General features: G+C 39.3%; 48 protein-coding genes, 2 tRNA genes and 1 other RNA gene (1 of these 51 running past the window's edge). 25 read left to right on the plus strand and 26 right to left on the minus strand.

What is annotated here, in order from left to right; genetic code table 11:
• Positions 1-41: 41 nt before the first annotated feature.
• Positions 42-118, minus strand: a tRNA-Met gene (locus AC0UA9_RS04045).
• 125 nt (positions 119-243) lie between these two features.
• Positions 244-320, minus strand: a tRNA-Met gene (locus AC0UA9_RS04050).
• Between the two features lie 267 nt (positions 321-587).
• Here AC0UA9_RS04050 and rlmKL point away from each other — a divergent pair.
• The 4 genes from rlmKL to AC0UA9_RS04070 all read left to right on the plus strand — a co-directional run bounded on the left by rlmKL (position 588) and on the right by AC0UA9_RS04070 (position 6950).
• A complete protein-coding gene (gene rlmKL, locus AC0UA9_RS04055; protein ID WP_475657386.1) occupies positions 588-2756 on the plus strand; it encodes a bifunctional 23S rRNA (guanine(2069)-N(7))-methyltransferase RlmK/23S rRNA (guanine(2445)-N(2))-methyltransferase RlmL in 2169 nt (722 codons plus the stop codon).
• Positions 2757-2791: 35 nt separating this feature from the next.
• Positions 2792-3067 (plus strand): glutaredoxin family protein, encoded by a 276-nt coding sequence (locus tag AC0UA9_RS04060; RefSeq protein WP_475657389.1) that lies wholly within the window; start codon positions 2792-2794, stop codon positions 3065-3067.
• A gap of 71 nt (positions 3068-3138) precedes the next feature.
• The gene (gene uup / locus AC0UA9_RS04065; RefSeq protein WP_475657391.1) at positions 3139-5055 is read left to right on the plus strand and encodes an ATP-binding cassette ATPase Uup; all 1917 of its coding nucleotides are present in this window, start codon (positions 3139-3141) and stop codon (positions 5053-5055) included.
• Positions 5056-5108: 53 nt separating this feature from the next.
• Positions 5109-6950 carry a DUF3466 family protein gene (locus AC0UA9_RS04070; protein WP_475657394.1) on the plus strand — a complete coding sequence of 614 codons (1842 nt, stop codon included), beginning with the start codon at positions 5109-5111 and terminating at the stop codon, positions 6948-6950.
• Between the two features lie 154 nt (positions 6951-7104).
• Here AC0UA9_RS04070 and AC0UA9_RS04075 read toward each other — a convergent pair whose 3' ends face one another.
• Complete coding sequence (locus tag AC0UA9_RS04075) at positions 7105-7461, minus strand: RnfH family protein (protein ID WP_475657397.1); 357 nt, start codon at positions 7459-7461, stop codon at positions 7105-7107.
• 9 nt (positions 7462-7470) lie between these two features.
• A complete protein-coding gene (locus AC0UA9_RS04080; RefSeq protein WP_475657400.1) occupies positions 7471-7911 on the minus strand; it encodes an SRPBCC family protein in 441 nt (146 codons plus the stop codon).
• Between the two features lie 217 nt (positions 7912-8128).
• Between AC0UA9_RS04080 and smpB the strand changes: the two genes are divergently transcribed.
• The 7 genes from smpB to AC0UA9_RS04115 all read left to right on the plus strand — a co-directional run bounded on the left by smpB (position 8129) and on the right by AC0UA9_RS04115 (position 18888).
• The gene (gene smpB, locus AC0UA9_RS04085) at positions 8129-8623 is read left to right on the plus strand and encodes an SsrA-binding protein SmpB (RefSeq protein ID WP_475657403.1); all 495 of its coding nucleotides are present in this window, start codon (positions 8129-8131) and stop codon (positions 8621-8623) included.
• Positions 8624-8808: 185 nt separating this feature from the next.
• Positions 8809-9158, plus strand: a transfer-messenger RNA (tmRNA) gene (ssrA, locus tag AC0UA9_RS04090).
• Between the two features lie 384 nt (positions 9159-9542).
• The gene (locus tag AC0UA9_RS04095; RefSeq protein WP_475657405.1) at positions 9543-11651 is read left to right on the plus strand and encodes a type I restriction-modification system subunit M; all 2109 of its coding nucleotides are present in this window, start codon (positions 9543-9545) and stop codon (positions 11649-11651) included.
• Positions 11651-13024 carry a restriction endonuclease subunit S gene (locus tag AC0UA9_RS04100; protein ID WP_475657407.1) on the plus strand — a complete coding sequence of 458 codons (1374 nt, stop codon included), beginning with the start codon at positions 11651-11653 and terminating at the stop codon, positions 13022-13024. Before AC0UA9_RS04095 ends, AC0UA9_RS04100 begins: the two co-directional genes overlap by 1 nt.
• Positions 13025-13041: 17 nt before the next feature.
• Positions 13042-14889, plus strand: coding sequence for a DUF262 domain-containing protein (locus tag AC0UA9_RS04105; RefSeq protein ID WP_475657410.1), 1848 nt, complete (start codon positions 13042-13044; stop codon positions 14887-14889).
• Position 14890: 1 nt separating this feature from the next.
• On the plus strand, positions 14891-15490 hold the full coding sequence (locus AC0UA9_RS04110; RefSeq protein WP_475657413.1) for a hypothetical protein: 600 nt from the start codon (positions 14891-14893) through the stop codon (positions 15488-15490).
• A gap of 224 nt (positions 15491-15714) precedes the next feature.
• Entirely contained in the window at positions 15715-18888 is a 3174-nt protein-coding gene (locus tag AC0UA9_RS04115) for a type I restriction endonuclease subunit R (protein WP_475657583.1), read from the plus strand.
• Between the two features lie 347 nt (positions 18889-19235).
• On the opposite strand, the gene AC0UA9_RS04120 is transcribed toward AC0UA9_RS04115, so the two are convergent.
• A complete protein-coding gene (locus tag AC0UA9_RS04120) occupies positions 19236-19574 on the minus strand; it encodes an RNA-binding S4 domain-containing protein (protein ID WP_475657416.1) in 339 nt (112 codons plus the stop codon).
• A 201-nt stretch (positions 19575-19775) separates the two neighbouring features.
• Between AC0UA9_RS04120 and AC0UA9_RS04125 the strand changes: the two genes are divergently transcribed.
• Both AC0UA9_RS04125 and AC0UA9_RS04130 read left to right on the plus strand, forming a co-directional pair.
• Positions 19776-20921, plus strand: coding sequence for a GNAT family N-acetyltransferase (locus AC0UA9_RS04125; RefSeq protein WP_475657418.1), 1146 nt, complete (start codon positions 19776-19778; stop codon positions 20919-20921).
• Positions 20921-21520 (plus strand): DUF938 domain-containing protein, encoded by a 600-nt coding sequence (locus AC0UA9_RS04130; RefSeq protein WP_475657586.1) that lies wholly within the window; start codon positions 20921-20923, stop codon positions 21518-21520. Before AC0UA9_RS04125 ends, AC0UA9_RS04130 begins: the two co-directional genes overlap by 1 nt.
• Positions 21521-21584: 64 nt before the next feature.
• Here AC0UA9_RS04130 and AC0UA9_RS04135 read toward each other — a convergent pair whose 3' ends face one another.
• The 3 genes from AC0UA9_RS04135 to AC0UA9_RS04145 form a co-directional block, all read right to left on the minus strand.
• On the minus strand, positions 21585-22121 hold the full coding sequence (locus AC0UA9_RS04135) for a peroxiredoxin family protein (RefSeq protein ID WP_475657420.1): 537 nt from the start codon (positions 22119-22121) through the stop codon (positions 21585-21587).
• Positions 22122-22190: 69 nt separating this feature from the next.
• A complete protein-coding gene (locus AC0UA9_RS04140) occupies positions 22191-22667 on the minus strand; it encodes an META domain-containing protein (RefSeq protein WP_475657422.1) in 477 nt (158 codons plus the stop codon).
• A 171-nt stretch (positions 22668-22838) separates the two neighbouring features.
• Complete coding sequence (locus tag AC0UA9_RS04145) at positions 22839-23651, minus strand: phytanoyl-CoA dioxygenase family protein (RefSeq protein WP_475657424.1); 813 nt, start codon at positions 23649-23651, stop codon at positions 22839-22841.
• Positions 23652-23856: 205 nt separating this feature from the next.
• On the opposite strand from AC0UA9_RS04145, the gene AC0UA9_RS04150 reads away from it, so the two are divergent.
• Entirely contained in the window at positions 23857-24513 is a 657-nt protein-coding gene (locus tag AC0UA9_RS04150; protein ID WP_475657426.1) for a peptidylprolyl isomerase, read from the plus strand.
• A gap of 71 nt (positions 24514-24584) precedes the next feature.
• Here the strand turns inward: AC0UA9_RS04150 and AC0UA9_RS04155 are convergent, their stop codons facing one another.
• Entirely contained in the window at positions 24585-25991 is a 1407-nt protein-coding gene (locus AC0UA9_RS04155) for a M20/M25/M40 family metallo-hydrolase (protein ID WP_475657429.1), read from the minus strand.
• Positions 25992-26118: 127 nt separating this feature from the next.
• On the opposite strand from AC0UA9_RS04155, the gene AC0UA9_RS04160 reads away from it, so the two are divergent.
• Positions 26119-27195: an endonuclease/exonuclease/phosphatase family protein gene (locus AC0UA9_RS04160; RefSeq protein ID WP_475657431.1), complete on the plus strand. Its 1077-nt coding sequence runs from the start codon at positions 26119-26121 to the stop codon at positions 27193-27195.
• A 13-nt stretch (positions 27196-27208) separates the two neighbouring features.
• Here AC0UA9_RS04160 and AC0UA9_RS04165 read toward each other — a convergent pair whose 3' ends face one another.
• Positions 27209-27856 carry a hypothetical protein gene (locus AC0UA9_RS04165; protein ID WP_475657433.1) on the minus strand — a complete coding sequence of 216 codons (648 nt, stop codon included), beginning with the start codon at positions 27854-27856 and terminating at the stop codon, positions 27209-27211.
• A 38-nt stretch (positions 27857-27894) separates the two neighbouring features.
• Positions 27895-28554 (minus strand): DsbA family oxidoreductase, encoded by a 660-nt coding sequence (locus AC0UA9_RS04170; protein WP_475657435.1) that lies wholly within the window; start codon positions 28552-28554, stop codon positions 27895-27897.
• Between the two features lie 314 nt (positions 28555-28868).
• On the opposite strand from AC0UA9_RS04170, the gene tehB reads away from it, so the two are divergent.
• Entirely contained in the window at positions 28869-29438 is a 570-nt protein-coding gene (gene tehB / locus AC0UA9_RS04175; protein WP_475657437.1) for a tellurite resistance methyltransferase TehB, read from the plus strand.
• Positions 29439-29689: 251 nt separating this feature from the next.
• On the opposite strand, the gene AC0UA9_RS04180 is transcribed toward tehB, so the two are convergent.
• Positions 29690-30040, minus strand: a complete 351-nt coding sequence (locus AC0UA9_RS04180) for a hypothetical protein (RefSeq protein WP_475657439.1) — start codon at positions 30038-30040, stop codon at positions 29690-29692.
• Positions 30041-30548: 508 nt separating this feature from the next.
• On the opposite strand from AC0UA9_RS04180, the gene AC0UA9_RS04185 reads away from it, so the two are divergent.
• Positions 30549-32951 carry an Ig-like domain-containing protein gene (locus AC0UA9_RS04185; RefSeq protein WP_475657442.1) on the plus strand — a complete coding sequence of 801 codons (2403 nt, stop codon included), beginning with the start codon at positions 30549-30551 and terminating at the stop codon, positions 32949-32951.
• A gap of 173 nt (positions 32952-33124) precedes the next feature.
• Here AC0UA9_RS04185 and AC0UA9_RS04190 read toward each other — a convergent pair whose 3' ends face one another.
• Positions 33125-33334, minus strand: coding sequence for a hypothetical protein (locus AC0UA9_RS04190; protein WP_475657592.1), 210 nt, complete (start codon positions 33332-33334; stop codon positions 33125-33127).
• Here AC0UA9_RS04190 and AC0UA9_RS04195 point away from each other — a divergent pair.
• Both AC0UA9_RS04195 and AC0UA9_RS04200 read left to right on the plus strand, forming a co-directional pair.
• On the plus strand, positions 33302-33421 hold the full coding sequence (locus AC0UA9_RS04195) for an ATP-binding protein (protein WP_475657588.1): 120 nt from the start codon (positions 33302-33304) through the stop codon (positions 33419-33421). The genes AC0UA9_RS04190 and AC0UA9_RS04195 overlap by 33 nt on opposite strands.
• Before the next feature lie 154 nt (positions 33422-33575).
• Positions 33576-33914 carry a VF530 family protein gene (locus tag AC0UA9_RS04200; protein WP_475657447.1) on the plus strand — a complete coding sequence of 113 codons (339 nt, stop codon included), beginning with the start codon at positions 33576-33578 and terminating at the stop codon, positions 33912-33914.
• A gap of 175 nt (positions 33915-34089) precedes the next feature.
• Here the strand turns inward: AC0UA9_RS04200 and gcvP are convergent, their stop codons facing one another.
• The 8 genes from gcvP to AC0UA9_RS04240 form a co-directional block, all read right to left on the minus strand.
• The gene (gene gcvP / locus AC0UA9_RS04205) at positions 34090-37017 is read right to left on the minus strand and encodes an aminomethyl-transferring glycine dehydrogenase (RefSeq protein ID WP_475657449.1); all 2928 of its coding nucleotides are present in this window, start codon (positions 37015-37017) and stop codon (positions 34090-34092) included.
• Positions 37018-37255: 238 nt separating this feature from the next.
• Positions 37256-37645 carry a glycine cleavage system protein GcvH gene (gene gcvH, locus AC0UA9_RS04210; RefSeq protein ID WP_475657451.1) on the minus strand — a complete coding sequence of 130 codons (390 nt, stop codon included), beginning with the start codon at positions 37643-37645 and terminating at the stop codon, positions 37256-37258.
• Positions 37646-37902: 257 nt separating this feature from the next.
• Complete coding sequence (gcvT, locus tag AC0UA9_RS04215; RefSeq protein ID WP_475657454.1) at positions 37903-38991, minus strand: glycine cleavage system aminomethyltransferase GcvT; 1089 nt, start codon at positions 38989-38991, stop codon at positions 37903-37905.
• A gap of 454 nt (positions 38992-39445) precedes the next feature.
• On the minus strand, positions 39446-40738 hold the full coding sequence (locus AC0UA9_RS04220; protein ID WP_475657457.1) for an FAD-dependent monooxygenase: 1293 nt from the start codon (positions 40736-40738) through the stop codon (positions 39446-39448).
• A gap of 48 nt (positions 40739-40786) precedes the next feature.
• The gene (ubiH, locus tag AC0UA9_RS04225; protein ID WP_475657459.1) at positions 40787-42163 is read right to left on the minus strand and encodes a 2-octaprenyl-6-methoxyphenyl hydroxylase; all 1377 of its coding nucleotides are present in this window, start codon (positions 42161-42163) and stop codon (positions 40787-40789) included.
• Between the two features lie 4 nt (positions 42164-42167).
• Positions 42168-43490: a Xaa-Pro aminopeptidase gene (gene pepP, locus AC0UA9_RS04230; RefSeq protein ID WP_475657590.1), complete on the minus strand. Its 1323-nt coding sequence runs from the start codon at positions 43488-43490 to the stop codon at positions 42168-42170.
• A gap of 114 nt (positions 43491-43604) precedes the next feature.
• On the minus strand, positions 43605-44186 hold the full coding sequence (locus AC0UA9_RS04235) for a UPF0149 family protein (RefSeq protein ID WP_475657462.1): 582 nt from the start codon (positions 44184-44186) through the stop codon (positions 43605-43607).
• A gap of 192 nt (positions 44187-44378) precedes the next feature.
• Positions 44379-44756, minus strand: a complete 378-nt coding sequence (locus AC0UA9_RS04240; RefSeq protein WP_475657464.1) for a DUF2237 family protein — start codon at positions 44754-44756, stop codon at positions 44379-44381.
• Positions 44757-44960: 204 nt separating this feature from the next.
• Between AC0UA9_RS04240 and AC0UA9_RS04245 the strand changes: the two genes are divergently transcribed.
• Positions 44961-45269 carry a cell division protein ZapA gene (locus AC0UA9_RS04245; RefSeq protein ID WP_475657467.1) on the plus strand — a complete coding sequence of 103 codons (309 nt, stop codon included), beginning with the start codon at positions 44961-44963 and terminating at the stop codon, positions 45267-45269.
• Positions 45270-45371: 102 nt separating this feature from the next.
• Here AC0UA9_RS04245 and AC0UA9_RS04250 read toward each other — a convergent pair whose 3' ends face one another.
• A complete protein-coding gene (locus AC0UA9_RS04250; RefSeq protein WP_475657473.1) occupies positions 45372-46259 on the minus strand; it encodes a LysR family transcriptional regulator in 888 nt (295 codons plus the stop codon).
• Between the two features lie 269 nt (positions 46260-46528).
• Between AC0UA9_RS04250 and AC0UA9_RS04255 the strand changes: the two genes are divergently transcribed.
• Positions 46529-47107 (plus strand): cytochrome b, encoded by a 579-nt coding sequence (locus AC0UA9_RS04255; RefSeq protein WP_475657476.1) that lies wholly within the window; start codon positions 46529-46531, stop codon positions 47105-47107.
• Positions 47088-47684 (plus strand): YceI family protein, encoded by a 597-nt coding sequence (locus AC0UA9_RS04260; protein WP_475657478.1) that lies wholly within the window; start codon positions 47088-47090, stop codon positions 47682-47684. The genes AC0UA9_RS04255 and AC0UA9_RS04260 overlap by 20 nt, the downstream gene beginning before the upstream one ends.
• A 110-nt stretch (positions 47685-47794) precedes the next feature.
• Here AC0UA9_RS04260 and hemF read toward each other — a convergent pair whose 3' ends face one another.
• On the minus strand, positions 47795-48724 hold the full coding sequence (gene hemF / locus AC0UA9_RS04265; RefSeq protein WP_475657481.1) for an oxygen-dependent coproporphyrinogen oxidase: 930 nt from the start codon (positions 48722-48724) through the stop codon (positions 47795-47797).
• A 69-nt stretch (positions 48725-48793) separates the two neighbouring features.
• A complete protein-coding gene (locus tag AC0UA9_RS04270; RefSeq protein WP_475657483.1) occupies positions 48794-49831 on the minus strand; it encodes a phospholipase effector Tle1 domain-containing protein in 1038 nt (345 codons plus the stop codon).
• 249 nt (positions 49832-50080) lie between these two features.
• Between AC0UA9_RS04270 and AC0UA9_RS04275 the strand changes: the two genes are divergently transcribed.
• Positions 50081-50824 carry a YebC/PmpR family DNA-binding transcriptional regulator gene (locus AC0UA9_RS04275; RefSeq protein WP_475657486.1) on the plus strand — a complete coding sequence of 248 codons (744 nt, stop codon included), beginning with the start codon at positions 50081-50083 and terminating at the stop codon, positions 50822-50824.
• Here the strand turns inward: AC0UA9_RS04275 and AC0UA9_RS04280 are convergent.
• Positions 50821-52509: an RluA family pseudouridine synthase gene (locus AC0UA9_RS04280; RefSeq protein ID WP_475657489.1), complete on the minus strand. Its 1689-nt coding sequence runs from the start codon at positions 52507-52509 to the stop codon at positions 50821-50823. The genes AC0UA9_RS04275 and AC0UA9_RS04280 overlap by 4 nt on opposite strands.
• A gap of 392 nt (positions 52510-52901) precedes the next feature.
• Here AC0UA9_RS04280 and AC0UA9_RS04285 point away from each other — a divergent pair, with 392 nt between their 5' ends.
• Entirely contained in the window at positions 52902-53816 is a 915-nt protein-coding gene (locus tag AC0UA9_RS04285; RefSeq protein ID WP_475657493.1) for a cation diffusion facilitator family transporter, read from the plus strand.
• Between the two features lie 35 nt (positions 53817-53851).
• Here the strand turns inward: AC0UA9_RS04285 and AC0UA9_RS04290 are convergent, their stop codons facing one another.
• Entirely contained in the window at positions 53852-56704 is a 2853-nt protein-coding gene (locus AC0UA9_RS04290) for an FAD-binding and (Fe-S)-binding domain-containing protein (RefSeq protein WP_475657495.1), read from the minus strand.
• A 129-nt stretch (positions 56705-56833) separates the two neighbouring features.
• Here AC0UA9_RS04290 and AC0UA9_RS04295 point away from each other — a divergent pair, with 129 nt between their 5' ends.
• Positions 56834-57671, plus strand: partial view of a peptidase U32 family protein gene (locus tag AC0UA9_RS04295; protein WP_475657498.1) — the 5' portion only. Its footprint extends 1502 nt past the window's final position; the window shows 838 of its 2340 coding nt (coding positions 1-838); it begins with the start codon at positions 56834-56836; the stop codon falls past the right edge of the window.

The raw sequence follows: 57671 nt of genomic DNA on the forward strand, positions 1-57671 counted from the left end.
CTTGTGAAGAGTGAACCTACGACCTTTATGGCGACTTGTATTGGTTGCGGGAGCCAGATTTGAACTGACGACCTTCGGGTTATGAGCCCGACGAGCTACCAGGCTGCTCCATCCCGCGTCCGAATGAACTTCTTAAGAAATTAAGAAGAAAGCCTCAACAGTTTTAATTCATATTGAAAGAATTGGTTTTGGCAGCACTTATCTTGTGAAGAGTGAACCTACGACCTTTATGGCGACTTGTATTGGTTGCGGGAGCCAGATTTGAACTGACGACCTTCGGGTTATGAGCCCGACGAGCTACCAGGCTGCTCCATCCCGCGTCCGAATGACCTAAGTGCATAGGTAAGCCACAATAGTTTTACTTCAGCTTGTAAGAAGTACCAAGGGTGTTCCCCCTGAATTCGAGGCGTATATTAAGGATAGCGCGCCAATAAAGCAAGTGCTTTTTATTAAAAAACTCACCGTCAGGTTAATAGTTACTCATTATGCCCTAAATATGCGCTATTTTAACACATAAGCTTAACTTTTGTTTATGTGTGGGTGTACTTTCGCTATAATCTCGCCATTGTATTTTTTGGAACCACACCATGACCGTCCCCATGCAACAATTTTTAGCCTTAACCTCTCCTGGTATTGAAGTATTACTCGCCGATGAAGTCAAAAACCTAGGGGCTGAACACGTTATACAAAAGCCAGAAGGCGTCTATTTTTCTGCACCGTTAGCGCTTGGTTATAAAATCGCTTTATGGACGCGTTTAGCAACACGCATCATGCTAAAAATTGGTGAAGGTGAAGCAAAAAACAAAGATGAGCTATTTAAAGCGGCAAGTACGGTTAATTGGTTAGAGCACTTTAATAGCAACACTAGCTTCGCTATTGACTTTGTTGGCTACAGTGAAGAAATCAGAAACAGCCAATTTGGTGGTTTAACCATTAAAGATGCGATTGTTGATCAATTTAGAGACCAAGGCTTTGAGCGCCCTGATGTTGATAAAAAATCACCTCAAATTAGCTTTCAAGCACGGTTACTTAAAGACCATGTTAGTATTTACTTAGACTTCTCTGGTCGCGGATTATTCCAGCGCGGTTACCGTGAACATACAGGTGCTGCTCCCTTAAAAGAAAATTTAGCCGCGGCATTAATTATCCGATCTAATTGGTTAGACGACACCAGCAAACCACTCGTTGACCCTATGTGCGGCTCAGGCACCATCTTAATTGAAGCTATTGCCATGGCAACCAAACAAGCTCCAGGTATACAGCGCGTTTCTTGGGGTTTTGAAAACTGGCTAAAACATGAAGATCATACTTGGCAACAACAACTAAGCCAAGCTATTGAATGCTCTAACACTGCTTTAGAACAAGCCAGCACCCGTAGCTTAAAGGTTTTTGGTATTGACATTGACCCGCGCGTTATTCATACCGCGCAGCAAAATGCCCGCAATGCAAAACTGCAGCGCTTTATTGAGTTTAAGTGTCAAAATACCAATGACATGAATAACGTTTATGGTGGTTCATCTTCCAGCAAAGCAGGCACTATTTTATTTAACCCACCGTATGGCGAACGTATTGGTGAGTTACCCGAGTTAGTAGAAAACTTTGTTTTATTTGGTCAAAAACTGAAAAGCCAATTTATTCATTGGCACGTTGCTATTTTAACGGCCAATATTGAGCTACTTGCCATGCTTAAATTATCAAGTTTTAAGCGTTATAAATTTAAAAATGGTCCGTTAGATTGTCAACTAGCTCTGTATAATGTTGACGATAAGCAATTAGCAAAGGATGCCGTTAATCCGCAGTCATCTTTTGCTGAACAAGACAGTGCTTTTGCTAACCGCTTAAAGAAAAATCGTAAAGGATTAAAAGGCTGGCTTAAATCCAACCAAATTGACTGTTACCGCCTTTATGATGCCGACATACCTGAATATAATGTTGCCGTCGATATTTATGGTGATTACTTAGTTATACAAGAGTATGCTGCGCCAAAAACAATTAACAGCGACAAAGCGAAAAAACGCTTACAAGAAGTGATTTATTGGGCGCCCAAGGTGCTCGAAGTCCCTACCGATAAAGTAGTGCTAAAAACCCGAGCAAAACAAAAAGGCAAAGATCAATACCAACGTGTTGATAAGTCTAAACAGTCTATTATCCTAAATGAACATGGTGCTTTATTCAAAATTAACCTGTGGGACTACCTTGACACCGGTTTATTTTTAGATCACAGAAAAACACGACAAATTGTTGCTAAAAAGGCAAAAGACAAAACGTTATTAAATTTATTCGCTTATACGGGTTCGGTATCATTACAGGCGGCTTTACATGGCGCTCGCTCAATCACTACGGTAGATATGTCAAATACCTACCTTAATTGGGCACAAGATAACTTTGCGTTAAACAAACTTAGCAGCCATAAATATCAATTTATACAAGCGGATTGCTTAGATTGGTTAAAAAAGAATACCGATAAATATGATTTAATCTTTATTGACCCCCCAACATTTTCAAATTCAAAACGAATGGAAGACAGCTTCGACGTGCAACGAGACCATATTGCACTACTGGGCGATGCCCTAAAATCACTTAACCGGGGTGGAGAGATATTTTTTACCAATAATAAGCGCAACTTCAAAATGGATTTTGACGGCTTAGCCGCGCTAGGATTACAAGCCAAGAATATGTCAGATCTTACCCGAGACCAGGATTTCTCACGTAATAAGCATATTCATAATAGCTGGTCTATTACCCGTAAAGCATAACGCAATAATAAGCCCATAATGCACAAGAGTGAACAATGACAAACTATATTTTATATGGCAGCGAAGGTTGCCATTTATGTGAGGAAGCTTTAGCCCTATGTTTATTAGTGATACCTAGCGCACAACTAAAGCAAATTGATATTGTTGACCAAGAAACTGTCGCTCATGAAAGTAAAACCTTAGTAGAACTCTATGGCATGCATATTCCGGTGTTTGAAAAACTAAACACCCAAGGTACTAAGGGTACAGTACAGAGCCAAAAACTATTTTGGCCATTTACTCTCGCACAGCTGACCCAACTAGTCGATTGATAAATAACAGATTAATAGTAAGTAATTTATACTAAGCTATTAATAACTAATGATAAAGAGTTAAAAAACTAATGGAACTATTAAGAATAGCCAATGGCGATCTCGCGTTTGGTGAAGACAAAATTTTAGACAAAGCTGACTTAAGCGTGCAAACAGGCGAACGTATTTGTTTGGTTGGCCGTAATGGCGCAGGCAAGTCTACCCTAATGAAAGTGTTAATGGGTTTACAGAACCTTGATGATGGCCAAATATTAAAATCTAGCACTATGCAATTAGCCATGCTAGAACAAGACCCACCAGAATCATCCGACGTCAGTGTTTTTGATTATGTTGCGCAAGGCGTTAGTGAAAATGCTGATTTACTCAGTCGTTACCATGGGCTAATTCACCTCATTGGTGAAGATCCAAGTGAAAAAAACCTGAATAAGCTTGCCAAAGTACAAGAAGAACTAGAACAAGCAGGCGCATGGCAAGACGAGCAGCGCATTGAGCAAGCCATGAGCACATTGTCATTAAACCCTGACGCTAAAATTTGTGATTTATCCGGTGGTTGGCTACGCAAGTTAGCCCTAGCTAAGGCTCTAGTAACCAACCCAGACATTTTATTACTTGACGAACCCACCAACCATTTAGATATTGAAAGCGTGTTATGGCTTGAAAAGTTCTTAAAAGAGTTTGCTGGTACTATTATTTTTATCAGCCATGACCGCGCCTTTATCCGTGGTTTATCTACCCGTATTTTAGATTTAGACCGGGGTAAACTCACAAGCTACCCAGGAGATTACGATTTATATATCGAACAAAAGCAGCATGACTTACAAGTGGAAGAGCAACAAAACGCCCTGTTTGACAAAAAGTTAGCCGAAGAAGAAGTCTGGATCCGCCAAGGTATTAAAGCCAGACGTACCCGTAATGAAGGCCGCGTTCGTGCCTTAGAAAAACTACGTTTAGAGCGCAAAGCACGCCGCGAAGTACGTAACCAAAGCGCCATGAACATTACTCAAGGTGAACGCTCAGGGAAATTAGTTTTTGAAGCAGAAGATGTCACCGTAGCTTTTGGTGACAAAGTCGTTATTAACAAACTCAATTTACTGATAAACCGTAATGACAGGTTGGCATTGATTGGTGGTAACGGTACTGGTAAGTCAACTTTAATCAAACTTATTATGGAGAAGTTACCAGCGACTAGCGGTAAAATGCGCTCAGGCGTTAATTTAGAAATTGCGTATTTTGACCAGCACCGCGAAGCTCTAGATGTAAACAAAACCGTGCAAGAAATAGTGGGTGAAGGGAAACAAGAAGTTGAAGTGAATGGTAAATCTCGCCATGTACTGGGTTACCTGCAAGATTTCTTATTCAGCCCTAAACGTGCTCGTACCCCTGTCCGTGCTTTATCTGGCGGTGAAAAAAATCGTTTATTATTAGCGAGGCTTTTTTTACGTCCAAGTAACCTACTTATTCTTGATGAGCCAACCAATGATTTAGACATTGAAACCTTAGAATTATTAGAAGAAGTTGTTGCAAATTATGCAGGAACCGTTATTTTAGTGAGCCATGACCGTGATTTTGTTAATAACTGTGTCAATACCTGTCTTTACTTTGACGGCACAGGGCATATTAATCAAATAGTGGGTGGTTACGACGATGTTGACAGTTATTTAGCGTTAAAAGAAGAAGAACGCCAACGCCATTTGTCTGCAGAAAAGCAAAAAGAGACACAGCAAAAAGCGGCAAAGGTTTCACCACAAAAAAGCCAACAACCGGTAAAGAAAAAACTTTCATTTAAAGAAGCAAAAGAGTTAGAAGAATTACCTAAAAAAATAGATGACTTGGAAAATGAAATTGAGAAATTACAAGAACAAGTCAATCAAAGTGACTTCTTTAGCCAAGATGAACAATTCACGAAAAAAATATTGAACCAGCTTAGCGAAAACGAGTCCAAACTCGACACTGCCTATTCAAGATGGCAAGCGTTAGACGAGCTTTAACACCTGTAGTCTGGGATTTATTCCAACAATAAACAAAAGAGTTAAGTAGTAGAATGAGCAAAATAGCAAAAAATATTATCGCCTTTAGCATAACTAGTGCCCTAAGTGCCAGTTTAATAACTAGCGCACATGCTGCCACATACAACATAGTTGAAAAAAGTGAATCAACCCAACTCAAGTACACTTACGCTCAAAAGCAAAACAACATAGGCGATTTAGCCATATCAAGCACGGGTGTTTATAATTTCCCAGTGCAATTTGATCGCTTCACTGACACTGATTTTAACAATATTATACTTTTCGCTGCTTACGGCCACTTTAGTGTGTATGCGTTAGAGAATATTGAAAACGCAGAAGCCTTAAAAGCAGGTAACCCTACCGCAAATGATTTAGCTTGGGTTGTTCGCTGGTTACAAGACCGCAACACTTCTGGCGTTATCGGTAAAGGTCGTGACATTGCGTATCAAAAAGTGGGTGATAGCCTTGCGATGATCAATGTTGATGGGGTTCTACAAGACTACACAGTATGGGATACCACTTTTGCAGGTAGCGATCAATTAACACGTTCAACCATTGATATCCTCAGTGGCATTACCGATACTGGTATTTCTTATGGTAGTGCAACTGCTCCCTACTTACCCAGCGAAACTTTTACAGACGCTGACGGAAATGAGCATACCTTTTGGCTTAGGGAGCACGGTGTAAGAGGTTTTTACTCGTATGATCAAGGTGGGCAAATTCACCCAATCATACCGTTTGAGTCTCGCTATGGTGGTGGCACTTCTTCCGTTATGGATGTAAATGAGGCCGGAATTGCTGTAGGTTTTAGCAGCTATAAAGTCGCCCAAAGTTATGTTGAGGCAATTGAAGGCAGAACTAACCCTGATAAATCTGATGAAGAAAATAAAGCCAGCACCTGTGCAGACCCTGATATTGTTCCCGCAACAATGACACTTGAGGCTTGTATTGCAAGAATACAGTTATCTTCAACAAGCTCCCCCTACGACTCTATGGCATTTAAGGCAACACTAAACCCTAATGGCAGTGCTGTGGTAGAGCAACTAGGTTTATTAGTCACACCACACCCAGATGACGAACGCTCTTATTCAAGTTACGCATTGGCCGTTAATAACGAAGGCGTAGCAGTAGGTTATGCTGATGGTTTTTATGATGAGGTGGTAACACCAGCTGTAGACCAAAGAAAATTTTATCAATATGCTGTTGCTTATAAAAATGGCGAAGTTATCGACCTTAGTGGCGACCATACTCAGAGTCGTGGCTCTATTGCTTATGATATAAATGATGCCGGTATTGCTGTTGGTCATACGACTAATACCAGAGGTATACGTAAGTTTTTTTATGTTGACACCAACGCACCGAAAGAAGCAATTAAGATGGTAACGCCTAAAGATTACTTTACTGGTTCAGACAGTACCGCTAGAGCCATCAATAATACAGGGCTTATTGTCGGTGAAGGTGAAATAGAAACACACAACGAAAGTAGTAGTAACCCCCGCCGAACCGCCGCCTTTGTTTACGACATGAATAATGATATTTTTACTAACCTTAACCTAACCATTCCCTGCGCTTTACGTTTAACCTATAATATTTTAGAAGCCCGTGATATTAATGACAACGGGGTTATTTCGGCGACAGCCATTGTCAAAGTCGACCGTCGTAACGCTAAAGGTGAAGTTATGTTAGATGACTTTGGTGAACCATTAAAAGAAGATGTTTTAAGAGCAGTTAGCTTAGAGCCAACAATTGATACAGGTGAAGTTTGTACTGCAGAAGAAGAAAACAAGGTTATCCGTCAAGGGGCTAGTATCAGCTTTGCTAGCCTTTTATCTGTGATGGCTTTATTTGGTTTACGCCGCCGATTTACTCACGCTTAATAGTTAAACTTAGCCAGAGCGCAGTAATAGTTTACACTGCGCTTGCTTCAAAGCTTTCCTTAAAGCGAACCAGACTTGCACTCATAACATAAAATACGAAACATAATACAAAAGCCCTGCACTACTGGGCTTTTTTTACTCGTTTTACCTACTGTTATTCTTCTTTTTTAGCTAGAGGGTTCACTCTCCCACCAGTCGTTTTGTCTGCTCGCCCTTCTAACTTCGCTTTTTCTGCTCGACGCTTTCTTACTTCTTTAGGGTCAGCAATAAGTGGGCGGTAAATTTCAACGCGATCTAAATCTTCTAAAACAGCTGACAGCTTTGCTGCTTTATTCCAAATACCCACTTTATTAACCGTTAAATCTATTTCAGGAAAAAGTGAAATTATTCCTGACTCTTCTATCGCCTGTTCAACCGTTGTGCCGGCATCAAGCGATAATGACAACAACTTTTGTTTATGTGCTAGACCATAGACTACTTCTACTTGTATTTTCTCGTTTTGACTATTCATGCTATCCATTTAGGCATTAACCCCATAAACATCTTTCGCCCGTTGGGTAAATGCTTGTACCATATTATTCGTTAAATGCGTAAACACTCTACCAAAAGCTAAATCAAACATCTTGTTAGAAAATTCATATTCTAACTCCAAACTCACCTTACAAGCATCGTCTGACAATGCGGTTAAAAGCCAACAGCCTTGTAATTTTTTAAATGGCCCCTCAACTAATTCCAAAGTCACTTTTTTATTAGAGACTAAGGTGTTTTTTGTTGTAAACCATTTATTTAACCCCGCTTTTGAAACCAATAAAGCAGCAGTTACTGAGTTATCATCTTCGGCAATAATTTTACTATTGTTACAATCGGGTAAAAATTGAGGATAAGCAAGCACATCATTGATTAATAAAAACATTTGCTCAACACTGTACATTACCAGTGCACTTCGACTTATGGATGGCATTCTTATTTTTAACCCCTATTAAACTTGATCTTATAACCAAAGCACTTCAAGATGCTAGTTTCCTGCATATTAAGGCAACCTACAGACATAATACCAAAACAGACATACAAGCGCATTATTACTTGAATATAAACAAAGAATTTTTACTAAAGCTTAATTTAGTATATAAAATCGTGTATTTGTAGGTATAATCACGCCGTTAACAATGGGATCAAAAATGGCAAAGAAGAAATCAAAAAATAAATCTAACAGCAATACTATCGCTTTAAATAAAAAGGCTAGGCACAATTATAACCTCACCGACAAATTTGAAGCGGGCATGAACTTGCAAGGTTGGGAAATAAAAAGTATCAGAAATGGTAAAGTAAACATCTCTGACTGTTACGTGCATATCAAAGATAGAGAAGCTTACTTATTAGGGGCTGAAATTACCCCACTAAAAGAAGCCTCTACGCATGTTGTCTGTGATCCTAACCGTGACCGAAAACTTTTACTTAACCGTAGAGAGCTTGATGTATTAGCCGGCGCTGTTGACCGTGAAGGTTATTCACTTATTGCTACCGCTATGTATTGGCGTAAAAACTGGGTAAAACTTGAATTTTACTTGGGTAAAGGTAAAAAGGATCATGATAAACGGGCTGATATAAAAAGCAGAGAATGGGATCTTGATAAAAGCCGCCTAATGAAAAATAAAAACTTAAACAAACTGTAAATACAAACTAGGTTGAGTAATATTGTACATCCGTGAAATGCACTGTATAATGTGACTACTCAGTACATAGTTTAAACGTACTAAGTATTGCTTTTTCTTATCGCTTGTTTATTACGAGATACGATAAAGTAGCTTTATAAAAGAATAAACTGTAGAAAATGAAAATATAGCAAAGAAATAAACTTGGGGCTGATTCAGGATTCGACGAGATTCACGAAACCCAAGGTGCATGCCCAGGGGCGGTTGGCCTGGTAAAAAGCCGCAAAACCATAATTGCAAACGACGAAACGTTCGCACTAGCCGCTTAGGCTAGCCATCGCCTCAAAAATTTTTCTGTTGTTTAGAGGATCGATGGTCACATTAAACAGAATAGCGAGGGAAGCACGCTTAAGGCTGAACCGCGAAATAGTATTAAGCTCACCATGACGAAGCCTGTCGATTGGCGTCTAATTGGTTAAATAAATAATCGACTAAGCATGTAGTACCGAGGATGTAGGTTTTTCGGACGCGGGTTCAAATCCCGCCAGCTCCACCACATACAACCCAGTAAAAGCACTTGTTTTTACTGGGTTTTTTCATTAAATAACGACCGCGAATCCACTAGACAACCACTTAAAACGACACGCATACGACACGCGCTTTTAGATATCGGGGAGTCCAATTACCTACACTTCCTTTTTCATAATTTAATTCCGTTTTAAAAGCCATGACTTATTTATAGGTTACCACTTTGTTAATTATGAATATTACCTTAATTTGACAAACCTTCTCTACCATATAACTTTATAAAGGTTACAATAGCCTTAATAAAAATTTCAGCCTTCAGTGCTAGTAAATAATCCTTAAATCTTGCTTAAAAAATAGTATATCTAGTGATATGGTAAGTTAAGTTACGGAAAAATAATAATAAAGGGTCAACATGACAGACAACAATTTCTCTTCAACCGCTGCTTTTTTATGGTCAGTCGCTGACTTACTTCGCGGTGATTTTAAACAATCTCAGTATGGCCGTATTATTCTTCCTTTTACGCTGTTAAGGCGTTTAGAGTGTGTACTTGAAGCCACTAAACCGGCCGTGCTTGAAAAGTACGATGCCGTAAAAGCCATGCCCATTGAAGCGCAAGGCAAGCTCTTTACTCATGCAGCGCAGTTAAGTTTTTACAATACTTCAAAAATGGATTTAAACCGCCTTGGCGAAACCGATGTAGCCAGTAACCTAGAAAGCTACATACAGTCGTTTAGCCCTAATGCCCGTGAAATTTTTGAGCACTTTGATTTTTTTAACACCCTAGATAAGCTGGCAGAAGCCGACTTACTTTATAAAGTCGCTAAACGCTTTGCTACAACCGACCTACACCCAAATGTTATTAATAACTATGGCATGGGGTTAGTGTTTGAAGAGCTAATTAGGCGCTTTGCTGAAAGCTCTAACGAAACAGCCGGTGAGCACTTTACCCCGCGCGACATTGTACGTTTAACCACGTCTTTAGTATTTACCAATGACGACGATGCGCTGACGCAATCGGGCTTAGTGCGCTCAATTTACGACCCAACAGCGGGTACGGGCGGGTTTTTATCATCGGGGATGGAATACGTATTAGAGCTTAACAATAAAGCATCGCTTTCAGCATTTGGCCAAGAGCTAAACCCAGAGTCATACGCTATATGTAAAGCCGATATGCTTATTAAAGGCCAAAAGGTCGATAACATTAAGCTTGGTAATACCTTATCGAATGACCAGCTACGCACTGAAAAGTTTGACTACATGTTATCTAACCCGCCATTTGGGGTGAATTGGAAAAAAATTCAAAAACAAATTAACGACGAACACACCGAAAAAGGCTTTGAAGGCCGCTTTGGTGCGGGTTTACCGCGCGTATCTGACGGCTCGTTACTGTTTTTAATGCACTTAGTTAGCAAAATGCGACGCACAGGAAGTGCTAGTGTCGTGGGAGACAGGATGTCGGGAACGACCGCCCACGAAAAAAATAGCGGTGGCTCGCGCATTGGTATTATTTTAAATGGCTCACCGTTATTTACCGGTGGTGCAGGTAGCGGCGAGAGTGAAATACGCCGTTATATACTTGAAAACGATCTGCTAGAGGCCATTGTAGCCCTACCTACAGATATGTTTTACAACACCGGCATATCAACGTATGTGTGGGTGCTTTCAAGCCATAAACCTGCTAACCGTAAAGGCAAAGTACAACTTATTAATGCGGCAAAAGAGCGCGCTAAAACAGGCGGCAGAGGCCGCAGTGGCGGTGGTGAAGTTGAAGGTAATGATGAAAACGTGTTTTATGCAGCTATGCGTAAGTCACTCGGTAGCAAACGTAAAGAACTAACAGAAGATGCAATAGACACCATTGTTAAAACATACGGCCAATTTGTAGAGAACGACTTTAGTAAAATATTTGATTACCAAGAATTTGGTTATCGCCGCATTACGGTAGAGCGCCCATTACAACTGGCGGTTTATCCAAAAGATGAGCTACGCATTACCGCTTTAACAACCGACAAAGCATGGGATAAGTTAAACGAGCATACTCAGCACACTATTCTTGCAGCGCTTGCCTCACTTAACAACGATAAATACTTATCTCGCGATGTGTTTTTAAACGCATTAACTACCGAGCTTGCAACAGCAACACCTGCGGTTAAGCTAAGCGCTGCACAGCTTAAACTGATAGTTAAACATTTAAGCGAACACGATGACGAAGCAGAAGTATGTAAGGTAAAGGGCAAGGTAGAAGCCAACCCTGACTTACGTGATAACGAAAACGTACCACTAACAGAAAGTGTTGATGACTACTTTGCCCGTGAAGTACTACCCCATGTGCCAAATGCGTGGATTGATACTAAAAAAACCGACGAGCAAGACGGCGAAGTCGGTATAGTTGGTTACGAAATACCATTCAATCGCCATTTTTACGAATATGTGCCACCAAGATCACTCACCGAAATTGATGCTGATTTAGATAAAGTATCGAGCGAGATTATGCAGCTACTTCAAGAGGTACATTCATAATGACAGGTTCAGCCTTGAGTGGAAGAAAGTATAAAGCATATCCTGAGTATAGGGATTCTGGGGTTGAATGGTTAAAAAACATCCCCTTTCATTGGGATTGTAAAAAATTGAAGTTCTTTCTTAATGATCTTGTAAGAGGTCCTTTTGGGAGTGCTTTAAAAAAGGAATTTTTTACAACTTCTGGTATGAAAGTTTACGAGCAAAAAAACTGCATACAAGACAGTGTAATACTTGGCGATTCTTATATATCAGAAGATATTTATCGTGATTTGAGTCGGTTTACCGTGACTAATGGCGACTTACTAATGAGTTGTTCAGGGACTATAGGTAAGATCGTAGAAATTACAGAACCATATGAAAAGGGAATTATAAATCAAGCTCTATTGATAATGAGGATTGATGAAGGTGTTGTAAACAAAGCATTTTTCAAGCATATTTTTAGAAGTGAAGATGTTCAAAAACAAATAAAAGATAATACCCAAGGTGGTGCTATGCAAAACCTTGTTGCTACAGATATATTTAAGTCAGTTTCTTTTACAATCCCCTCATATGAAGAACAACAAAAAATTGCCAGCTTCCTCGATCACGAAACCGCTAAAATCGACACTCTAATCGCGAAACAAGAAAAGCTGATTGAGCTGTTAAAAGAAAAGCGCCAAGCGGCCATTTCTCACGCAGTGACTAAAGGGCTAAACCCCAATGCCCCAATGCGCGACTCAGGCGTAGAGTGGCTAGGTGAAGTGCCAGAGCATTGGGTAGTTATCCCGAATAAGAGATTGTTTGAACTCACACCTAAGAAGTCTCAAATCGAACATAAAAAAAATGAGTTATGTAATTTCATTCCAATGGAAAAGTTAAAACAAGACTCATTAGTTCTTGATGAAGAAAGGCTAATTAACTCTGTTTTTGACGGTTATACCTACTTCGAAAACGAAGACATTCTTATGGCCAAAGTGACTCCCTGTTTTGAGAACAAGAATATGGTTGTTGCTCGCAATATGAAAAATGGTATTGGATTTGGCTCTTCCGAAATCTATGTGCTTAGGTGCAATAGTAAAATTAATAATGATTTTATGTATTACCGTCTACAAGAAAATACCTTTATGAATATTTCGATTGCAGCAATGACTGGTGCTGGCGGCTTAAAAAGGGTTCCATCTGATGTGATTATGAACTTTATACTCGCTCTTCCACCACTAGAAGAACAATTAAGAATAGTTCAAGAATTGAAAGAGAAGTTAGCAATTTTTGATGAACTATCTATTAAAGCGAATAGTGCTATCAACCTTATGAAAGAGCGCAAAACCGCCCTTATCTCAGCAGCAGTAACCGGCAAGATTGATGTGCGAGACTTTGCCGTAGAAGAAAGCTAACCCAAGGATGGATAAAAATGAGTCGATTAGAAAATAAAATAGAAGCGAAAAACCGCTCAATATTAGAAGTGCTCGATAATAAAAAATATACGGTAGATTATTACCAGCGTGAATACAGTTGGGAGCAAACCCACATAGAGCAGTTGGTTACCGATTTATGCTCGGCCTTTTTAGATAATTATTCGCCTACGCATCAACGGCATGATGTAGAAGAGTATAATAGCTACTACTTAGGCCCGTTTGTTTTAAGTGAAAAAGCCGGTAGGCGCAGTATTATTGATGGCCAGCAACGCTTAACGTCTTTAACCTTGTTTTTAATTTATTTAAATAATAAACAAAAAGAGCTGGGGTTAACTGAATCTATTTCTAGCATGGTTTTTTCTGAAAAGTTTGGCCAAAAGTCATTTAATATTGATGTGCCTGAGCGTACTCCTTGTTTAGATGCTTTATTTAATCAAGGGGAATATACCCCACCTGAAGATGCCGATGCGTCTACCGTGAATATGGTTGCGCGCTATCAAAATATTTGTGAGGCGTTTCCTGACGATATAATAAATAAAGAGGTATTACCTTTATTTATAGATTGGCTGCGCTGGTTAGTGGTGCTGGTTGAAATAGTGGCTTATAGCGATGAAAACGCATACACCATTTTTGAAACCATGAATGACCGTGGTTTAAATTTAACCCCCACCGAAATGCTTAAAGGCTTTTTGCTCTCTAAATACCGAGATGATGACAAACGAAAACAAGCGAATGAGCTTTGGAAAAAAACAATTGTTGAGCTGAAAGCGTTTGATAAAGAAGAAGACCAACGTTTTGTACAAGCATGGCTAAGAGCAAAATATGCTGAGTCGATTCGTCAAGGTAAAGCGGGCTCTTTAAACGAAGACTTTGAAAAAATAGGCACGCGTTTTCATAATTGGGTGAGAGATAACTTAGGTAAAATTGGCTTAGCTAAAGGTGGCGAGGCTGAATTTAATGCCTTTATTAATAATGAGTTTAAATACTATGTTGCTGCTTATAAACGCATACGATTAGCTGAAGATGCGTTAACCCCTGCTTTAGCCTCTATTCATTATATACACCAATGGGGTATTGCTAGCTCTTTAAGTTATCCACTTATGCTTGCACCACTTAAAATTACCGATTCGATTGACCTTGCTAATACAAAAATGAACTTAGTGGCTAAGTATATTGATATATTTTGCGTGCGTCGCGCTGTTAATTTTAGGACATTTCCGGCCAGCTCTATTCGTTATACTATGTACAACTTAGTAAAAGAAATACGTAATAAAGACATTGACGAACTGATGGCTATTTTTGCGCATAAGCTATCAGAAATGGATGAGCAATGGAGTGGGTTTAAAAGCTTTCGTTTACATGGGCAAAATGGCCGGTTTGTTAAATATTTATTGTCTAGAATGTCGGCTTATGTGGATGAACTTGCCGGTGAGAATACGAACTTTGCTACTTATTATCATGCTGCGCAAGGCAAGCCGTTTGAAATTGAGCATTTGTGGGCAAATAATTTTGATAACCACAGAGATGAGTTTGAGCAACTTAATGACTTTAACGAATGCAGAAACAGCATAGGGGCTTTGGTATTATTACCGCGTGGCACTAATCAATCATATAACGATAAACCCTACACAGAAAAACTGCCGCATTATATTAAAGAAAACTTACTGGTTAAGTCATTACACCCGTTAACATACGACAACAACCCTAATTTTAATAAGCTTACATCATGTTATGGATTAGCATTTAAAGCACATTCTGGGATGAAGATCGAAGATATAAAAGAGCGATGTAATTTATATCGTAGTATCGCTGAACAAATTTGGCGTTTAGAGGTAAATAGTTAGAATGGATAAACTAGAAGTATTAATCTTATATAAAGAGCAGTATAGCAATGAATTGGCAAGAAAAGACGCAATAACATCTCAAATTCAGATAAGGTTTGCTGCTATAGCCACCGTTTTAACATTATTGCTTTATATATCAAAGAATATAGACCTAAAAATACACCTTTGGCTAATGATACTTCTTGGTACCTTAGCGCTTATAGGTGTCGGCTTTTTAGCAAAAGCAGGGAAGTTATTGCTTGATGCTTTTTGGGGTAATGAGTTCGACTTCATTCCTTTAGCAAGTGAACTGGAAGCAACTAGAAAAGATATGGAGGCTAAAGGGTACTTTAAAGAAGATCCTGATATATTTATTGATTACCTTATTGAAGAGTTTAGTGATTGCGCAGGACAAAACTCAAAAACAAACGATCTCCGTCAAAAAAAAATTTATCTGATGAATAAGCCTTTTAAAATTGCACTAATACCATTATCAATTGTTGGTTTAATATTTATTTTAGGTGATCTTGATGCAGCTTCCGCTAGAAAAGACATTTCTATTTCAGTAAGTCATCCTGTTCAGTGTAAAAACGTATCTATTCAAAAAAAGGTGGGACAATAATGGCAACAGAAGATAAAAAAGATCCTACAAATGCCCTTAAGCCATTCAAAAAACCAGAAAGAAGAAAAGTTATTGAGGTCAGTAGTCGGCCTGAGATGGTTAAAGATATATATTATATGACTAATGAGGCTTTAAATTCAGCTGTAGCTGTACAGTCTGATCCTGTAGGCACCTATTTTAATCCTGTAAATGAAAAAACATTTCAAAACGATATTATTGACCAAATGCTGGCACAAGGCTGGTTATTGGGGGAGTCGAATAAATATAATAAAGCGTTAGCCCTTTACCCGGAAGATGTTGTTACCTTTGTAAAAGGCTCTCAGCCTGAGCAATGGGATAAGCTGCAAAAACATTACCCTGAAACTGACCGTAGCCCTACGGCAACCGCTGATGCTTTACTTAAAAACCTAGAGCGCAACTTAAAAAACAAAGGCACGCTGTGGGTGTTACGTAATGTAATGAAAGACCGCGGTGCTAAATTTAGCTTATGTAGTTTTAAGCCTGATCACGATTTAAACCCTGATGCGAGCAAGCGCTATAACAAAAACATTTTACGCGTGGTGCCTGAGCTAAAATACTCACCGAATGGCTATGATGGCCGGTTAGATTTAACCCTGTTTGTAAATGGGCTACCGGTTGTAACTTGCGAGCTAAAGTCTGAATTTAAACAGTCGCTCAATAATGCCAAAGTGCAGTATATGAAAGACCGCCAACCAAAAGACCCAACCACTAAAAAGGCTGAGCCGTTACTCACCTTTAAACGCGGTGCGTTAGTTCACTTTGCAGTAAGCCAATACAACGTGGCAATGACAACCCGTTTAGCGGGGAATAAAACCTTCTTTTTACCGTTTGACCAAGGTACTGCTGAAGGTGCTGCGGGGAACGATATTCCGGCTGATGGCAGTTATGCGACCTCGTACCTTTGGAACGAGATATTTCAAAAAGATAACTTATTACTTATTTTAAGCCGTTATATTCACTTAGAAGTAAAAGACGAAGAGCAACTAGATGGCTCAATAAAAGTAAAAGAAACCATGATATTCCCGCGTTATCATCAATGGGCTGTGGTGTCTAAGCTTATAAATACAGTCGATTTTGAAGGGACAGGTAAAAAGTACCTTATTCAGCACAGTGCGGGCTCGGGTAAGTCGAACTCTATTGCGTGGTTGTCGCATCAGCTGGCCTCTAAACATTATTTAACTGAGCACCCCGAATTACAAAAACAAGCAGGTGACAAAGTATTCGACTCAGTCATAGTCATTACCGATAGAACCGTTTTAGACAGCCAGCTGCAAGATACCATTTATCAGTTTGATCATAACGAAGGGATGATAGCGCGCGTTAACCGCGAAGAAGCACAAGGCTCTAAATCGAGCCAGTTAGCTGGTGAGCTTAAAGCCAGTACCTCGATTATTATTGTAACCATACAGACCTTTCCCCATGTTTTAGAGGCCATACGTAAAGACTCTACCCTAGCTGGGCGAAGTTTTGCGGTAATAGCCGATGAAGCGCACTCTAGCCAAACAGGAACAACAGCACGTAAGTTACGTGAAGTGCTAATGGCTGAACAACTTGAAGGCGATGACGAGTTAGACAGCGAGGATATGTTGCGTTTATCGCTAGAGGCCCGAAAAGGGTCTAACAATATTAGTTACTTTGCCTTTACCGCAACCCCTAAAGCGAAAACCTTAGAGCTATTTGGTCGACCTGAAGATTTAGACGCACCGCTAAGCGATACTAATAAGCCATTGCCCTTTCATGTATATTCAATGCGCCAAGCCATTGAAGAAGGCTTTATTTTAGATGTACTGCAAAATTACACCAGTTACCGTGTGGCGTATCAATTAGCTCACGACAATCCGCAGTCTGATCAAGAAGTAGATAGCAAAAAAGCGGCGTCTAAAATGGCTAAATGGGTAAGGCTACACCCTTATAATATTGCCCAAAAAGTTGAAACAATTGTTGAGCACTTTAATGCCAAAATTAAACATTTATTAGGCGGAGAAGCTAAAGCAATGGTGGTGACGAGCAGCCGTTTAGAGGCTGTAAGGTACAAGCTTGCTTTTGAAAAGTATGTCATGGATAAAGGCTATGAAAACGTCAATGCGATGGTGGCGTTTTCTGGTGAAGTGAACGACCCAGATATTCCTGATCATGCGTTTACTGAAAAAGCGATGAATCCTAATTTACGTGGCCGTGATATGCGCAAAGCTTTTGACACTAACGACTACCAAGTCATGTTAGTAGCAAATAAGTTTCAAACAGGATTTGACCAACCTAAATTAGTGGCTATGTATGTTGATAAACCATTAAAGGGTGTTGAATGTATACAAACGCTTTCTAGGCTAAACCGTACTTACAAAGGTAAAGATAAAACCTTTGTGCTTGATTTTGTAAACGACCCAGAAGAAATTTTAGCAGAGTTTAAAGTTTACTTTCAAACCGCTGAGCTTTCGGGGGTATCTGATCCTAATATTGTTTACGACATTATGGAGAAGCTTGCTGAGGTGGGGATTTACCAATGGTTTGAGGTAGAAACTTTTGTAACCGCTTATAACAGTAAACATGCCAAGCAAGACAAACTCACCAATATTATGAAAGCGCCGGTTGAGCGATTTAAGTTGCGCTACAAAGAAGCCACTACGGTGCTGCAATCAGCCCAAAAAGAGCTTTCAAAAGCGAAAGATGAGAACAACGACAAAGCGATTAAGTACAGTGAAAACAGTGTTAAGCACGCTAAAGAAGCCAGAGATATTTTAGATGTGTTTAGAAAAGATTTAATCTCGTTTTACCGTTATTACGAGTTTAGCTCTCAAATTGTTGACTTTAACGACACTGACCTAGAAAAACTCAGCGTGTTTGCTAAAAACTTACACCCACTTTTACGTATGGATGTAATAGAAGATGACGTTGACTTAACAGATGTAGTGATGACACATTATCGGCTGCATGAACAACGCGAAGCTGATTTACAGCTAGGCCATAAAGTAGGCGAAGAGCCTAAAACTTACTTATCACCGAGTAAAGAAGGCTCAGGCGCAGTACCTAAAGACCCTAAAACGGAGCTTTTAAACGAAATCATTGAGCGTATGAACGACCTGTTTGCTGAAGATGGGTTATCTGAAAATGATATGGTTAATTACGCTAATGCCATTATGGGTAAAGTAGCTGAAAACGAAACCGCAATGGATCAGGTTAAGCACAATACTAAAGAGCAAGCCATGCTTGGCCAATTCCCTGAAGCAATCCAAAACGCGATTATTGAGAGTATGGACACTCACAACGCAATGGCCATGAAAGCGCTATCAAGCGATTTAGTGTCTAAAGGCATCGCGAGCTTAGTATTTGACATGCTAATGAAAGGTGTTGCTGCTAAGGGCGATGAGCAACGCAGTTAAAGCTTATTTATTTTTTAGGTAAGCCGTAATAGCTTACCTCTTTGCTTTGCCAACAAGGCGCGTTTACAGGTAAGTAATATGGAAGTTAAGTTCAATTCATTAAATGAGTTAGCAAAGCTAATTCTTTAAGGTACAGTCATACTTGATGATAAAGTTAGGGCCGTGGCTTTGTTTTTTGTCTTTTTAATTCAATGTATTAAGTGTTGAGTTAAGATGACGGAAACTCCACCAATTTGATAAAAAAGCCGCTTTATAGCGGCTTTTTTTATGGCTGAAATTTATTACTTAAGTTGTTTCACTGGTCTGTGGTCTATTGCCGCTTGTTGCAAAACTTTTGACAGGTAAAGCTACGGGGTAGTTTTTTCTGGTGCAAGCGCCCGTGCTTTGGCTCTTGCTCTTTTGTTTCTTTGAGCTTTTTTACTCGCTAAAACAACAGTATTGATAAACTCTGCTGATTTGTTACTGGGGTTATAAACGACTTCAACAACAACACCATTATGTTCGATAATATCGCCGTGACGTATTTTTTTACGTTTTTGAACGACAGTTTTATTATTGACCAGCACTTTACCTTCACTGATCATAGTTTTAGCTTCACCGCCACCACCAACCATATTGGCAATTTTAAGTAATTTATAAAGTTCTATCGGTTCAACACAAATGTCGACCTTGGTGTGTTCAGACATGAAATACGCCTAATGATGTTAAATAATATTGTTCAATTCTAACATATATAACCCTTATAGCGTGAGTGGCTAAAAAATAATAGCACAGTGATTAGGTAGATTATTTCGTTAAGTTACGAAAAAATGGTACAATTAATGTGTTTAGCTAAACTGTATAGCTAAATTGTATAGCCAAGCCGAGTCGCTAAAGAGAGTTGTCTGTTGAGTACCAATACCCGTATTAATTTTATCAACCACATTAACAAAATAGCCCCTGCACAATGGCATTACCACAACCGTAATAACCCATCTCCTTTTCTTCGTTATAATTTTTTTAAAGCACTTGAAGAAAGCCAAAGTGTTCATGGTAAACAAGGTTGGCAAGCGCATCATTTAGTAGCAAGCACTAATGATAATGTGAGCGCAATTATGCCACTGTATTTAAAAAGCCACTCTTGGGGTGAATATGTTTTTGATTGGGATTGGGCTGATGCTTTTGAGCGCTACAATACAGACTATTACCCTAAATTAGTTGCCACAATTCCCTTTACCCCCGTAACAAGCGATAAATTGCTTTCATCAAAGCAGCAGGTTGATGACTTCTTTGCTCCTTTAATAGCGCATTGTCAGCAACATAATATTAACAGCTGGCATATTTTGTATTGTCATGAAATAAAAGCCGATTTACCCGACGATGTATACCAACGCAACACGGTGCAATTTCATTGGTTTAACCGCGGCTATCAAACCTTTGATGACTTTTTAAACACCTTTACCTCACGTAAAAGAAAAAACACCCGCAAAGAAAGACAGTCAATTAGCCAACAAGGTATTAGCATTCGTCAATTGTTGGGCGATGACATCACGAAAAAAGATCTCGACTTTTTTTATTTAACCTACCAACTAACTTATTTAAAGCGAGGGCATCAACCCCATTTAACTTATGCGTTTTTTCAACAAATTGTGACTACTTTAGCAGACAGTATTTTATTAATTATTGCCAGTGATGCGCAAGAAGATATCGCTTGTGCGTTATTTTTTTATGATGACGAGCAATTATATGGTCGGTATTGGGGCTGTACGAAACAAGTGAATAATTTACACTTTGAACTTTGTTATTATCAAGGAATTGCCTTTTGTCTTAAAAATAATATCAAAGTATTTAACCCCGGCACGCAAGGTGAGCACAAAATAGCGAGGGGCTTTGAACCGGTATTAACTTATTCGTACCATTGGATAAAGTCCCCCTTTTTTAAAGAGCCTATTAAAAACTTCTGTCTACAAGAGCAAGCGCGTATGCTAACTTATCAACAACAATGTCGGCAAATGCTACCTTTTAAAACGTTAAATGAGCCTAATGAAATATGATGAATAAACCTTTTTCTCAAGCCTGTGAAAATAATAAACACCCTATTTTAACTCTATTAAGCAAGGTATTCGCAAACACTAAACACGTGTTAGAAGTAGGCTCAGGTACGGGGCAACATGCGGTGTACTTTGGCCAAAACTTACCTCACTTAACGTGGCAAACCAGTGATTTACTCATAAACCACTTAGGTATTAACTTATGGTTAGATGAAGCAAAGTTAACTAACGTATTACGCCCTATTGTTATTGATTTGCAGGCAAGTTGGCCCATAGCGAATAGTACCGCTATCGATGGCCTTTATACCGCCAATACCTTACATATAATCAGTTGGCCGTTAGTGGTTAAATTTTTTGAAGGGATTGAGAAACATGTAGCGTCTAAAGCCAATGTTTGTATTTATGGACCTTTTAACTACCAAGGAAAATTTACCAGCGAAAGTAACGCTAATTTTGATTTATGGTTAAAAGCGCGAGATGAAAATAGTGGCATTAGAGACATTGAAGCCATTTTAACCTTGGCAAGCGCTGCGGGGCTTACCTTACTAGACGACCATGCTATGCCAGCTAATAATCGTCTATTGGTTTTTTCTAAAGCATAGCGCGGGTAACGGTTACCGGCGCTAACATAAAGTACTTTTATTGGTTAACTAAAGAAACCTCACTTTACTTGGGTGTTGCTAACGCTATGTTCAGTGTTTTTAAATTATTGGCGATATCTTCCGCGGCAGACTTTGGCTTAACGTCTTCATCTATTTTTAATATTTTTCCTTCCTTAGAAATATAAAAAGTGACTCGACTGGCTACCCGAAAAACGTTTAATACGTCATACGCTTTAGCAGTTTCTTTCGTTGGGTCACTTAGCATAGGAAAGTCTGCGCCGGTTTTTTTTGCAAAATCGCGATTGTCATCGAGTGGGTCAACACTGGCCATAAAGTAGCTCACGTTGTATTTTCTAATTAAGTGCCCCTGCTCTACTAGCGACTTACATTCAATAGTGCAACCTCGGGTATTCGCCATAGGATACCACGCTAAAATTACCGCCTGCTTACCTAGGTAATCACTGAGTTGATAATAATCACCCGTGGTTGCTTGTAGCCTAAAGTTTGGTGCTTGATCACCCACCTTTAAATCTGTCGCTAATAAGTTAAAGCTAGAAAACATCGCCAGCGTAGTACAAAGCCGTATTAGTGCTTTTTTCATAACAGTAATCCTTAATTTAAATTTAAATATGACAATAACGTTAAGTTACTTGCTTTTAATTACTTGTTTTTAATTACTTGTAAAGGTAGCCACTGGCGTTAACGATTCGTTAAGCAGAGTTAATGTATTATCGTTTAGCTGGTAAAAAGCAGTACTGGCTAACGCATTAAAATAGTCTTGCTCGTTAATAGCCATATCAAAACAAGCCATTTTTGTTGCGCCGACACCACTGAAGGTAATTTTTCCTACTCCCTCAATAGGGGCTTTTACTTCATAATTCCCAAAAAAACGATTGCAGCCAGCAAAACCTGTGATACGGTTATCTTGTTCATGTAATATTAGGTGTTTTGCTAGGCCATTATTTTTCGTTTTCTTTGGCGGTGTTTCTACGTTAACACTACCAAGCTGTGTTAGTTGCCATTTTATTAATGTCAGTGTATTAGACGAAGTGGTTGTTTGATTACCACTTGCTAAAGTATTACCTGACTGACAACCGCTTAACGCGACTACTAGCGAAAGTACGCTGATGAGTAGTAATTTATTCATATTTTATCCTTAATAGAGGGCGGGTGTTTTAGTGTTCTTAATATAACAATTAGGCTGATATTTTCGCACAGATACCCTAGATATAAAACTAACGCCACGCTATTTACGCCGCTCTGGTTGCGTTAAATTGTAAGACTCTATGAAACAGAGCGATAAAACCGGCAATTGAAGCTAATATGGTAAAGTGTCGCCCTGTACTGTGTTGTGCTGTGTTTTCAAATCAATACTGCTTTGAAACAACCTCGGGTCATCCATTTTTTTCATCATTAACGTATCAGGTAGGCAGTCGTCATCTATATAGTCGGCAAAATCACCGGCAGGGTCAAACACTAAAACATCTAATGCTAACCTATCCATGCCGTATAAACCTCTGTGGATCATATCAGCAGAAAAAACCAGTAAATCGCCTGCTGCTAGCGCAATTTTTTTACCCTGCGACAATTCATCACTGCTCACTTTGCCCTGTTCTTCTTGCCGCACATTATACTCTTCTTCAGTATCCCAGCGTTGGTGTGTTCCAGGCACTAACTCCATGCCAAGCTCGTCAAATAAAGGGACACGAAGATGCACAACTTGTGTATTTTTAATGGCTTGCTTTTGCCCTTCAATATCATGATCATATTGACAATCTCTGTGCCAAAAGTCTTTTTGGTCTGGGTTAACCGGGTTAAAAAATAATTGCGTGTTCATAAACGCAGCTTTATTGGGGATTAAAAGATCAATAACCGCCATCATTTTAGGCGAGCTAATAAAACTAAAAAGCTTCAGCCGCTCATCAAAAGCTAAATATTGGCTGCCAGTAATTAAAGAAGCGTTAAAGGCCTCTTCTTGGTAAAACTGTTGATGATCTTTTTTCCACAATTGATGAAACGTTAAAATAGTCTCTCGCAGCTGTAAAATTTCAGTTTCACTAAAATAACGTCGAATAACAAAATAACCTTTGTCGTTATATTGCTGCTGTAACTGTTGTTGATTAACGGACATTAATGACTACTACCTGATTTTCATTTAATTATAAAAACACTGAACTATATTTACTGAGCTATATTTATTAAGCGACAATACGCTTTTAGTTACGGCTTATTAACACTATTTTTCTTTTAGATCAAAATAGATAAAAAAATAAATTAAGGTAATAATAGACCCAATCAATAACAACACTTTAGTAAACAACCATAAGACACTTGATATGAATACTCAGAAAAACATTTTTGCTAGCTTTTTGTTAATGTTAACGCTAACAGCTTGTTGCGGCCCAGATCCTGCGATAAAAAAAGCTGGTGACTTTATCAGCCAACAAAAAATAGACAAGTCGGATGTTACTTGGAAAACCCAGTTAAGCAAACCCCCAATGCTGACTTTTACGCAAGGGAAAGATTACTTTTGGGAGTTACAAACAAACCAAGGTAACTTAACCATAAAGTTATTTACCGACTCAGCCCCCATGCATGTTTCAAGTACTATTTATTTAACGAAACTGGGTTTTTATGATGATCTCATTTTTCACCGCGTTATTCCTGGTTTTATGGCGCAAGGTGGTGACCCTCTTGGTAGCGGAAGAGGTAACCCTGGCTATAAGTATGAAGGTGAATTTGCTCCTGATGTAGGCCATAGTGAAGCGGGTATACTAAGCATGGCAAATGCTGGACCAGGTACCGATGGTAGCCAATTTTTTATTACCTTTAAACCAACCCCTTTTTTAGATGGTAAACATACCGTTTTTGGTCAAGTGGTTACAGGGTTAACTGATACCTTAACTAACATAGAAGCACTTGGGAGTAGCAGAGGAAAAACCTCTGAGCCCATTAAAATTATTAAAGCATTTATTCGGGTGGCCAATAAATAAAAAACCCACGTAATTGGCGTGGGTTTTATTGTAACGTTATTACTGAAAGGTTTAGTTGACAGTTAAAGCGACTACTTAAAAGACCCAGGCCATTCCGCAGCAATAAAGGTAAACACTGCCCAAGCCGCGACGTTTTGGCGTAAGTGCGCAGGGTTTACCTTGTCAAATGTATCGTCTGGGGTATGGTGTAAATCAAAATAATCTGTGCCGTCTTGCATCAAGTTCAATGCGGGTACACCTAAACGAGATAGCGGTATCATATCTGGACCACCATGGGTATCACCACTGTGTCGGCTAACGCCTAAAATACCCATGAGGCTAGCCATGGTATCAATGACATGCAGCGCGTTAGGTGAAACATTGCTAGATGACTGAAGGCCATAAATAGGACCTGCACCAAAGTCAGACTCTGAGCCAATCACATGGTTAGCTAATGTGCCATCTGCTTGTCTTGCTTTAGCGTAAGCACGTGCTCCTATTAAGCCAAATTCTTCTGCTCCCCAAAGAATTACACGAATCGTACGACGAGGACGCTCTTTTGTATTATTTTTTATTAACGCAGCGGTTGCCATCGCAATAGCAACGCCAGCACCATCATCAACCGCCCCTGTACCTAAGTCCCAACTGTCTAAGTGGCCACCAATAACAACCACTTCATTAGGCAGCTCTCTGCCGGTAATTTCTCCAATAACATTTTTTGTGATAATAGGCCCTAAGTCTTTAGTTTGCACATTTAAGCGTATTGTTGGTGTGTGCCCGTAATCAATTAGACGCACTAATTGGTCTGCATCAGGGTTAGACAAAGCAATAGCCGGTACTGCTGTGTAGCCCATAGCTACATTGGTACTACCAGTATGTGGGTTACGGTGATCATCTGTACCAATAGAGCGAATAATTAACGCCTCAGCCCCTTTTTGTGCCGCAAGCTCATGCCCTTTACTACGGGCAATATTGGCTGGGCTGTAACCCGCACCATCTTTAAACTTTTCCATGCGTTGACTAATAAAAGCAATTTTCCCTTTTAAGCTGTTATCTGCTGCTTTTTCAAGATCTGCATAACTTTTAAAATGCACTATTTCAGCTTCTAAACCCCCTTTAGGTGTTGATTTTGAACGACCGAGCGCCGTTATTATCATTTTTTGAGGCGAAGGGAGTAATATTTCTGCCGTTTCTACGCCACGTAACCAACCATTCATTGTTACATCTTCGGTATAAACCTTATCAAAGCCTAATTTTTCTAGGTTATTAATAGCCCATTTAATGCCTGCTTTTTCACCCGGTGTGCCTGGGTAACGTGCGCCTACTTCTGTGGTGAGAGACTTTAACAACTCATAAGCATTATTATCATTAATTGCCATATCACGGAGGTTAACCGTGGTATCCTTAGTTTTTTGTGACACTGGGATAACCTTGTCATAACCAAATGTCGATGTTGTGAAAGCAAGCGTAGTAAAAGCTACTAGTGCAATGAGTCTCATAGGGGGGTCCATAAATGCTTATTATTGAATTACAGGTTATTATACCTGAGACTTTTGTCCAATAATTTACTCGCAAAATCAGCCTTTTCAACCGTAAAGATAAACATACAGCAAAAGAATTTATATAATGATCTCTCCTTCCGTAGCAAGTGCCAATAAAGCGTTAGCAAACACTACGTTAAAAATTGCCACATTGAATTTATTTAATTACCTTGAGCCCCCAAATGCCGCTTACGAGTTTGAGCGGATTTATAGTGCTGAGCAATGGCAAAAAAAACAACGGTGGATTACTGACTATTTAGATGAATATCAACCCGATATTATTGGCTTTCAAGAAGTTTTTAGTCCTGAATCCTTAAAGGAATTAGTCGCAACACAGGGGTACCATTATTTTGCTGTGGTTGATCACCCCCTGATTATTGATGATTTTATTTATAAGCGCCCTGTCGTCGCTATTGCGTCTCGCTACCCTATTGTTGACGTGGCTGCGGTAACCCCCAACATTGAACTTGCTCAGACGTTAGGCTTAAGTAGTGACTTTTCTTTTAGTCGTAAGGTGTTAAGAGCAACGGTTGATGTACCACACATGGGTAATTGTGACTGTTATGTTGTGCATTTTAAATCTAAACGTTCAATCATAGAAATAGAAGAAAATAACAATTACTCGCCAGAGCAAACAATTATCGAAAGCCTAAAAGCACAAGTGGCGGGGAGTTGGGGGGCAACCGTACAGCGTGGTAGTGAAGCGACATTATTGATGATAAGTATGATAGAGCGCCGTGAAGCGTTGGGCCACCCTATGATTTTACTGGGTGATTTTAATAATACCTTAACCGATGGTGTCTTAAACCATTTACTCACTAACACCTTACGGTTTGTCTCAACTTTTGACCGTGATGCGTATCTGGCTAAGTATTGTTTATATGATGCTTGGGATTTATACCAAACAATCCTTGCTAATGATAATAAACATAGCGATGAAGTTAAGCGAGCACGTACCCCAACCCATTATTTTGGTGCAAGTAGTTCGGTACTTGATTACATTTTATTGTCATGTGAATTTGATGCCAGTTACCACGACAGCCTTTATGAGGTTAGCGCACATGATACTTATGATCGACATTTAATTAATCCTATTTTTGAACGCGATGGCGAAAGCACTGATCATGGGGTTGTATTAGTTACCCTCACGTTAAGGTCATGATAATAGTGTGGCTTTAATTACCCAGTGCCTCTTTTTCTTTAAAGCTCTCGATTAAGTCATTCAGTGCTTTTTCCCGTTGCGATTTTAAATTATTAGGCACTAACCGGCAAAACTTTACTGCTGCGATGGCGCGGTGATTCCCATAAAGCGCTAACACCTGGGCTAAAAAGTCTTCATTTAACGCAAAAGTTTTACTTAAATACGTTAGCATACTGTGATAACTAGCAAAAGTTAGGCCGTCAAACTCAAACGTTTCATCTATTACAACATCGTCGACGGGAATCCCATCAACACTTAACGCCCAACCACTATAATTAACGCGCTCTTTGGCGATTAAGTACATTTTCCAACCGCTTTTTTTAAACCCCTCAAATGCACTGCCCGTTAATTCTGACTCTTGTAATGCTTGCTCGGTCCAATTTGCCCCAATGGATAACGCCTTTGCATTGTGCTGTACCATTTTTTCTTTAATGCACTTTTCAAGTGTCGCTAATGCACTAACATGGCGATGACAGCGATACGATTTACACTCAGCACAAATAGGCATATTAACCACTTGATGGGTCACTAGCTTGGCTAATATGGTTTGATCAGAACCCTCACCACAAAACCAGCAGGTGAACCGGCAATTAAAGGGAATATCAAGGTGTTGTATCTTCATCGATTCATCCGCTCGTTATAAGTTGGGGATTAAGCTATTTAAGCGCTATTTTCTACAAGGTCACGTAAAACTGCCACAAAGGTTTCTTGTGGTTGCGCTCCTGTTAGTGCGCTGGTGCGATTAAAGACTACGGTGGGTACACTCGTTACGCCCATTTGACGCCATTGTGACTCAAGTGTTTTAACGCGGTTTATTATCTCATTGTCTACTAATGCAGACTCAGATTCTTTAATAGAAATGCCCACAACCTCTGCTTCTTTAAGCAATACTTCTCGCTTTGAAACATCTTTATCTTCGGTAAAAAATGCAGTAAACAAGCGCATTTTTAATTCGGTTTGTTTACCTACATGATGGGCGTAATCAAGCAATACATGGGCATCAAAAGTATTGACGATTTTCATGTTATCGGTGTAGTTAAAGTCAAAGCCGTATTTCGCGCCAGCTTGGGTAATATTCATTCTTGCGCGCTCGCTTTCTTCTTTTGATGAACCATATTTTCTGGCAATATGCGCACCTAAGTCTTCACCCTCTGCTGGCATGTCTGGGTTAAGCTCAAAAGGTTGCCATGTTATTTCAACTGTATCTTGTAGATTTAATTCTTTAATAGCCGCAGCTAAATGGTGATAGCCAATAATGCACCAAGGGCACACAACATCTGAAATTATATCTAATGTAATTTTTTCATTCATTTCTTTCATAAAAATCCTTTGTTAGCGTTAATATACATTCACAAGAAAGTCGCTGATATAGCGCTTATAACAATTACTTCACTGCTGTAACTTTTATACTAACCTCTATGGTCATTTCTGCTGTCGCTTCTGCTGTAAACAAACAGCTTTTTCTTTATTGCAGTGTAACATGGTTTCCCGCGAGCGAAATTGCCATACTATTGTTACCACACCTTACCACTTTATTTGAATACTAACATGGTTCTAACCTGCGTTTTGAAACTCGCATCTTAACGTGGTTGAGGTATAATATTAGCCCCTATTTCAAAGTATAAATGATTACCATGACAATTGATCTTAATAGCCGTTACGGCTTAAACCCTGCCCATAGTGAAGTGGTAGAAGCGTGCAAAATTATTAAGCCATGCGCTGCGTTAGATATGGGTTGTTCAAACGGACGTAATGCTGTTTACCTAAGCCAACTCGGCTTTAATGTGGCCGCAGTAGACGCTAACCCTAACGCTATCGGCATGTTAAACAGTATTATTAACGAAGAGTCTCTAACCAATATTAAGGCTGAGGTTTATGATATTAACCACGCCAAGCTGAGTGCAAATTATGGTTTTATTTCTTGCACAGTTACCTTAATGTTTATTGACCCAACACGTATCGACGCAGTTATTGCTGATATGCAAGCACATACTTTACCTGGTGGTTATAACCTAATAGTTTGTGCCATGAGCACGTCAGAGCACCCATGCCCAATTAACTTTCCATTTGTGCTCAATGCAGGCCAATTACCTGAAATTTATAACGATTGGGAAATAATTAAGTATAATGAAGACGTAGGCACAATGCACAATGGCACACAGTTACAGTTTGCAACGCTGTTAGCGCGAAAGCCTAATGAGTAAAGAGCCAAGTAAGTAAATGTGCAAGTAACTTTGCTACCCCCATATTGGGTATAAATACTATAATTAGTGCGGGTGTTTACTGCCCGTTAACGATACTAAGCGCTATTTTTGCAATAATTTGATAAGTTTTAAGGGCAAACAAGCGATAGTAAACCTTTCAACAAAAAATCACTACAGACGTTATAAAGAGCGCTTCGGGCTAGTCTAACACCTGAAAAAAAATGTCGCTTCACGCCAGCTATTATTATTTTTTAGGTTTGCGATAACAACCCAAGCCCAACTTTTATACTGGTTATAATACTGAAATAAATGAGTAAACCTATAGACTTTTTACGTCGGCGAGTAAGTAACTCTTTAACAGCAATACCATGACTATTTACTAATGTAGATTGCCATAATAGCAACCAAAATATTTTCAGAGTAAAAGAAGAGCCGTCAATCATTAGCTTTTTTATTCTAAATGGACATAAGCACATATAAGCAGTGTAAATTGTTTTATTATTTTCTTTTAATTCAAACTTTGTCGTGAAGCGATCGTAATAAGCTTCAACCATCGAGTTTTGTATTTTATGGCGCTGTGATTGAATTCGTTCAAAACTCATTGTAAACCTACCAATTTAGTATTTATGCGACATGCTGTTTGTGTTGCATAATCACTCGTCAGACTATGGCATTACCTGCCTGGAGTGTCAGCGTTGCGGTTGGTCATGTTGCGGGAATTCGCTTTTATAACGTTAGTTACCTCAAGCAAATGTAATGGGGTTGGTCATCACTTTGTAAACTATCCCTGCATCATTCAGCGTTTATTATTAGGCTATTACACCGAGTTTTTAGGTAAAAAGCAATCGCCTTTTTAAGAGCACATACGTTATTTATTAACTTGGGCTAGTGTGCTAATTACATTTAATTTATCACCATTGATAAAGATAAAAGACAATATATAATTGCTTCAAGTATTTAAGCGTTATTATGCTAAGAGAAATTTGAGCTGTAATAGTGTTTTTTATCAATGATTCATCTCAGAATCAGAGAACTTACTTAACAATATTGGAGTTAGCTTTTTAATAACACTCCTTACAACTAGGAATCGCATAACGGAAGCAAATTACTATGCAAAAAACATCTTTATTAGCTGTATTAGTTACTACAGCTCTCACCGCCTGTGGAGGTGGTAACGAAAGTTCAGAGCCTGAACCGAATAATAACAACCCAACAACTAATTCATCACCAGCGCTTTTAGATAATACTTTTTCAGTCAACTATGATGAGTCTCTTGTTATTAATGTCGCTGATTTAGCCGTGGATAGTGATGGTGATTCACTTTTATTATCTGATGTACAAGATGAAAATAATATAACATCAAATATTGCGACTACTTCATTTACTATTTCACCATCGAGCGAACATGTTGGAGAGCAAACGATTTCGTTTTCGGTTTCTGATGATACCGATAGTGTCAATGGTTCTATTACCATTATGGTCACGAATAGTAAGCCAACTGCTAATGATGTAACGACTCAAACCAATTCAAATACCCCATTAATACTGACTATTGACGCTGATGACAACGAGGCTGATATTGCTAGTGTTGAGTTTTCAGAGCCTAAATATGGCCGTATTGAAACAACCGGTAATGTAACAACTTATACTCCCAATACAAACTTCGTTGGCGATGATGAAATTAGTTATATAGTAACCGATGAGATTGGCGAAACTGCAACAGCAACAATAACAATTACAGTTAGCCTATCAAATCAACCTCCTGTTGCTATTCAAGATGAATATAGAACCGTGATGAATACTGCAGTTACTTTATCTTTATTAAGCAATGATACTGACCCTGAATCACAAGAAGTTTTATATGTTAGCTCTGTTACAAGTACCAATGGCACGGTAGAAGTTATTGATGAGCAACTTACCTATACCCCAGTTGATGGTTTTTTTGGCCAAGACAGCTTTACCTATACTATTAAAGACACCTACGGTGCTACCGCTACAGCTGAGGTAATCGTACATGTTGGCGCTGTTGAGTTTGATATTGATGATTTAGCAACTAACATTCATGCACCGGGTATTATTATTAATGGTGAAAACACCGGTATTTCATCCAATGACGGGCTATTTGGTAGCTCTATAGCAATTGGTGATATAAATAATGATGGCTTCAATGATTTAGTCACCTCTCGCCCGACAGTTAAGATAGGAAATTGGAGAGAAGCGGGTAAAGTTTTTTTAATTTATGGCTCAAACAGCTATGACTCTAAAGAAATAATAGTAAATACCATGCAAGCGAGCCAAGGTTTCTCCATTAATAGCCCTGCAGACTTCACTGATTTTGGTAGCTTTATAAGTATTGTTGATATCAATAACGATAATACACAAGACATCATTTTTGGTGCTAGCCATTATGATGGTGGATTAGTTAACCAAGGTGGTGCTTATGCAATTTACGGCCAACCGTCATTCTCAAAAAGTTTATATGAAATGTCTGTTCCTGCGTCAATTGACTTTGATTATACCCTTTTTACCGCAAAAGACTTACACTCAGACAGGTTTGGACGATTTACAACTAATGTTGGGGATATAAATAATGACGGTATTAGCGATATTATCGTCACTAAAGGCGAAGGTTCTTTAAGAGAGCATTATGCTCATTTTGTTTTTGGTAGCAACAACATAGATAATGAACAACATATCGACGTATTGACCAACGCAAAGGTATTTAATGATTTGAACGATGCGACACTAAAACCACATGCTGTAGGTGATATCAACGGTGATGGAATTGATGATTTTGCATTAACTACAATCGACATAAGTTTAACTGCTGATGATGCTAGCGTTTATGTATTTTTTGGTAAGAGTAACTGGTCTGGAACGTATCAACTCTCTAGTGCTGACATAATATTTAAGTCAGATACCTTACGCGGTAGATTTGGCCAAGAAATTAAAGTGCTTGGCGACATCAACGGTGACAATGTGCCTGAATTACTGATATCAGAGCATAAGTATGATGAAAATGGCATAAAAGGTCGAGTGCATCTAATTTATGGTAGCACCACCTTTCCGCCAGTGATTAATTTAGATAACTACCTTGCAAATTCAAGTCATGGGTTCACCATTACAGGTTCAGACACTCTTAACAACCATGCAGGCTTCACTTTAGCAACTGGCGGAGACTTTAATGGTGACGGTATTGAAGACTTTATAATTGATATCCCTAGTGCGGGAAAAATTGCGCTAATATATGGTGGTCAAGATCTAAGCACTGGTATTGATTTAGACACTTATACCTTAAATAATGATGCAGATGGCACAAAAGCTTTAATTATCACTGGGCTTGGCTCTAGAGGATATAGCGGTTCGGCATCTATTAGAATGAAGAACGGATTAGCGTTCGGTGACTTTAACAATGATGGCATTGATGATATTGCTGTTGCCAACCCTGCAGATGAAAAAGTCTACGTATTCTTTGGTAGTGCTCAATGGCAAGGAAATAAAAAGTACAACTAGAGTGCAGTAGCTCAATTTTTAATAATTTGGTTAACTAAGGCGCTCGCTTATAAAACAATATGAGCGAGTGTCACAATTAATTCTTTCTTTAAGCCATAGCGCTAAGAAAAAAGAAGTGCCCCTTTATCGGATTACTCTATACTAAACATTTCAACACGGTTTCTGCCCTTACTCTAGGCTTTATAAAGAGCATCATCAGCCTGTCCGATTAAGTCATCACTGCTTGCACCTATCGTAGCTGTCGTCACACCAAAACTTGCTGTTATATTTCCAACATTAACAAATTCATGGAACTCTAAAACGTTAATTTGAGCGACTGTCGTAATTAATTTATCTTCGGTGACAATATGATGACAGTTGCTGCGATAGATAGACTTGCTCATCACAGTGATATTTATCAAATAAAAGGAGAAAGTTATCGTAAAAAACAAGCAATGAAATTAAATTCAAACACCGGCCAAATTAATTGACGCCGACCAGACAAGTTAGTTGAAGTCTGAGACCAATTTAAGCGATTGTTTTGATAACTAGCGCACCATGGAAATTGAGGATTTAACTCGCTACCAATACTTAGGAAACTTGTTACAATGCTATTTTTGATCTTAGATAAACTTTAGGCAAACTATGAATAACAGTAATGACCCACTATACGGCATAAAACTTGAACAAATGTTAACCGAGCTGGAAAAAAAAGTTGGTTGGGAGCAAATGGGTGAATTACTTAATATTCGTTGTTTTATGAATAAACCACGTTTTAAATCAAGCTTAAAGTTTCTGCGTACCACCCCGTGGGCACGCAGTAGAGTTGAAATTTTATACCTAAAAACATTTTGTAGTAAACATAAAGAAACAGGGAAAATAATCAGAGCAATACTTGCTCAGAATAAAAACGCAGCACAAAAGACTTCCACCAAGCCTACTAAGCCCGCTCCTTTTGTTTGGCCAACTTCGAAAAAGAAATAGATTTATGGTTCCTAAACCGTGTTGAAGTATTGATAATATAGTTATTAACCATCTATCCCAAGAAAATCAGTCAATATTTAACGTAAATATGCTTAAAAAAGCCAAATAAAAGACAAACCGAAGTTTGTCTTTTTAATATATTGCCTGAATGTTAAGTATTCAGATACACAATCAACTAATTAATATACGTTTCAATGGGTGGGCATGAGCACACTAAATTTCTATCGCCGTAAACATCATCTATGCGGTTTACCGTTGGCCAGAATTTATTTACAGCAACGCCCGGTACAGGGAATACTGCGTCACTGATTGAGTAAGCTCTTTCCCAATTAGCTTCGGTAATATCTGCTAATGTGTGCGGTGCATGGTGTAATGGGTTGTTGTCTAATGTCCATTCACCTGATTCAACTTTACGTATTTCGTCGCGAATACACGCCATGGCTTCGACTAAACGATCTAGCTCAACTTTAGACTCAGATTCCGTTGGTTCAATCATTAATGTGCCTGCAACAGGAAATGACATGGTTGGTGAATGGAAGCCATAATCTATCAGTCGTTTCGCGATGTCCATTTCAGTGATGCCAGACGCTTCTTTTATTGGGCGTAAGTCAACAATACATTCGTGCCCTACTCGGCCATTTTTGTCTGAGTATAAAATGGGGTAATGCTGGCTTAATTTAGTCGCTAAGTAGTTGGCATTCATAATGGCATGTTTAGTTGCTGCAGTTACGCCTTTTTTGCCTAATAACGCAATGTAAAGGTAAGAAATACATAATATACCCGCACTACCATAAGGTGCAGCTGATACTGCGCCATTACCTGCTGTTGCTTGGTCTATATTCACTAAGGCATGGTCAGGTAAGAAGGGTGCAAGGTGTGCTTTAACACCAATGGGTCCCATACCAGGTCCGCCGCCGCCATGAGGAATAGCAAAGGTTTTATGTAAGTTTAAGTGTGATACGTCTGCCCCAATAAAACCGGGTGAAGTAATACCCACTTGTGCGTTCATATTTGCGCCATCAAGGTAAACTTGGCCGCCATTATCATGAATAATATTACAAATTTCTCGGACTGTGGTTTCATAAACACCGTGTGTTGACGGGTAAGTAATCATGACACAGGAAAGATTTTCAGACAGCTCTTCAGCTTTTGCTTTTAAGTCGGCCATGTCAACATTGCCTTCTTTGTCACAAGCAACCACGACAACTTTCATGCCAACCATTTGTGCTGACGCTGGGTTTGTACCGTGTGCAGAAGCCGGTATTAAACAAATATTACGGTGTGAATCGCCACGGCTTTCATGGTATTTTTTAATCGTAATAAGGCCTGCATATTCACCTTGTGCGCCAGAGTTAGGTTGCATCGACATTTTGTCATAACCGGTTAACTCTACTAGCCAGTCGGCTAGTTCATCAATCATTTGCTTGTAACCTTGCGCTTGGTCAACGGGTGCAAAAGGATGCATATTCGCAAATTCAGGCCAGGTTACGGGCATCATTTGTGCTGTTGCGTTTAGTTTCATGGTGCAAGAGCCAAGTGAAATCATTGAATGATTCAAGGCTAAATCTTTGTTTTCAAGTCTTTTTATATAACGCAGCATTTCGGTTTCACTGTGATACGAGTTGAACACTGGGTGCGTTAAAATTTTAGATTCACGAATAAGGTCGGCCGGAATTGAAGTAGAGCCTTGCGTCATTATTTGTGCATCTAGCCCTGCTACGTCTAAACCGTGATCAGCGCCTAATAAAATAGTAAATAACTGTGCAATATCAGCACGTGTTGTGGTTTCATCAAGTGAGATACTCACTTGGTCTGCAATATCTGTACGTAAGTTAACGCCAGAAATAAGTGCACGTTCAACAATTTCAGCTTTATTAATGTTGCTATTAGCAAGGTTAAAGGTGATGGTGTCAAAGTAATGATCATGCACGGGTGATAAACCTTTAACTCTAGTACCCGTTGCTAAAATGTCAGCAAAACGGTGAATACGGTTGGCAATTGTTTTTAAGCCTTCTGGCCCATGATAAACCGCATAAAAAGCGGCCATGTTGGCTAATAAAACTTGGGCAGTACAAATATTTGAGTTGGCTTTTTCACGACGAATGTGTTGTTCGCGTGTTTGCATTGCCATACGGAGTGCGTTGTTACCGCGTGTATCTTTCGACACACCAATAATTCTACCCGGTAATGAACGCTTGTATTTATCGCTAGTGGTGAAAAAGGCAGCATGAGGGCCGCCGTAGCCCATAGGCACACCAAAACGTTGCGTTGAACCAATTACGGCATCAGCGCCTAATTCACCCGGTGATTTTAACAATACCAAGCTCATTATGTCGGCAGCAACGGCAACAATGCCTTTGTTTTTCTGTATGTTAGCAATTAGTTCACTAATATCGCTTACTTCACCCGTGGCACTTGGGTATTGTATCAGTGCACCAAAGGTATCATGTGCTGGCGCTTCTTTTGCTGGGGCAACTATAACGTCAAAACCAAACATGGCGGCACGTTCTTTTACCAGATCAATAGTTTGTGGAAAAACGTCATTAGCAATAAAGAAAAGATTCGATTTTTTATTTTTAGAAACACGTTTAGCCAGCGCCATGGCTTCTGCTGCGGCGGTGCCTTCGTCTAATAATGAAGCGCTTGCAAGCGGTAAGCCTGTTAGGTCGATACACATTTGCTGATAGTTAAGTAATGATTCTAAGCGCCCTTGGGCAATTTCAGGTTGATAAGGTGTATAAGCCGTATACCAACCTGGGTTTTCTAGTACATTACGGGTAATAACATTAGGGGTTAATGTGCCGTAATAGCCTAAACCAATGTAGGAAGTATTTACTTTATTTAAGCGAGCAACGGCTTTTAAATCAGCGAGTGCTTGAACTTCTGTTTTACTATCACCAATCGCTGGTAATTGCGATAAACGAATATCCTTAGGGACAATTTCATCGATTAATGCGTCAACTGATGCTACACCCAAATCATTAATCATGATATTAGTTTGTGCTTCACTTGGACCAATATGGCGACGGATAAAATCTTGCGTTTGCTCTAACTCTGCTAACGACACTTTGGCCAAAGAGTTAGTTGATGATTGAGAAGTCATAACAGTTCACTTAAATAATAGTTTTATAACAATGTTTAATAAAAGAAAGCCTCTATTCCTAGCAGAAAGAGGCTTTAAAATTCGTTAACTAATGACAGATTTAGCTAAGGTGCTCAGCATTTAAGCAAAACTGTCAAGTTACTAGCCGTTGGAGCTTAGTGCGTTAAGTGGCAAGTCGACAAATGCAGACTATGCAAACTATACAGACTAAGTTGGATTAGCGACGCTAAAACAAAAACTAGTCTTCGTCGATAGAATCAGCGTAGCCTTTAGCGTCAAGTAAGTCGTCTAACTCACTGGCATCATCCATTTTAATTTTAAATAACCAACCTTCGCCAAAGGCGTCAGAGTTGACTAGTTCAGGGGCATCTTCAAGTGCTTCGTTGATTTCAATAACTTTGCCTGATACGGGTGCGTAAATGTCTGACGCTGCTTTTACTGACTCTGCCACACAAATATCATCACCTACGCTTACTTCATCGTCAATGTCGGGTAATTCAACAAAGACCATATCACCTAATAAGTCTTGTGCGTGTTCAGTAATACCCACAGTAACAATACCGTCACCTTCTTCACGTACCCATTCATGCGATGTTAAATATTTTAATTCTGAAGGAATGCTGCTCATTTTTATTTTTCCTATTGGTTAATTTTTTAATTTGATTAAACTTACTATCACCGTTATTACTATGACAAATATTACTACCAAAAACACGCTGTTAACGTTTAAAGATTATATCAATAAAGATCCTGTGTAAAAGATCATCAATGATAGTATAAATCTTAAATAATTAACATTGCAGGTAAGTCAACAAAAATTATACCTACAACTTGTACATTCAGTGGTTAGAGTAAGGTTTAATACCATGGTAACTGCCGGTTTGATTAAAATATTTTTTTGCCGTTACGAACAAAACCTGGCTTAATAACTTTTACTTGTACGTTTTTTTTACGCATTTCAACTTCGACGATATCACCTAGGTTCACACTACGCGGTACGCGCGCTAAAGCGATACTGTGGCCTAATGTTGGCGAGAATGTACCCGAAGTAATTTCGCCATGACCAAACTCGGTAACAACCACTTGATGTGGGCGTAAAATACCTTTTTCTGTTAATACTAAGCCTACCAATTTGGGTTGGTCGGCTGCCGCTTTTTGCGCTGTTAACACATCACGGCCAATAAAGTTACGCTCTTGGGGCTCCCAGCTAACGCTCCAGGCCATATTCGCGGCTAAGGGTGATACGGTTTCATCCATATCTAATCCATATAAATTCATCCCTGCTTCTAGTCGTAAGGTATCGCGCGAGCCTAAGCCACACGGAGTAACGCCTAAATCCAGTAGTTTTTGCCAAAGATCTGCAGCTTGGTCTTCAGGAACAATTATTTCATAGCCGTCTTCACCGGTATAACCTGTTGTAGCAATAAACAAATCATCAATTTGCATACCAAAAAAAGGTTTCATACCTTCAACCGCACTCACTTGTGCCGGTGTTAATAAACTAGCTACTTTCGCTTTAGCTGCTGGCCCTTGTACGGCAATAATGCCAAATTCTGGGCGCTCTGTAATGGTGGCGTCAAAAGCTGTTATTTGTTTTGTTAGCCACGCAAGGTCTTTTTCACGTGTGGCTGAATTAGTGATTAAGCGATAACGGGTGTCTGCAAAGAAATATATAATTAAATCATCAATCACACCACCACTTTCATTTAGCATACCGGTGTAAAGTGCTTTACCTGCAACGGTTAACTTAGCAACGTCGTTTGCCATAACATGGCGCAAAAATGCTTTTGCATCATTACCTTCTACATCAATAATGGTCATGTGAGAAACATCAAACATGCCGGCATGTTGTCGAACAGCATTATGCTCCTCTATTTGCGAGCCATAGTTAATGGGCATTTCCCAGCCGTAAAAATCAACCATTTTGGCGTTAGAAGCTAAGTGTTTTGCATGTAATACGGTTTTATTAATCATACGTTATTCCTAAAGAGGTTATACTTTAAGCAGTGATACCGACAAACAATTAATCAGGTACTGATAAAATTTGCCTAGATTATAGCCCCTCAATTCTGCTTATTCAACAAAAAGACAAGGGTAACTACAAATTTAAAACCGAGTAAAAGCCTGTTGCAGAATTATATTTCATATCGATAGTGATTTGAAAATTTAAGTCGATTTGTCGCTATAAATAAGGGAGGTAATGGTAATAAATTTTATTTGTGCGTTTTTTATCGATAAAAAGCTAGGTGTAAAACGCACAATAGCTGCAAGTTTAGTTATTTTTGAACGTTTACTACGCGTTAGTAGTAATAAAAGGGAATATATAGAAAGAGTAATATACCTAAACGCGACTTAGAGAGTGATGAAAGTAGCGCTTAAACGCGTTTAGGGAGACAGAAACTTATTTAAAAGACTAGAAGAATGACCGTTATTGTTGTTGTTTTTGTGCGAGTTTAGGTAGGTCTCTTTTTAAACCAAGGGCTTGCTCTATTAGTTGTTTTTTAGCGGGTTTAATATTGTTAAGTAAACTCATGCCAATACCTCGCAGTAATTGAAACTCAGGTTGATTAACACTGAAGGTTTGTTTAATTGCTTCCATTGCCGCAATCATGTCAATGGCTTCACTTTTTCGATAACGTGCAAACGCTTTTAATTTTTTAGCATCTGCCACGGTTAATTTTTCGTGGTTTTCTCTTGCTGTACTCTCTGTTAAGGTTTGTGCTAAAGCGGCGGCATCTAATAAGCCTAAATTAACCCCTTGCCCTGCTAGTGGGTGAATGGTGTGTGCTGCATCACCAATTAGCACCATACGCTCTTTGGTAAAGTCTTGCGCTAAACGCATGGTTAATGGATAAGAAAAACGCTCACTTATTAGTTCAATTAGCCCTAGTTTTCCGTCAGTAGCTGATGTTAACTCTTTTGCAAAATCAATGGGTGGCAGTGCTGTTAAACGGCTTGCTTCTTCTGGTGATGTAGAGTAAACAATAGAGCAGGTATCACCGCTGTTAGGGAAAAGCGGTAAAATAGCTAAAATCCCGTCAGGCAAAAATACTTGCCATGCTGTATTGTTATGCCCTTGTGAGCATTTTATTGTCGCGACAATCGCATGATGATCGTAATCGCGATTAATCATCGCCACATCCATTTGTTTGCGTAACCAAGAGTTAGCCCCATCGGCACCTACCACTAACTTCGCAATAAGCGGGGTTTGCATGGTGTTGCTCACAGCGCTTGCGGAGTCATTAGTGCGTGAAACTGCTTCAAAGCTTGCGAAAGCTTCGCTGTCGCCAACGGCAATATTGGCAAGTTTGTTTTCGGTAAAAAAGCAGATCCCTTCATCGGCTTGGGCTTTGTCCCATAAAACATTACGAATAACTTTGTTTTCAATGATCCAGCCTAAATGCGCTTCGTTTGCAGAGGATTTATTTAGGTCCGCCACTGAAAAGTCTAGCTTGCCTAAGCCTGCTTTGTCCCAAACATGCATATTTTGATAAGCTTGTGTGCGCTCGTTAACAATGCTTGACCACACGCCTAAGTTGTCAAATAGCGTTTGGCTGGCAACATTAATGGCGCAAACGCGCACTTCTGGCGCTGGCGTTAATTCAGACAGAGGTAAAGTATCTGCGATTGCAATGGTTAAGTTGCTTGTTTTTCTTAAGGCAAGTGCCAGTGTTAACCCTACCATGCCAGCACCAACAATTAATACATCAAATTTTTGCATTTTGTTCTCTTAATTTATCAAGACCTATTGTCGGGGTAACTGTGTCAATCAATAACCCATTAATTTATTCACGAGTGGCTTTTTAATCGGCGCTAGGTAATTCATCACTTTTAAGCCAACATTGCGCCCAATAATTAATGGGCATAGATCATTCGAAAATAACGTCACTAGCGAATCGGTCAGCGCGATAACTTGTTTTTGATCCTGTTGACGCTTTTGCGCATATTCATTAAGTAAGGCAAAGCTGCCAATGTCATTATTTGCTTGTAAGCTTTGTTCAATCAGTTCAGCCATTTGCTGAACATCTCTTAAGCCTAAATTAAAGCCCTGCCCTGCAATGGGATGTATGGTGTGAGAAGCATTACCAATTAATACCATACGGTGATAGATTTGCTGGCTTGCTTGCACTAACACTAATGGATACACGTCGCGTTTTCCTACCTGCGTAATAGCACCTAACCAACTCCCAAAAGCATGCTCAAGTTGTTGCTTAAACTCTTGCTCAGGCAGCGCTAATAATACTTCACTTTGCTCAGGTAACATGGTCCATACTAAAGAGCAACGACTCTGAGCGTTTTGCTCTGAGCTTGATGCTTGCCTTAGTTTGGGCAGCGGCAACATGGCGAGTGGGCCTGAGCGAGTAAAGCGTTCAAAGGCTTTATAATTATGCGGCTTTTTAGTGGCAACATTGGCGATTAAGGCAACTTGTTGATAATCACTTTTATGGGTATGAATACCAGCTAATTGGCGACAAGGTGAGTTTACACCATCACAAGCTAATAAAAGGCATGCTTGTAATACTTGTTTTGAACCAAGTGTTACCGCAACCTTGCTGTGGTTAGTTGTGCTAGTTTGTGCTGCGGTGTTATCGGGCATTGACACGCTTGCTTGCCAATGAATATCGACAATGTGATCAGGGGTAAACCAGTGTATATTGCTTTTGCTGGCTAAGACTTTGAGCTGCGCTTTGCCGATTAAGGCCATTTCTACCACATAACCCAAAGCCGAAACACCATGCTCTTGTGCTGTTAAACGTGCTTTGCCGTAATGACCTTGGTCAGAGATATCTATTTTTTCTATTGCGCATGCATCACTTGCGAGCTGTTGCCATACACCCATTTTTTTTAAATAAGCCGCACTACCATGAGAAAGGGCTAACACTCGCGCATCAAACAAGGGGCTTCTTTTTTGCGCTAAAGCAGAGGTTGTCGTGTTATTTACCTGTGCTGAGCTTGTTTGTGCTGAGCTTTTTCCTGTTTCATTGCTTTGAGCTTGGTGTGTTTCGGCTATATTTGATTCAACGATGGCAATGGACATTAAGCTGCCGTCGGCTTTTTTCAAATCAGCTAAACTTAATGCCATTAAGCTACCCGATAGCCCACCGCCTGAAATGATAATGTCAAAAGTATGTAGCTTGTTTTTCATTCGGTTAATTAGCCATGAGTGTTTCAATATCAGCGATAGTTTCAGGACAACCTTGTGTTAAATTTTCACAGCCTTGTGCTGTCACCACGATATTATCTTCAATACGAATACCAATACCGCGCCACTGTTTATCAATCGTCGTATCATCTAGAGGCATATACAGCCCTGGCTCTATGGTTAATACCATGCCAGCAACAAACTCACGACATTGTGCTCTTTCTGTATTACTTTGGTAATCACCTACGTCGTGTACATCTAAGCCTAACCAGTGGCCTAAACCGTGAATAAAGTATTTTTTACAGGCTTTTTTCGCCAGTAACTCTGGTAAATTTCCTGACAAAATCCCTAAGTCAACCAAGCCTTTTGTTAAGTGTTCATTGGCAATAATATTTAATTCTTTAAAGCTTGTACCTGGTTTAATCGCTTTAATTACTATTGTTTTTGTCTCAAGCACTAATTGATAAAGTGCTTTTTGCGGCTCGGTAAATTTACCGTTAATAGGAAATGTTCGGGTAATATCTGCCGCATAACCTGAGAGCTCTCCTCCCGCATCTATCAGTAATAATTCGTTATTATTAAGGCGCTTATCGTTGTTAGTGTAATGCAAAATATTGGCATTATCGCCACCCGCTACTATAGTGGCGTAAGCAGGGGCACGCGCTCCGTGGCGAGTAAATTCATGGAGTATTTCATTTTCTATTTGGTATTCAAATAAACCGACTTGTGTTTTTTGCATCGCCCTTTTGTGCGCTAATACCGAAATATGGTTGACTTGCCGCATCAATTCAATTTCATTAGCACTTTTAATTAAACGCAGTTCATTAACTATCGGGCTTGCATCAACTAATTGGCTTGGCGCTTTAGCGCCTTGACGCGCGGCCGCTCTAACTTGTGCTAGTAAGTCAAATACTTGTTCAGTAAGTTTTGTGTTGTCAAAGGCAAAGTAAACCTGCGCTAAACCGTCTAAATATTGTGGAATAAGTATGTTTTGTTCATCCAGCGTAAAGCATTGGTCAAAACCGTAATCTCGACAGGCTTTTGCTTGCCCAATTCTTCGGCCATGCCACACTTCTTGGGCTGGGTTTTTAGCAAGAGAAAACAAAATGCTTTGTGTTACTTTGTCGCGTTTCAGTAACACCAACAATGCATCAGGCTCGTTAAAGCCAGTTAAATAAAAAAAGCTTTTATTCTGACAAAAAGTATATTCAGTATCATTACTGCGGGTCACTTCACTTGCCGCTGAGAAAAATGCGATGGCGTTGTCTGACATTTGTGACAAAAAAGCCGCACGATGATTTTTAAACTCACTTTTGGGTAAACTTGCTATCCCCGGTAATTCACTTTCTTTAACCATCATATTCTATTTTGCCGCCTTACTTTACTTTGTTGTGATTACGTAAATACTCATTGCCATTTATGCACCAATCCTGCTAGCTAGTGATTAATGCATTGTATTTTGTTCGGACGTTGTACCTTTTGATTTAGTTGACAAGGTTCCTAGCTCGCTAAAACATAATAAGGCTGAAATGCGAACATATTCATTTATTTCAAAATAAGCTTGTTCACTGGTTTCGTCTTCCTCCATTTCATCAGATAAATTAGCAATTTCAGCAAAATCAGCCAATATTTCTTTAATTTCTTCAGATACAACAGGGCTATCTTTTTGTTGTAAGCCAAAACCTAAGTTAAAACCTTGTACCCAAACGCTTAGGGCATGGCCACGCTCAGCAATAGAATCGTCGTCATCGGGTAACATTAGCTGAAAACCATAAGCATCATCAAGAATGTCTGTCCACAATTCATTAAATAGTTGTTTAACGGTTGATTTAACGCGCTCGGGTAGACCTTCACCGTTATTAAATAAATCATTCACCATGGCGATATAGTTGTTATCTTCACAGGCAAAACCAGCACAAATTAACCCGGTTAATACCCCATGAATTTCACTGGCGTGGGCTTTGATATTTTCAGTGGTGATATTGGCCTGCGCGCTAGCAAAATCTAATGTGTTACTTACTGTCATATTTTTACCTGAGCTTTTAGCGGGATGTTTGCTAAATGTTGAGTGAGTTAAATAAAGTACTAGGCTTTATCTTAACATTGCCCTAGTAAAAAGGCATTAAAACAACTTGATATTTTGCTAAAAAGTAAAGTGCTGATAGTAGGTTAGTAAGGTACACTAGCAAAACCGCCTAGACACATAAAAGATTTAAAATTAGCTCAAATCAGCAGCATATTTTCTTAGTATTTCAAGTGGAACAATTTCAAGTGCTTTAATATGTGTTTTTTTAAGGTAAACGCGCGGTGCTTTATTATCCATTTCTGCTTGTAACCACCGTGCTGCACATAAGCACCAAGTATCACCGGGCTTTATTCCTTCAAAGCCAAACTCAGGCATAGGGGTTGATAAATCATTACCTTTAAGACGAGAGTATTCTAAAAACTCTTCTGATGCTTTAATACTCACGGTATGTGAGCCCACATCTTGTTCGCAAGTGTTGCACATATTATCACGAAAAAAGCCCGTCACTGGCTCTCCCATATTTGCCTCAAGTGGCTCACCAAAGACATTAATTGACGCATCCATTTCCATTGTTTCTACCTTTATTTTTTCTATAAAATACTTTACTCGTAATAATATCAAACTACGCAGTTAAAGGCTAAGCCGCTCATTTTTTCATAAAAAACAGACAAAAAAAGCGGCTATTTACTTGCATCAACAGATCAGCGCAGTTATAGTGCAAGGCTAAGCATAAATTTATGCTATGTTGTTAAATACGCTTGGAAATTATATAAAATGGCTCAACGTACAGTTGAAATCAATGTTATTGACCGTAAATTCAAAGTCGCTTGTCCTATTGGGCAAGAGAGTGCTTTATTAGGTGCTGCTGCTGAGTTAAGTGAGCGATTATCTAGTGCTAAAAATAGTAAGTCTGTTTCCAGCCCAGATCAAGCCTTAATGATGACAGCTTTAAACCTTGCTAACGATTTATTAGCAGTAAAACAGCAACTTGAGACAGAGCAAGAAGAGAACAAAAAAAGAATAGCGCTGCTCCAATCAACCATTGAACAAGCATTAGCCCCAGTGACTAAAAAACAAGCTTAATACCTTTGTTAGAACGCCCTTTTTAACAAGCCCCACTTAAACACTAACCTTGTGTATACCACCTCGCATTACTCTTTTTACTTTTACCAAAAATTAAAACATTTATCCTTTAATATGGCTGATCCTTTGCCATAAGGTACTTGCTACAGGACCAAACAAGCGAGATTTTAACTTTATCACTTGGTAGTTCAGCGCTACTGCAGTAACAAAGTCGTTTAACTTTATTGTCGTTAGCGTGCCTAGTTTTAATTCGTTTTCAATCATATACTCTGGTAAACGCCCCCAACCAATGCCACTCATAATTAATGTCTTTTTGGTGTTAAAGTCATTAACATACCAGCAGCGTTGTCCGGTTTGTACGCTATAGTTCACGCCTTGGCTTTTTTGTCCTGAGTCTTGTACAACAATTTGATATTCGTCCTTTAACTCTTCAACAGAGGTTAAGTGAGGGTGACGAGCTAAAAATACCGGTGAGGCAACATTATATAAACTTCCTTGATAGAGCTCATTAGCTTCATAGTCTCCTGATTGTAGTGCTAAATTATCAATAGTGGTTAATGCGAGATCTGCTTGCTCTGATTTCACTGCTTCTAAAGCACCATTAATATATTCTTGTTTAAGAATCACTTGCGTATGTGGAAATTCATGGCGTATCACTTCAAGTACGGGTAATATTCTTTTTAAATCATAAGAGGCTTCAATGGCTAAAGTAACCGCTGCTTCATTGCCTGTAGTTAAAAAGGAAGCCAGTTGTTTTATTTGCTTAGCTTCATTTAGTAAACGCTGGGCATGTTGGTAGATTTGCTTGCCGTTGTCAGTTAAGACTAAACGATAGCCTTGACGGTTAAATAACGGTAAACCTAGCTGCATTTCTAGTTGCTTTAACCCCTGACTAATAGCAGGCTGCGTTTTAAAAAGCACTTCACTCGCCCCCTTAAGACTGCCTAACTCTGCTACCTTCACTAGCATTTTTAATTGCTCTAATGTCACTTGTTTTCTGCCATATAATTTTTTATTAAACCTTTTAATTAAAGCAACGACCTCGATGTGAGCAATGCATTAAATAATAGACTAACCTCATAAAGTTAAACTGTCTGCTTACACTAAACTAACCACTTAAGCCAAAGCATCTAGTTAAGCTAAAGTTAACAAGTTATAAATAAACCTTCAATATTAATTAACTTATATTGCGGTAATATAAGCACCAGATCGGTAAATAGTACTAACACATCTCACACATAAACCTACGGAGAAAGAGATTGAATAATACACATACAACTTATGGCTACATGAGCATTTTTCTACATTGGTTGTCTGCTATCACTATTTTTGGTTTATTTGGCTTAGGCTATTATATGGTTGATTTAACCTATTATAGCCCTTGGTACAAACCAGCACCTGATTTACATAAAAGTATTGGCTTAGTATTTTTTGCTGTGATGCTATTTAGAATACTATGGCGGTCAATACAAATAACACCCGCTAAACTCGCAAGCCATAGTAAGTTTGAGCAACAGGCGGGTAAGTTAATCCATTATATACTCTATATATTGATCTTTACTATTATGCTAACCGGGTATCTTATCTCGACCGCTGATGGCAGAGGTATTGAAGTATTTGGTTTAATAACTATGCCCGGCTTTGGTTCTTTTATTGAAAACCAAGAAGATATTGCTGGCTTTTGGCATAAATGGTTAGCCTATTTACTGATAGGGCTTTCAGTATTACATGCATTAGCAGCATTAAAACATCACATTATTGATAAAGACAACACATTAAACAGAATGATTGGCAAACGCCAAAAAAAGGAGATTACAGATGAAAAAACAAATAAGTAAAGGGGTATTAACCTCAGCAGTTACATCAGCATTAATACTTGCCTCATTTATACCAACGGCCAATGCCGCTGACTACATTATTGATACAGCAGGAGCACATGCTTCCATTAACTTTAAAATTCAGCATTTAGGCTATAGCTGGTTAACCGGTCGTTTTGATAAATTTGACGGTAACTTTAGTTATGATGCCGATAATATTGAAGCGTCAAAAATTAATGTAAATATTGACACAAGCAGTATTAACTCAAACCATAGTGAGCGCGATAAGCATTTAAAAGGTGGTGACTTTCTTGAAGTAAATAAGTTTGCTAATGCTAAATTTGTCAGTACATCTGTTACCGATAAAGGGAATGATAAGTTAGCGATCACTGGTAACCTTAGCCTACATGGTGTGAGTAAAGAAATTACAATCGACGCAACTAAAATTGGTGAAGGTAAAGATCCGTGGGGCGGCTACCGTGTTGGCTTTAGTGGTACAACAACACTAACACTTTCTGACTTTGCCATTAAAATGGACTTAGGCCCAGCGTCACAAACTGTACAATTAAACCTTCATATTGAAGGGATTAAACAGTAATTGCTAAAGCGCTGTTGCACATTTTACAACGGCTTCAATGTGTCAATATGATAAAAGCTCAACCTGTATTGGTTGAGCTTTTATTTTACTAGCCACTCATTATCGGATAATCATGCTAGCCAATTGCGTGGGGTTAAATAATAATTTAACTTAGCTTCTGCGCTTTCTTCAGCGGCTTGAAAATTATATTCCCAACGTGCTAAAGGCGGCATTGACATTAAAATAGACTCAGTTCTACCGCCTGATTGCAAGCCGAATAAAGTGCCTCGGTCAAACACTAAATTAAATTCAACATAGCGACCACGACGATATAACTGGAATTGTCGTTGTTGTTCACTATATTCATCATTTTTACGACGATTCATAATGGGAATATAGGCATCAATAAAACCTTGCCCTACTGCCTTTACGTAATCAAAACTTTTTTCAAAGCCCCAGTCATTCAAGTCATCAAAAAATAACCCACCTACCCCACGTGTTTCGTCACGATGTTTAAGATAAAAGTATTCATCGCACCATTTTTTATAGTCACTATAAACATGCTCACCAAAAGGCTGCGATAAGTCATGCGCTACTTGGTGCCAGTGCACTACATCTTCATCTACCGGATAAAATGGCGTTAAATCAAAGCCACCACCAAACCACCAAACAGATGCTTCACCCTCTTTTTCAGCAATAAAAAAACGCACATTGGCATGAGAAGTAGGAATATGCGGGTTTTTAGGGTGAATAACTAAAGAGACACCGCAAGCTTGCCATGTTCGCCCGGCCAGTTCGGGTCTATGGGCTGTTGCTGAGGGAGGTAGTTTATTACCTGAAACAATAGAAAAGTTAACGCCGCCTTGCTCTATTACTGAGCCTTGAGTCATTACTCGCGTACGGCCGCCACCGCCTTCTTCGCGCTGCCAATTGTCTTCAATAAACTTACCACTGCCATCGGCTTGCTCTAACGCTTGGCAAATACGGTCTTGTAGGGTTTTAAAGTAGTCAATAACCTGTGATATTTCAGGCACTTCATTGGTAGTATTTAGGGGGTTCATAAAGCAAGCGGCATCCATCTAGACAATAAATAATTAACGCTAATTGTAACACCATTACGATTATTTTCATTACCCTAAACTACTTATACCTTGTTGTATTTTCCCAACCTTGCCGTTGGCATTAATAACTTTAAACTTTAAATCTCTTAGGGAATAAGGTCGATAACCACTAACCAAGTTAAAGCGTTCAATCACAGTATGGTGAATAATAGGAATATGCTTTGACTTAACATCGTTTACATTCACCCTAACTAAGCGTGGTGCTAGGGTTGCTGCATTAGCGTTAGTGCGTACTTGACTATGTAATGTACCATCAAGCAAAGGCTTAATATTAAGATCATCAAGGCAAATAGTATCGCGCGCCCCAGGTACTTTTAGCCCGTCGTAATCAATTTCGTTGCTGTTTTGTATGGTTAATTCATCTTGCACATAATTTAGCATAAATTGCAGGGTCACATCTGATAAGCCGTCAAACCAATAACTACCGCCAATATCAGAATGCACACCAGCAAACCAAATTTCGGTCACGCGTTGGTCAAAATTAAACAAGGTTGGTTGAAATAGTATTCGTTTTTCATCTAACGAGAGTATATGCAACGCTTTTTCAACATGCGCGCCAAGGGTGCCATTTTCAAATACAATACCACTGGCTGGAAAAGTATCTGGGTTTAAATCAAGCGAGCCTCGTGTTGCTGCAACGGTATCAAAAACACCGATAAATTTAACTTCGTAAGGAAGGTGGGCAGCAAACATGCGTGCTAGAGCGGCTCCCCGACTAAAACCAAAAATATAAATACTGTCGCCTGCTGAGAAGTTTTTACTTAAGTCAGTCCGCGCTTCTTCAAGGATGTCATCCATGTCACCATAAGGTGGCGCAAACAGTGAGTTAAATTTTCGTTTTAACCAATTACCGCGCGTACCAACACCGCTGTAATAAAAACTGTGTTGATCACTTAGTTTACTATTTTTAGCATTCTTGGGATTCAGTGTACCGCCAAAAAATACATGCAGCTTTAATACGTTACTAATACTGGTGTCTGCAAAAAAATCTTCACTGTCTTGCGGTGAGTTGCAGGTGCCATCAAAACAAAAAATTAGTTTTTTCATAAATCACCTTCCCTTTGAATGACTACTTTTTTAACTACTCTGCTTCTGGTGCGCCGTTAATTGCCAAATCACTGCTTAGTAAACGACTTCGCTGCGCTTCTCTTTAACGGTTAGTATAAAAGCTCGATTAATACAAGTTTTGTATCGCTTTGAGCCAACTTTTAGCTATAGCCCACTAGTCAAGAGCCCTGTGAGACTGATAGAATTAACACTATTGATTTTACGAAATTAGGATATGGGGATTAAACGATGGGTAGAGCTTACCAAAACCGAAAATTGTCTATGGCAAAAACTGCAGGTGCAAAAACTAAAGTCTATTCAAAATACGGTAAAGCGATTTACGTTTGTGCTAAAAATGGTGGTATAGACCCTGATGGTAACCTTGCTTTACGTGGTTTAATTGACCGAGCAAAAAAAGATCAGGTTCCTGCGCATGTTATTGATAATGCAATAAAAAAGGCATCAGGTACCGGCGGAGAAGACTTTGTTGAAGCACGCTACGAAGGTTTTGGTCCTGGCAACTGTATGGTAATTATTGATTGCTTAACCGATAACGGTAACCGCACCATTAAAGATATTCGCCAATGTTTTACTAAAACCAATTCAAAGGTTGGCTCTTCAGGTACGGTTTCGCATATGTTTGATCAACAAGCTATTTTTGCTTTTAAAGGCGAAGACGACGAAGCTGTGCTAGAAAACTTAATGATGGCTGACATTGATGTTTCAGACGTTGAATTAGAAGACGGTATTATTACGGTGTATGCACCGCATACTGAGTTTTTTAAAATCAAAACAGAATTTGCTAATTCTATGCCAGAATATGATTTAGAAGTTGAAGAAATCAGCTGGGTTCCTCAAACCTATATTGACATTGAAGACGAAGAAGACATCGCCAATTTTGAGAAATTTATTGCCATGTTAGATGATTGTGATGACGTACAAAACGTTTATCACAATGCTGAAATTAAAAATGATACTAAAGATGATACTTAAAAGTCTTCAGCAACCTCAAACGTCATTATTTCTTTAGTGACCGGATGGCTCAACGTTAACATTTGCGCATGCAGATGTAAGCGTTGAGCTTTTTTATCACCATTATTATTACCATATAAGTCATCACCTAATATTGGCGTATTTAAGCCTTGTGAGTGGGCGCAATGCACTCTTAATTGATGCGTTCGACCTGATTCAGGATACAAATACAGTTTGGTTTTTCCATCAACCTGGCCAATAGACTCCCAATAGGTTGTCGACGCTTTCCCTTGTGTAAAACACACTAATTGTCTGGGTCTATCGTCTAAATCACCTCTTAATGGCAGGTTAATTTCGCCTTGCTGTTGCGTAATTTGATTTTCTAACAGTGCCACATAACGCTTTTTAATGGTGCGATTAACAAATTGCTGTTGAATATTCTTTTGCGCACGTTTTGTTAACGCTAATACCATAACCCCCGAAGTAGACATGTCTAATCGGTGAACAATTAAGGTGCCTGTTGCCGCTGGAAACTGCGTTTTTATCCGCAAATAAACAGAGTCTTCAATATGCTTGCCTGGCACAGACAAAAACTCATGGGGCTTATTCACCACCACAATAGCGTTGTCTTGATAAATAATATCTAACGCTTTACCTGCTGCTGGGTTAACCAGTAAAGGGTTATCATCGAGCGCGATACCTTCAAGCATATGCGCCAAAATTGGCTGACATTTACCAGAGCATGCACCATAAAACTTTTTATGTTGACGTATTTCAGACTTAGGCGCCTGCCCCCACCAAAACTCAGCCATTGCTAACGGTTTTAATTGGTTCTTAAAAGCATATTGCAATAGTTTTGGCGCAGCGCAATCGCCCGTACCCGCGGGGGGGATTGGAAAGCGAGTATCTTGAAACAAGGCGATTAAATCTTTTTCAATACCTGCACTATTTAACATGCGATATTGCTTAAATAGTTTTTTTTGCAACCGGATTGACAGTGTTTTTCGCTTGTTTTTAAGCGTTTCAATTGCATCAGTTAATGCAGTGAGTTTTTGTTGCGCTTGAGTAATCACTGTTTGCCAATGCTGCTTTAAGTGTTTTAATTGATTTTTATCATTCACACTTTGGCTTGCTAACGCTTTGAGTTGTCGAGCTAATTCATCATGAGTAAGCTCTTTCCTTATTTGATTACGTTTATCTTTGCGTATTTTTCTATTAACTGCCATTTCAGTGTGTTGCTTGGCTAACTGCTCTGCTTGCTGATTAACTAATGTGGCAATTTCTCGCTTATAGGTTTTAAGTGTTGGGTTATTCAATAAAGCGTCTAGCTCGGTATTTATACGATTAATAATAGCACTTTCATCATGGTACCAATCGGCCCGCTCATCCAACTCAAACACCGATGGGACAAATGTAATGGGGTTGTCACACAGCGTTGTCACGCTCGTAAGCTTACCCGAAAAGGCCGCCAGATAACCGATTTCACCTTGCGTATTTTCTACTACCAACACACCAAACATTTTACCTTGTTGTTCCAGCGCTTGTTGAAGCTGGGAGTGTTTTTCAAGTTTAGCTTGTAATGCTGTTGCCGCTAATTGGCATAACGGGTGCGGTTCATAGCAATATGGGAAGGTAAAACGAGCCGGTAAAGTATAATCTTTTATATTCTGCTCGAAAGAATTAAAGCATGTTTGCGGGTTAATCATAACTTTCCAAGGTAATGTTTACGTTTAAATGCTGTTTGTAGCTAACAGCTATGTTAGGTTAATTTTACCTGATAGCGGAAGATAAGTCCGTCATTATATCGGTAGCACATGCTCGACATTCTGACAAAAAACAAAAACATAATAATTACTCAAATCAGTGAATTTTTCACACGCTTACTACCCAGCCAGTAAGGCGTTAACGCCCTTTATTTAATTACTTTACCTCCTTGGTTTTTATAGAAAAAGGTTGTAGAGTTAAGGCCAGGTTATTCATTATCTAAATTAACGGCAATCTTCAAGCTCACCATTATGAAGCTGTATTTTACTTAAACAGTTGCGTTGGGCCTAGCTATACTATTTACTTTAACAAGATTAAAAATAAGGATAGTTTTATGGGGCAAAGTCATAATCATAAGCACAGCCATAGCCACTGCTATTCTCACGCACATGACGGTAAGCTCAATGTTGCTGTGTTGATCAATATACTGCTCACCCTAGTACAAATAGTAGGTGGGCTTGTATCAGGCAGTTTATCGCTTATCGCCGATGCGCTTCATAACTTAAGTGATGCTGGCGCAATTGTTATCGCGATTGTGGCCAGAAAAATAGCCCGAAAACCCGCCAATGATAAAATGACTTATGGTTTTCAACGTGCTGAAATTATAGGCGCATTAATTAACAGTACAACGCTTATTCTTGTTGGCTTTTATCTTATTTATGAAGCTGTTACTAAATTTTTCAACCCCGAGCCTATCGATGGTTGGATTGTTGTTTGGATTGCAGCGATTGCCTTAGTGATTGATACGGTAACCGCTTGGTTAACCTATAGAACGGGTGTTAAGAACAATTTAAATTTAAAAGCCGTTTTTATTCATAATATGTCAGATGCTTTTGCCTCGGTTGTTGTGATTATTGCCGGTACCTTAATTATTGTATATCAATGGTATGTTGTTGACATAATCGCAACTATTGGTATTTCAATGTACGTGATTTATCACGGTTTATCATTAGCGAAGCAGTCCATTAACATTTTAATGCAAGCCGTACCCGATGATATTGACATTACCGAGTTATGCACGGTCATTGAATCACTCCCTTGCGTAAAAAAGGTGAATCATATTCATGTTTGGCAACTCGATGATAATCAAAAATTATTAGAAGCTCACATTACACTCACATCAGACAACATTGATAATGGCGTAATGCAAATTAAAAAAGTGCTTGTTAACCAATATGATATTAAACACTCGACCATAGAAAGCCAAATTGATGGCCAAGAACTATTAACTAACTGTTATCAGCAATAACTCTTTTATATTATCCGTTAGTTAAGACAAAGAATTTAATTTTTTGCCGTTGTTACCTTATCAACTAAGTACATAATTGACTGGTAATCAATACCAGAATGTTGAGACAAACCTATTTCGCAAGTTCTGCTATTGCTATAGCCTGCGGTACAATTTTGCGGAACTTGCGCTTTTAATGGGGCAAGCGCATTCGCATTAAGCTCTGGCGTGGTAAAGCCTTTATCACCGGCAAAACCACAACATTGAATATGCTCAGGAATGATCACTTGGCTGCTACAACGCTCTGCGAGCTGTTGCATTTGCGCTGCTAAGCCCATTTTGGTGCTAGAGCAAGTAACGTGCAACATAATAGGCTCATCTATGGCGGTAAAGTGTAAGTGACTTGCCAGAACATCTTCAATAAAACCTACTGGCTCATATAAAGACAGCCCTGCTATTTGATCTTTATTGTCTAATAACATCGCTTTACATGGGCTAGTGTCAATAATAATGGGGTATTTTCCCTGCTCGCTCAGTGTTGATAAAGCCGTTATCAAGGCGCTACGCTGTTGCTCTGCTTGTGAGAATAATCCTTTACTATTAAAGGGCATACCACAACATTGGCCGGTAAAATCAGGGCTTATCACTTCAAAACCCGCTTTTGCAATTAACGACAAAGTCACTTGCGTTAACGAGCGTTGATCGCTCGCGGTCAGTGATTGCCCCATGCTGCGGCTTGAGCAACTAGGTAGGTAGACCACTTTCCCCCTAAAATGATGTTTCTGGCCATTAAGCTCACTTTGTTTAATCTCTTTAAGCGGTTTATAACGTGCTTTTTGTGGGAAGTATTGATTCCACAAAGGTATTTTTTTCATCGATAATTGACTAATAGCGCCGCTCAGGCCGCCCATCACGTTATTACCCAATAAGCGATGACTAATGTTAGCCGCTGCTAAAGTAACTTGGGTGGCTTTCTCTATCGCGCTAAAATTATTCGCCATTAGCTTAGCAAGCCCTTGACGGTCTTGATTCTTATTATGACGCAATGCACGAATAAGGTCGCCAGTATTAATCCCCACCGGACAGCGCTGTGCACATAATCCTGTCGCGGCACAGGTATCAATGCCTAGGTAATTAAAGTCTTGATTAAGCTCGGCTAATAATTGTGGGTTTTCGTTAGTAGCGGTTAAGCGGCGAATTTCACGATACGTAGTAATACGTTGGCGCGGGGTAAAGCTTAAGCCATTAGATGGACAAACCGGCTCACAAAAACCACATTCTATGCATTTATCAATAATAGTGTCTGCCGCAGGTAATGCTTTTAAGTTTTTAATGTGGGCTTTAGTATCATCGTTAATAATAACGCCAGGGTTAAGTAAGTTTTCTGGGTCAAACAACTGCTTTATTTGTTTCATTAACGCCAACCCAGCTTCGCCCCACTCTAATTCAACAAAGGGCGCCATGTTTCTTCCTGTACCGTGCTCAGCTTTTAATGAGCCTTGATGTTCAATAGCAACAAGTTGGCAAACATCTTCCATAAAGTGCTGATAACGATTAATTTCTTTTTGTGTTGAAAAGTCTTGCGTAAATACAAAGTGTAAATTTCCGTCTAGCGCATGGCCAAAAATAATCGCTTCATGATAATGATACTTTTTAAACAATGTTTGTAGATCAGCCACGCCGTCAGCGAGACGCTCTACAGGAAAGGCAACATCTTCAATGATCACCGTAGTGCCTGTTGCTCGCACTGCACCAACCGCTGGAAAAGTACCCTTTCTGATTGCCCAAAGTTGCGAATACTCTCGCGCGTTACTGGTAAATTTAATTACATTTGTTTGCTCAAAATTTGCCAATAGTAATTCAAGTTCAGTGACTTGTTGCGCTAGTAATTGAGCGCTAGCAGCACAAGTCTCTATTAATAAAGCGCCCACATTAGCATCAAGGGTTTTAATAAAAGCAGGCAAACCCTTCATATCGCTAGCAGAAGCTAATGCACGTCTGTCCATTAACTCTACTGCGGAAACATTTGCTTTAGCTAAGGCTGAAACGGCATGACAAGTAATTGCCATTGACGGAAAAAATACTAAGCTAGACGCACGGTATTTATGCTCAACAACCGTGTTATAGGTAATTGATGAAATAAACCCTAAGGTACCTTCAGAGCCAACCATTAAATGGGCAAGCATATCGATAGGGTCATCAAAATCAATTAATGAATTAATGGCATAGCCGGTCGTGTTTTTTAACCGGTACTTATGGCGAATCAATTGATGTAACGCTTGGTTGTTACAGGTGTTTACGGCAAGTTCTTTCAAGTTAGTAAGGAGCGCACCATGGGTTAGTGTGAAGTTAGCAACACTGGTGGCATTGCCTGTATCTAACACAGTACCGTCATGTAACACCACGCGAATACTGTCTAGCGTATGGTAACTATTTTGTGCTACACCACAACACATACCGCTGGCATTATTTGCGGCAATACCGGCAATTTTACAGGTGTTGATTGACGCTGGATCAGGCCCTATTTTTCGCCCGTAAGGTAATAAATATTTATTGGCATCGGCGCCAATAACGCCAGGGCCTAGTTTTATTTTTAGCCCTAAATCTAGTATTTGATGCTCGCGCCAGTTATTCGTTAATAAAATAAGAATAGCGTCTGATTGTGCTTGCCCTGACAAACTGGTGCCTGCAGCTCTAAAGGTTATTGCCAACTTGGCTTTCGCTGCTTGTTGCATTACTTTTATCACTTCATCTTCTGTATCAAGTATGAGCACTAACTGTGGCACTAAGCGATAAAAGCTAGCATCTACCCCATAAGCGAGTCGTTTAGCGTAACGGGTAATAATTCGCTGTTCAGGTAAAAAGTTCGCCAAGTTATCCACAAGGTTTTTATAAGGTAAAAGCAACATAAAGACTCTCTATTTAACGAAAAATTCTCAAGAAAACAGACCGACTTCCTTATATAACCCTATTCTTTCGTTGTGTATACGGGTAAAATCTTCTTTTTTAAATTAAAGCTGTAAAGTAGGTTATAAAAAATGCGTTCTGAAATTGAATTATTAGCACCTGGTGGCGATGTTGATGCAATAAAAGCGGCCATTATTGCTGGTGCTGACGCGGTATATTGTGGTTTAGATACTTTCAATGCCCGTAACAGAGCGTCTAACCTGTCTTTTGATGAATTAGTTGGCGTAATTCGTTTGGCGCACCAGTACCAATGTAAGGTTTTTCTTACCCTCAATATTGTTATTTTAGAGCGTGAATTTGCCTCATTAGCAAAACTGCTCAGTAAGTTAGTTAATACCACGCTCGATGGTGTGATAGTGCAAGATATTGGTATGTTTAACTTAATTACCAAGTACTTTCCGACACTTGACATTCATGCGTCAACTCAACTTACCACGCATAATGCGGGACAAATACCTTTTTTAAAAAAGTTAGGCGCTTCACGCGTTAATTTATCACGAGAGTTAAACCTCAAAGAAATAAAAGCCATTACCAAAGTTGCCGCAGCACATGAAATATTAGTAGAGGTGTTTGTGCATGGCTCATTGTGTATTGCTTTTTCGGGGTTGTGCTATTCAACTTCTGCCAGTGTAGGTAACTCTGGTAATAGAGGTCGTTGTAGCCAAGCTTGTCGTGAAGAATATGAAACAACGCCAGCGGGTAATAACTTTCCTTTAAATATTAAAGACAACTCTGCTTTTTTCGACTTACCTGCCCTAATTGACGCCGGTGTGCATTCGTTTAAAGTTGAAGGACGCATTAAAGGCGCTAGCTATGTCAATACGGTAATTGACAGTTTTAGAAAACAAATTGATGGTTTTGTTAATACCGGTGAATTAACACAAGATGTTGAGCGCCTGTATCAAGTAT

The organism is Colwellia sp. F1 (assembly GCF_056238625.1).

Excerpts from the sequence above, each read along its gene's own strand:
- rlmKL (WP_475657386.1), top strand. The coding sequence starts at position 588 with ATGACCGTCCCCATGCAACAATTTTTAGCCTTAACCTCTCCTGGTATT.
- AC0UA9_RS04060 (WP_475657389.1), top strand. The coding sequence starts at position 2,792 with ATGACAAACTATATTTTATATGGCAGCGAAGGTTGCCATTTATGTGAG.
- uup (WP_475657391.1), top strand. The coding sequence starts at position 3,139 with ATGGAACTATTAAGAATAGCCAATGGCGATCTCGCGTTTGGTGAAGAC.
- AC0UA9_RS04070 (WP_475657394.1), top strand. The coding sequence starts at position 5,109 with ATGAGCAAAATAGCAAAAAATATTATCGCCTTTAGCATAACTAGTGCC.
- AC0UA9_RS04075 (WP_475657397.1), bottom strand. The coding sequence starts at position 7,461 with ATGAATAGTCAAAACGAGAAAATACAAGTAGAAGTAGTCTATGGTCTA.
- AC0UA9_RS04080 (WP_475657400.1), bottom strand. The coding sequence starts at position 7,911 with ATGCCATCCATAAGTCGAAGTGCACTGGTAATGTACAGTGTTGAGCAA.
- smpB (WP_475657403.1), top strand. The coding sequence starts at position 8,129 with ATGGCAAAGAAGAAATCAAAAAATAAATCTAACAGCAATACTATCGCT.
- AC0UA9_RS04095 (WP_475657405.1), top strand. The coding sequence starts at position 9,543 with ATGACAGACAACAATTTCTCTTCAACCGCTGCTTTTTTATGGTCAGTC.
- AC0UA9_RS04100 (WP_475657407.1), top strand. The coding sequence starts at position 11,651 with ATGACAGGTTCAGCCTTGAGTGGAAGAAAGTATAAAGCATATCCTGAG.
- AC0UA9_RS04105 (WP_475657410.1), top strand. The coding sequence starts at position 13,042 with ATGAGTCGATTAGAAAATAAAATAGAAGCGAAAAACCGCTCAATATTA.
- AC0UA9_RS04110 (WP_475657413.1), top strand. The coding sequence starts at position 14,891 with ATGGATAAACTAGAAGTATTAATCTTATATAAAGAGCAGTATAGCAAT.
- AC0UA9_RS04115 (WP_475657583.1), top strand. The coding sequence starts at position 15,715 with ATGCTGGCACAAGGCTGGTTATTGGGGGAGTCGAATAAATATAATAAA.
- AC0UA9_RS04120 (WP_475657416.1), bottom strand. The coding sequence starts at position 19,574 with ATGTCTGAACACACCAAGGTCGACATTTGTGTTGAACCGATAGAACTT.
- AC0UA9_RS04130 (WP_475657586.1), top strand. The coding sequence starts at position 20,921 with ATGAATAAACCTTTTTCTCAAGCCTGTGAAAATAATAAACACCCTATT.
- AC0UA9_RS04135 (WP_475657420.1), bottom strand. The coding sequence starts at position 22,121 with ATGAAAAAAGCACTAATACGGCTTTGTACTACGCTGGCGATGTTTTCT.
- AC0UA9_RS04140 (WP_475657422.1), bottom strand. The coding sequence starts at position 22,667 with ATGAATAAATTACTACTCATCAGCGTACTTTCGCTAGTAGTCGCGTTA.
- AC0UA9_RS04145 (WP_475657424.1), bottom strand. The coding sequence starts at position 23,651 with ATGTCCGTTAATCAACAACAGTTACAGCAGCAATATAACGACAAAGGT.
- AC0UA9_RS04150 (WP_475657426.1), top strand. The coding sequence starts at position 23,857 with ATGAATACTCAGAAAAACATTTTTGCTAGCTTTTTGTTAATGTTAACG.
- AC0UA9_RS04155 (WP_475657429.1), bottom strand. The coding sequence starts at position 25,991 with ATGAGACTCATTGCACTAGTAGCTTTTACTACGCTTGCTTTCACAACA.
- AC0UA9_RS04160 (WP_475657431.1), top strand. The coding sequence starts at position 26,119 with ATGATCTCTCCTTCCGTAGCAAGTGCCAATAAAGCGTTAGCAAACACT.
- AC0UA9_RS04165 (WP_475657433.1), bottom strand. The coding sequence starts at position 27,856 with ATGAAGATACAACACCTTGATATTCCCTTTAATTGCCGGTTCACCTGC.
- AC0UA9_RS04170 (WP_475657435.1), bottom strand. The coding sequence starts at position 28,554 with ATGAAAGAAATGAATGAAAAAATTACATTAGATATAATTTCAGATGTT.
- tehB (WP_475657437.1), top strand. The coding sequence starts at position 28,869 with ATGACAATTGATCTTAATAGCCGTTACGGCTTAAACCCTGCCCATAGT.
- AC0UA9_RS04180 (WP_475657439.1), bottom strand. The coding sequence starts at position 30,040 with ATGAGTTTTGAACGAATTCAATCACAGCGCCATAAAATACAAAACTCG.
- AC0UA9_RS04185 (WP_475657442.1), top strand. The coding sequence starts at position 30,549 with ATGCAAAAAACATCTTTATTAGCTGTATTAGTTACTACAGCTCTCACC.
- AC0UA9_RS04195 (WP_475657588.1), top strand. The coding sequence starts at position 33,302 with ATGACAGTTGCTGCGATAGATAGACTTGCTCATCACAGTGATATTTAT.
- AC0UA9_RS04190 (WP_475657592.1), bottom strand. The coding sequence starts at position 33,334 with ATGAGCAAGTCTATCTATCGCAGCAACTGTCATCATATTGTCACCGAA.
- AC0UA9_RS04200 (WP_475657447.1), top strand. The coding sequence starts at position 33,576 with ATGAATAACAGTAATGACCCACTATACGGCATAAAACTTGAACAAATG.
- gcvP (WP_475657449.1), bottom strand. The coding sequence starts at position 37,017 with ATGACTTCTCAATCATCAACTAACTCTTTGGCCAAAGTGTCGTTAGCA.
- gcvH (WP_475657451.1), bottom strand. The coding sequence starts at position 37,645 with ATGAGCAGCATTCCTTCAGAATTAAAATATTTAACATCGCATGAATGG.
- gcvT (WP_475657454.1), bottom strand. The coding sequence starts at position 38,991 with ATGATTAATAAAACCGTATTACATGCAAAACACTTAGCTTCTAACGCC.
- AC0UA9_RS04220 (WP_475657457.1), bottom strand. The coding sequence starts at position 40,738 with ATGCAAAAATTTGATGTATTAATTGTTGGTGCTGGCATGGTAGGGTTA.
- ubiH (WP_475657459.1), bottom strand. The coding sequence starts at position 42,163 with ATGAAAAACAAGCTACATACTTTTGACATTATCATTTCAGGCGGTGGG.
- AC0UA9_RS04235 (WP_475657462.1), bottom strand. The coding sequence starts at position 44,186 with ATGACAGTAAGTAACACATTAGATTTTGCTAGCGCGCAGGCCAATATC.
- AC0UA9_RS04240 (WP_475657464.1), bottom strand. The coding sequence starts at position 44,756 with ATGGAAATGGATGCGTCAATTAATGTCTTTGGTGAGCCACTTGAGGCA.
- AC0UA9_RS04245 (WP_475657467.1), top strand. The coding sequence starts at position 44,961 with ATGGCTCAACGTACAGTTGAAATCAATGTTATTGACCGTAAATTCAAA.
- AC0UA9_RS04260 (WP_475657478.1), top strand. The coding sequence starts at position 47,088 with ATGAAAAAACAAATAAGTAAAGGGGTATTAACCTCAGCAGTTACATCA.
- hemF (WP_475657481.1), bottom strand. The coding sequence starts at position 48,724 with ATGAACCCCCTAAATACTACCAATGAAGTGCCTGAAATATCACAGGTT.
- AC0UA9_RS04270 (WP_475657483.1), bottom strand. The coding sequence starts at position 49,831 with ATGAAAAAACTAATTTTTTGTTTTGATGGCACCTGCAACTCACCGCAA.
- AC0UA9_RS04275 (WP_475657486.1), top strand. The coding sequence starts at position 50,081 with ATGGGTAGAGCTTACCAAAACCGAAAATTGTCTATGGCAAAAACTGCA.
- AC0UA9_RS04280 (WP_475657489.1), bottom strand. The coding sequence starts at position 52,509 with ATGATTAACCCGCAAACATGCTTTAATTCTTTCGAGCAGAATATAAAA.
- AC0UA9_RS04285 (WP_475657493.1), top strand. The coding sequence starts at position 52,902 with ATGGGGCAAAGTCATAATCATAAGCACAGCCATAGCCACTGCTATTCT.
- AC0UA9_RS04290 (WP_475657495.1), bottom strand. The coding sequence starts at position 56,704 with ATGTTGCTTTTACCTTATAAAAACCTTGTGGATAACTTGGCGAACTTT.